This window comes from Streptomyces ruber (genome assembly GCF_014648075.1).
GTDB classification, from domain to species: Bacteria; Actinomycetota; Actinomycetes; order Streptomycetales; family Streptomycetaceae; genus Streptomyces; species Streptomyces ruber.
Genome location: NZ_BMQK01000005.1, coordinates 170,683 through 228,353 on the forward strand (window position 1 = coordinate 170,683; position 57,671 = coordinate 228,353).

The window sequence follows — 57,671 nt, forward strand, 5'->3', positions numbered from 1 at the left end:
TGCGCGCCCCGAGCCGTCGGTGCGTGACGGCGTGCCGCCGGTGTCCGGCTCGGCGGCCGGTCGCGACGAGCCGGCGCGGTCCGGATCGTCGGGTCACGGCGGCAGCCTGCCCGGGGCCGGCTCAACGGCCGACCTCGACGAGCCCGCGCGGCTCGAGTCGTCGGCGCATGGTGACGTACCGCCGGCCGGGCCCGACGAGCCGGCGCGGCCCGAGCCGGCGGTTCCGCACGGCGGCCCGCCGGGCTCCAGCCCCGCCGCCGTTCCCGACGACGAGCCTGCGCGCCCCGAGCCGTCGGTGCGTGACGACCTGCTGCGGAAGTCCGGCCCCGCCCCCGACGGACCGGCGCGTCCCGAGCCGGCGGCCCCCCGGGCGCCGGTGACCGGTACGGCCCCGGCGGCCCCGCAGGACGCCGCGCCCCGGCCGGACCGCGCGGCTTCGCCGGACAGCGGCCCCGGTACCGGCCCCCAGCCGATCCGCCGGAACCCCGCGGCCCCCGACGACGACCCCGCACGCACCCTCGCCTCCTCCGGCGCCACCAGGCCCCGGCAGGCACCGCACCGCCCCAAGGAGCCGGGCGGAGGCATCCTCATGGGGCGACCCTTCGGCGTACCCGTCTACGTCGCGCCCAGCTGGTTCCTCGTCGCCGCGCTGATCACCTGGGTGTTCGGCGGCCAGCTCGACCGCGTCCTGCCCGAGCTCGGCGGCGCCCGCTACCTCGTCTCGCTGTTCTTCGCCGTCGCCTTCTACGCCTCCGTCCTCGTCCACGAACTCGCCCACACCGTCGCCGCCCTGCGCTTCAAGCTGCCGGTGCGCCGGATCCAGCTCCAGTTCTTCGGCGGCGTCTCGGAGATCGAGAAGGAGTCCGAGACACCGGGCCGCGAGTTCGTCCTGGCCTTCGTCGGCCCGCTGCTGTCACTCGTCCTCGCGGCCGTGTTCTACCTCGCCCTCCAGGGCGTCGAACCCGGCACCGTCCCGGGCGTCCTGCTCGCCGGACTGATGATCTCCAACCTCATCGTGGCCGCGTTCAACCTGCTGCCCGGCCTCCCGCTCGACGGCGGCCGCATGCTCCGGGCCGTCGTCTGGAAGATCACCGGCAAGCCCATGAGCGGCACGGTCGCCGCCGCCTGGGTCGGCCGCGCACTCGCCGTATCGGTCCTCCTCGGGCTGCCCCTGCTCACCCACTCCGGCGCGCTCGGCGCGGACCCCGAGAACTTCGGCGGCATGGACACCGTCACCGACGCCCTGCTCGCCGCGATCCTCGCCGCGATCATCTGGACCGGCGCCGGCAACAGCCTGCGCATGGCCCGGCTCCGCGAGCACCTGCCCGAGCTGCGCGCCCGCACCCTCACCCGCCGCGCCGTCCCCGTCGAGACCGACACCCCGCTCTCCGAGGCCCTGCGCCGCGCCAACGACGCCGGCGCCCGCGCCCTCGTCGTCGTCGACGCGCAGGGCGAACCCCTCTCCCTGGTGCGCGAGGCCGCCATCGTCGGCGTCCCCGAACACCGCCGCCCCTGGGTCGCCGTCAGCGGCCTCGCACAGGACCTCACCGACGGCATGCGCGTCTCCGCCGAGCTCAACGGCGAGGACCTCCTCGACGCCCTCCGCGCCACCCCGGCCACCGAGTACCTGGTCGTGGAGGAGTCCGGCGAGATCTACGGCGTCCTCTCGGCCGCCGACGTGGAGCACGCCTTCGTGAAGGCGATGGCCCGGACCAGCTGACACACCCCGCACGCGCGCGGGGCGCCGCCGCCCGCCCCGGTGTGGTCGGCGGCCCCCGCCGGGACCGGTAGGCTGGTCCTATGTCCGAACCGACCGGTGCCGCCCGCCGTCGCGGGCCCTTCAAGGTCGGGGACCAGGTCCAGCTCACCGATCCCAAGGGACGCCACTACACGTTCACGCTCGAAGCCGGGAAGAACTTCCACACCCACAAGGGTTCCTTCCCGCACGACGAGCTGATCGGCGCACCCGAAGGCAGTGTCGTCCGCACCTCCGGAAACGTCGCCTACCTGGCGCTGCGCCCCCTGCTCCCCGACTACGTCCTGTCCATGCCCCGCGGGGCGGCCGTCGTCTACCCGAAGGACGCGGGGCAGATCCTCGCCTTCGCCGACATCTTCCCCGGCGCGCGCGTCGTGGAGGCCGGCGTCGGCTCCGGCTCGCTCAGCAGCTTCCTCCTGCGCGCCATCGGCGACCAGGGCATGCTGCACTCGTACGAGCGCCGCGCCGACTTCGCCGAGATCGCCCAGGCCAACGTGGAGCGCTACTTCGGCGGCCCCCACCCCGCCTGGCAGCTCACCGTGGGTGACCTCCAGGACAACCTCAGCGACACCGACGTCGACCGGGTCATCCTCGACATGCTCGCCCCCTGGGAGTGCCTGGAGGCCGTCTCCAAGGCCCTCGTCCCGGGCGGCATCCTGTGCTGCTACGTGGCGACCACCACCCAGCTCGCCCGGACCGTCGAGTCCATCCGCGAGATCGGCTGCTTCAACGAGCCGACCTCCTGGGAGACGATGATCCGCAACTGGCACATCGAGGGCCTGGCCGTCCGGCCCGACCACCGGATGATCGGTCACACCGGCTTCCTGCTCACCGCCCGGCGCCTCGCCGACGGCGTGGAGCCGCCCATGCGCCGCCGCCGCCCCGCCAAGGGCGCCTACGGCGAGGACTACGCCGGACCGAACGCCGACGGGGGCGCGGGCCGCTGACGGCGGCCCGGTGCCGCACACAACGTACGGGCGCCGTGGCGGAGTTCCCCCACACTTCCGGGAACTCCGCCACGGCGCTCCTGTATTACGGCACCCGTCGCCCCGGCACCCGCCGTCCCCCACACCCCACACGCCGCGGCGGCACCACACACGCGCGCGCCCCGGCGGCCCCGGTGCCGCCCCCGCCGTACCGTCGCCCTGTGACGTATGGCACTATGCGGTCCATCCCACCGGCACAGCCCTCACAGGAGACATCTCTCTCGTGCAGCACTCCGCCGTCCCGGAACTGGACCACGCCCGCACCCGTCCGATGCACTGGCTCGCCACCGCCACGGCCCTGGCGGCGGTCATCGCCCTCTCCTCCGTACTGGAGCCCGACCCGGCGACCGCGGTCCAGCCGGGCCCGGAGGCCTCGGCCGCCCCGGTCACCGCGCCGGCCCCCGATCCCGCCGCGGTCGACTTCCCGATCGAGTGCGGTCCCGTCGGGACCCTGGTCCAGCAGAAGGCCTCCGGCGACCTCGACGGCGACGGCCGGCCCGAGACGGTCGCCGTGGTCCGCTGCGACGCCGGTTCCGGCAATCCGCCCAACGGCGTGTACGTCCTCACCCAGGGCACCGCGGCCGGGCCCCGGGTGGTCGCCACCCTCGTCGACCCGAAGGAGCGGCGCGGCGTCACCGGCTTCGCCGTCGCGGACGGTGCCGTCACGGCCACACTGCTCGGCTACTCCTCACCCGACGTACCGAGTTGCTGCCCCGACATCACCGAGCGGGCCAAGTGGCAGTGGAAGGGCGGCGCGTTCGTCCGCTCGACGCCGCCCGAAGCGCGCGGCGTGTGAGAAAACAGACAAAAGTGACTTATGTCTTCAGTTGGTCACTTCGGTTGCTTCGGCCGCGCCGGTCACTCCGCGTCCGGGCCGTAGACCTCCACGCTGTCCGAAACCCGACGTACATGGATGCACTCGCCCGGGCACTCCCGGGCCGAGTCCACCACGTCCGTCAGCAACGGCAGCGGAACCGGTGTCGTCGCCCCCGGGGCCTGCAACAACTCGTCGTCGGCACCCTTCACATACGCCAGCCCGTCGATGTCCAGCTCGAAGACCTCGGGGGCGTACTGGGCGCAGATGCCGTCGCCGGTGCACAGATCCTGGTCGATCCAGACCTCGAGCGCCTCGCTGCCGGTCCCGGTCTCCTGCTGCACGGTCATCTCTCCTGCCATTTCCCCCGTCGGTCAAACCGACACACGATAAGTCGGCCCAGCTCTGACGGGTGTTGAACACTTCGACCCTACCTCTGCCAGCTTTCTAATCATGTTCAGTGGGTATTCCCCTGGCGTGAGGGAGAGCGCAAGGGTGAAGATCGGACACACCTTGACAGTCTTTGTGATCTAGGGGTTTCAATCGACACCCACCCAGGTAGGGTCTGGAAGCGTCCAGCTCCCCTTGGAGGAGGTGAGGACCGTGGCAGCCCACGACGACGACATGAACCGCGGCATCCGCCCGGGACGAGGGTCCGACGACCCGGCCGGGCAGATCGCCTACCTTGAGCAGGAGATCGCCGTCCTGCGACGCAAGCTCGCCGACTCGCCGCGACACACGAGGATTCTCGAAGAGCGGATCGTCGAACTGCAGACGAATCTGGCCGGCGTGTCCGCCCAGAACGAGCGGCTCGCCAACACACTCCGCGAGGCCCGCGACCAGATCGTGGCCCTCAAGGAGGAAGTGGACCGGCTCGCCCAGCCGCCGGCCGGCTTCGGTGTCTTCCTGCAGGCGAACGAGGACGGCACCGCCGACATCTTCACCGGAGGACGCAAACTCCGCGTGAACGTCAGCCCCAGCGTCGAACTCGACGAGATGCGGCGTGGCCAGGAGGTCATGCTCAACGAAGCGCTCAACGTGGTCGAGGCCATGGAATTCGAGCGCGTCGGCGACATCGTCACCCTCAAGGAGATCCTCGAGGACGGCGAACGCGCCCTGGTGCTCGGGCACACCGACGAGGAACGGGTGGTACGGCTCGCCGAGCCGCTCCTGGACGTCACCATCCGCCCCGGCGACGCCCTGCTGCTCGAACCCCGCTCCGGCTACGTCTACGAGGTCGTGCCCAAGAGCGAGGTCGAGGAACTCGTCCTCGAAGAGGTCCCCGACATCGGCTACGAGCAGATCGGCGGCCTGGGCAACCAGATCGAGGCGATCCGCGACGCGGTCGAGCTGCCGTACCTCTACCCCGACCTGTTCAAGGAGCACGAACTGCGGCCGCCCAAGGGCGTGCTGCTCTACGGGCCCCCCGGATGCGGCAAGACGCTCATCGCCAAGGCCGTCGCCAACTCGCTGGCCAAGAAGGTCGCCGAGGTGACCGGCCAGGCCGCCGGCAAGAGCTTCTTCCTCAACATCAAGGGCCCCGAGCTCCTCAACAAGTACGTCGGCGAGACCGAGCGGCAGATCCGCCTCGTCTTCCAGCGCGCCCGCGAGAAGGCCAGCGAGGGCACCCCCGTCATCGTCTTCTTCGACGAGATGGAATCCCTCTTCCGCACCCGCGGCTCCGGCGTCAGCTCGGACGTGGAGAACACCATCGTCCCCCAGCTCCTCGCCGAGATCGACGGCGTCGAGGGCCTGCAGAACGTGGTCGTGATCGGCGCCTCCAACCGCGAGGACATGATCGACCCCGCCATCCTGCGGCCCGGCCGGCTCGACGTGAAGATCAAGATCGAGCGTCCGGACGCCGAGGCGGCGAAGGACATCTTCGGAAAGTACCTCACCGAGCGCCTCCCGCTGCACGCCGACGACCTCGGTGAGCACGGCGGCGACAAGGCGATCACCGTCCAGGGCATGATCCAGACCGCCGTGGAACAGATGTACGCCGAATCCGAGGAGAACCGCTTCCTGGAGGTCACCTACGCCAACGGCGACAAGGAAGTTCTCTACTTCAAGGACTTCAATTCCGGCGCGATGATCGAGAACATCGTCGGCCGCGCCAAGAAAATGGCGATCAAGGACTTCCTCGAGAAGAGCCAGAAGGGCCTGCGCGTCTCCCACCTCCTCCAGGCCTGCGTGGACGAGTTCAAGGAGAACGAGGACCTGCCCAACACCACCAACCCCGACGACTGGGCCCGCATCTCCGGCAAGAAGGGTGAACGGATCGTCTACATCCGGACACTCATCACCGGAAAGCAGGGCGCCGACACCGGACGCTCCATCGACACGGTGGCGAACACCGGACAGTACCTGTAAAAGACGGGGTGGCTGCGGGTGCCCTTCCCGGGCACCCGCAGCCGACTGTTTTTCGGGTCACAGCCATACCAAGGCAATGACGCAAATGATCTCCCCACCAGCGCAAAGGCGTTCTAGGCTCTTTCGTACCGCCGAGTCGCGCAGTGCGGGGACGGGCACCGCACACGCACCGGAGCACCAGCGGTACTTGAGCGCCGCCCCCGAACGAGGGCGCCGCCGGGCAAGGAGGGCCGCATGACCGTACGGCGAGTAATGGGCATCGAGACGGAGTACGGCATCTCCGTCCCCGGCCACCCCAATGCCAATGCCATGCTCACCTCGTCCCAGATCGTCAACGCCTACGCGGCGGCGATGCACCGGGCCCGCCGGGCCCGATGGGACTTCGAGGAGGAGAACCCGCTGCGGGACGCGCGGGGCTTCGACCTCGCCCGCGAGGCCGCCGACGCCAGCCAGCTCACCGACGAGGACATCGGCCTGGCCAACGTCATCCTCACCAACGGGGCACGGCTCTACGTCGACCACGCGCACCCCGAGTACAGCGCCCCCGAGGTCACCAACCCCCGCGACGCCGTCCTCTGGGACAAGGCCGGCGAACGCATCATGGCGGAGGCCGCCGACCGCGCGGCCCAGCTCCCCGGCGCCCAGCCGATCCACCTCTACAAGAACAACACCGACAACAAGGGTGCCTCCTACGGCACGCACGAGAACTACCTGATGAAGCGGGAGACCGCCTTCTCGGACATCGTGCGGCACCTCACCCCGTTCTTCGTCTCCCGCCAGGTCTTCGCCGGCGCCGGCCGCGTCGGCATCGGCCAGGACGGCCACGAGCACGGCTTCCAGCTCAGCCAGCGCGCGGACTACTTCGAGGTCGAGGTGGGCCTCGAGACCACCCTCAAGCGTCCGATCATCAACACCCGCGACGAGCCGCACGCGGACGCCGAGAAGTACCGCCGCCTCCACGTGATCATCGGCGACGCGAACCTCTCCGAGATCTCGACCTACCTCAAGCTCGGCACCACGGCCCTGGTCCTCTCCATGATCGAGGACGGCTTCATCGCCGTCGACCTCGCCGTCGACCAGCCCGTACGCACCCTCCACCAGGTCAGCCACGACCCCGCGCTGAAGCGGCTGATCACCCTCCGCAGCGGCCGCACCCTCACCGCCGTACAGCTCCAGATGGAGTACTACGAACTGGCGCGCAAGTACATCGAGGAGCGCTACGGCGCCGACGCGGACGACCAGACCAAGGACGTCCTGAGCCGCTGGGAGGACACCCTCAACCGCCTCGAGAACGACCCCATGAGCCTGTCCGGTGAACTCGACTGGGTCGCCAAGCGCGAGCTCATGGAGGGTTACCGGCGCCGGGACCGCCTCGACTGGGACGCGGCGCGGCTCCACCTCATCGACCTCCAGTACGCCGACGTGCGCGCCGAGAAGGGCCTCTACAACCGGCTCGTCGCCCGCGGCAAGGTCAAGCGCCTGCTCGCCGAGACGGAGGTGGAACGGGCCCGGACGAGCCCGCCGGAGGACACCCGCGCCTACTTCCGCGGCCGCTGTCTGGAGCAGTACGCCGACGACGTCGCCGCGGCGTCCTGGGACTCGGTCATCTTCGACCTCCCCGGCCGGGACTCGCTGCAACGCGTTCCAACCCTCGAACCGCTTCGCGGAACGCGTAATCACGTGAAGGAGCTCCTGGACCGCTGCCGCACGGCGGAGGACCTGGTCAGGGTGCTGTCGGGTGGCTGAGGGGTACCCGGACGGGACCTTTCGCGCGAGGTGCGAAAGGGCGGCGTCCGGGAATCATCGAGGTGGCCCCCGGACGTTGTGACAACTACGGGGCCGATGTCGGACCCGGCGAGTAGGGTCTGATCATCACGATCGGCAGCAATGCCGACCATGTCGGGCGAACTGAGCGGGGTGAGGGTTATGGCGACCAAGGACACCGGCGGCGGACAGCAGAAGGCCACGCGCTCGAACGAAGAGGTCGAGGAGCAGGCGCCCGAGGCGCAGGCCAGCGAGGACGTCAAGGAGCGGCACGAGAAGCTGAGCGATGACGTCGACTCGGTGCTCGACGAAATCGATGATGTACTCGAGGAAAATGCAGAGGATTTCGTGCGTTCATTCGTGCAAAAGGGTGGAGAGTGAAGGGCGCTAGGTCGCTGTAGCCTTCGAAGCGAAGGTGGCGGGGGTTGAGGGTGACTGACGAGCCGAGCGCGAAGGTGTGCACTCGCTGCAAGTGGGAGCTCCCTGTCGCAGCGTTCGCGCGGGACAAGAACCGGCGTGACGGGATGCAGGTGCGGTGCCGGAAGTGCGTGGCGGAGTACGGCGCCGCGCACTACCGGCGCCGCCGGGAGTCCGAGGGGAAAGAGGTCCGCGAGAAAGCGGACGTTCCGGCCGGGCACAAGCTCTGCCGGACCTGCGGAGAGATCAAGCCCCACAGTGAGTGGCATCGGAACGCGACCGCGTCAGACGGCCTGTCGACGCGCTGCAAGACGTGCCGGGCGGCGCAGAGCCGTCGCGACCACCTGAAGCGCCAGTGCGGCATCACCGAGGCCGAGCGCGACGAGTTGATCGCCTCTCAGGGCGGCGTCTGCTGCATATGTTCGGCGGCCGTCCCCGAACATGTGGATCACTGCCACGGGACGGGTAAGGTCCGTGGCGTACTGTGCTTCAGCTGCAATGCCGCACTGGGGCAGCTCAAAGACCGGCCCGACGCCATAAGGCGGGCTGCTGCATACGTGGAAGGAAACGCGTGGAAGCCAACACTCGTAGCACCGGGCGTCTACCGGCTGCCTTCCTGACGCCCGGGTCGTCCTCCTTCATGGACTTCCTCTCCGATCACCAGCCGGAGCTGCTCCCGGGCAAGCGGCAGCTCCCGCCCACCCAAGGTGTGATCGAGGCGCCGCACGGCACCACGATCGTCGCCGTGACGTTCCCGGGCGGCGTCGTGCTGGCCGGTGACCGCCGCGCCACCATGGGCAACGTGATCGCCCAGCGGGACATCGAGAAGGTCTTCCCGGCCGACGAGTACTCGGCGGTGGGCATCGCCGGTACGGCCGGGCTGGCCGTGGAGATGGTCAAGCTCTTCCAGCTGGAGCTGGAGCACTTCGAGAAGGTCGAGGGCACCCAGCTCTCCCTGGAGGGCAAGGCGAACCGCCTGTCCACCATGATCCGTTCCAACCTCGGCATGGCCATGCAGGGCCTCGCCGTGGTCCCCCTCTTCGCCGGGTACGACGTGGACCGCGACAAGGGCCGCATCTTCTCGTACGACGTCACGGGCGGCCGCTCCGAGGAGCAGAACTACGCGGCCACGGGCTCCGGCTCGATCTTCGCGCGCGGCGCGCTGAAGAAGCTGTTCCGCGACGACCTGAGCGAGGAGCAGGCCACGACGCTCGTCGTGCAGGCCCTGTACGACGCGGCCGACGACGACTCGGCGACGGGTGGTCCCGACGTCGCCCGCCGGATCTACCCGATCGTCACCGTGATCACCGAGGACGGGTTCCGCCGTCTCACGGAGGAGGAGTCCTCCGGGATCGCCCGTTCGATCCTGGAGCGGCGCCTGGAGCAGCCGGACGGCCCGCGGGCCGCGCTGCTCTGACGCGGCCGTCTTATTGCAAGGTGATCCAGTGACCTCGACAGCAGAAAGGGACGGATAACCGGTGTCGACGCCGTTCTATGTCTCACCCCAGCAGGCGATGGCCGACCGGGCGGAGTACGCCCGCAAGGGCATCGCCCGTGGCCGCAGCCTGGTCGTGCTGCAGTACGCCGACGGCATCGTCTTCGTCGGCGAGAACCCGTCCCGCGCGCTGCACAAGTTCAGCGAGATCTACGACCGGATCGGCTTCGCGGCCGCCGGCAAGTACAACGAGTACGAGAACCTGCGGATCGGCGGTGTGCGCTACGCCGACCTGCGGGGTTACACCTATGACCGCGATGACGTGACCGCGCGCGGCCTCGCCAACGTCTACGCCCAGACCCTCGGCACGATCTTCTCCTCCGCGGCCGAGAAGCCGTACGAGGTGGAGCTGGTCGTCGCCGAGGTGGGCGAGACGCCGGAGGGCGACCAGATCTACCGGCTGCCGCACGACGGCTCGATCGTGGACGAGCACGGTTCGGTCGCGGTCGGCGGCAACGCCGAGCAGATCAGCGGCTACCTGGACCAGCGCCACCGGGACGGCATGACGCTGGCCGAGGCGCTGAAGCTGGCCGTGCAGGCCCTCTCCCGCGACACGAACGGCAGCGAGCGGGAGATCCCCGCCGAGCGCCTGGAGGTGGCGGTGCTGGACCGTACGCGTCCGCAGCAGCGCAAGTTCAAGCGGATCACCGGCCGGCAGCTCGTCCGGCTGCTGGACGCGGGCGGCGCGGAGACGGCCGCCGAGGCCGAGGAGGAGAGCGGCGACGAGGGGAAGTAGCCCCTGCGCCGACCTTGACCGATCGACGCCGCGCGCCCCGGCCTGCTCCAGGCCGGGGCGCGCGGCGTTCCCGGGCGGGCGCGCGGCGTCTTCAGGAGCGCGGTGCGGCCGTCGAGCCGCGTACCACCAGTTCCACCGGGATGTCGCCGCCGTCCGGCTCACGTCCCTCCAGCACGGCCAGCAACGCCAGCATCCCCCGCTCCCCGAACAGCTCCGCGTCCAGCCGGATTGTGGTCAGCTCCGGGTCGAGGGCCGTGGCGAGGGCGAGGTCGTCCAGGCCGGTGACGGAGAGGTCGTCGGGGATGCGCAGGCCGAGCCTGCGGGCCGCCTTGTACGCGCCGGCGGCCAGCTTGTCGTCGTCGCAGATCACGGCGGTGGGGCGGGGGCCGGGGGCGGCGAGGGCGGCTTCGGCGGCGGCGCGGGCGTCGTCGATGGTGATGGGCGCCCGCGCGGTGCGTACCCCGGTGCCGGCGACCGTGCCGATACGGGCGGCGAGCTCGCGGGCACGCACCTCGAAGGTCCAGGAGGCGATGTCGGCGGCCAGGTGCAGGAAGCGTCGGTGGCCGAGGGCGAGCAGGTGGTCGGCGAGCTGCCGGGCGCCGTCGGCGATGTCGAGGTTGACGGTGGCGGCGCCGAGGCTGCCGTCGGGGTCGCTGTCGAGCATGACCAGGGGGAGCTGGTCGCCGCGGATGGCGGTGAGGGCGTCGGCGGCCATGGAGGAGGCGATGACGCCGTCGAGGGCGGCCTGCGCGGAGGCGAAGGGGTCGCGGGCGGGGCCGATGCCCTCGGGGGAGGGGTAGAGAACCACGCCGAAGCCGTGAGCCGCGGCGACGCGGGCGGCGCCGGTGTAGACGCCGGCGAAGAACTCGGTGGTGAGGGCGGGGACCACGAGGAGGACGGTGCGGGTGTGGCCGAGGCGGAGGTTGCGGGCGGCGAGGTTGGGCCGGTAGCCGAGGTCGTGGGCGGCCTGCCGGACGCGCTCGGCGGTGGCCGCGGAGACGCGTCCGCGCCACTTGTCGCCCAGGACCAGGGAGACCGCCGCCTGGGAGACCCCGGCGGCCCGGGCGACGTCACGGCTGGTGGGGCGGGTGCTGCCTCGTGCCACCGGCGGCCTGCTCCTTCACGCTGTCTTCGCTCGTCCATGCAGTCTTTACTCGTCGACGACGCACATGGTACGTATGACGCCGGACGTTATACGTAACACTTCGCGGTCTCCGGGAACTTCGAGGTCTCCGGACCCGCCACCCGCCGGACACGAGAAGGCAGAGGAAAGGGCAGGACATGGCCTCCGGATATGCGGAGATCTTCAGAGCGAGACACGCCGCTCGGCTGCTCGTCGGCACGCTCGTGGGGCGGCTGCCGAACGGGACCGCCGCCATCGCCATCGTCCTCTTCGCCCGCGCGGAGGGCGGCAGCTACAGCCTCGCCGGGGCGCTGGCCGCCGTGTACGGGGTGGCCAACGCGGTGGGGCAGCCGCTGCTGGGCCGGCTGGTGGACCTGTACGGGCAGCCGCGTGTCCAGCTGCCGGCCGCGGTCGTCTCGGGACTCGGGATGACGCTGTTCGCCTTCGTGGGGCTGGAACCTCCCGTGGTGGCGTACGCGGCCATGGTGGTCGCCGGTCTGTTCACGCCGCCGCTGGAGGGCGGTCTGCGGGCGCTGTGGCCGTCCGTGCTCCGGGGGAAGGAGGAGCGGGTCCACACGGCGTACGCGATGGACGCGGTGGCGCAGGAGGTGATGTTCACCGTCGGGCCGCTGCTGGTGACGCTGTTCGTGTCCCTGTGGGATCCGCGGACGGCACTGGTCCTGCTCAACGTCATCGGTGTGCTGGGCGCGCTGTCCGTCGTCGTGTCGCCTCCCTCGCGCGCGTGGCGTTCGGCGCCCCGGGAGGCGCACTGGCTGGGCGCGCTGCGCTCGCCGGGGCTGCTGGCGCTGCTGGCGGCGTTCCTGTTCGTGGGGGTCGCACTCGGTTCGATCACGCTGTCGGCGCAGTCGTACGCGGACGACAACGGTGGGGACGCGGTGTACGGGTGGCTGATGGCCGCGCTGGGGCTGGGTGCCCTGGTCGGCGGTGGCGTGTACGGGGCGCGGGAGTGGACCGGTGCCCCGGAGCGCCGACTGCGGGTGCTGGTGGCCCTGCTGGCGGTGTGTTACCTGCCGCTGATGCTGCTGCCCGGCCCGGTGGCCATGACGGGGCTGACGGCCGTCGCGGGCGTCTTCCTCGCGCCGGCGATCGCGTGCGCGTTCGTGCTCGTGGACCGGCACGCGCCGCGGGGGACCGTCACGGAGGCGTTCTCGTGGCTGGTGACGACGTTCGTGGTGGGCCAGTCGCTGGGGACCGGGCTCACGGGGCCCGTCGTGGAGTGGGGCGGGACGCCGTGGGGCTTCGCGGTGCCGGGTGCGGCGGGGGCCGTGGCGCTGCTGGTTCTGCTGGTCACGGGGCGGGTGCTCGCGGATTCGCGCGGGGGAGGGGTTGTTGCGGCCTCATCCGAAAATGATCCGGATCGTGCCGTCGAACCCCGTTTCAGGTCCGGGGATCGGGCGTAATGTTCAGTCATGGACCGCCGCATTTTCGGGCTGGAGAACGAGTACGGCGTCACGTGTACGTTCAGGGGACAGCGCCGCCTGTCTCCCGACGAGGTGGCGCGGTACCTCTTCCGCCGTGTCGTGTCATGGGGCCGCAGCAGCAATGTGTTTCTGCGGAACGGTGCCCGCCTGTATCTCGATGTGGGCTCGCACCCCGAATACGCGACACCCGAATGTGACAACGTGATCGAACTGGTCACTCACGACAAGGCCGGCGAGCGCATTCTCGAAGGGCTGCTGGTCGACGCGGAACGCCGCCTGCACGAGGAGGGAATCGCGGGCGACGTCTACCTCTTCAAGAACAACACCGACTCGGCGGGCAACTCCTACGGGTGCCACGAGAACTATCTGGTGGCCCGGCACGGGGAGTTCTCCCGGCTCGCGGACATCCTCATCCCGTTCCTCGTCACGCGGCAGCTGCTGTGCGGCGCGGGGAAGGTGCTGCAGACGCCGCGCGGGGCCGTGTACTGCGTCAGCCAGCGGGCCGAGCACATCTGGGAGGGTGTCTCCTCGGCGACGACCCGGTCCCGGCCGATCATCAACACGCGCGACGAGCCGCACGCGGACGCGGAGCGCTACCGCCGGCTGCACGTGATCGTGGGCGACTCGAACATGTCCGAGACGACCATGCTGCTCAAGGTCGGTGCCACCGATCTGGTGCTGCGCATGATCGAGGCGGGCACGGTGATGCGGGACCTCACCCTGGAGAACCCGATCCGGGCGATCCGCGAGGTCAGCCACGACATCACGGGCCGCCGCAAGGTGCGCCTGGCGAGCGGCCGGGAGGCATCCGCCCTGGAGGTGCAGCGGGAGTACTACGAGAAGGCCGTGGACTTCTGCGAGCGCCGCGGGATCCGCACCGGCACCGTGGAGCGGGTGCTGGAGCTGTGGGGCCGGACGCTCGAGGCGATCGAGACGGAGGACCTCGACCGGATCGACACCGAGATCGACTGGGTCATGAAGTACAAGCTCATCGAGCGGTACCGCGCCAAGCACAACATGACCATGTCCAATCCGCGGGTCGCCCAGATAGATCTCGCCTACCACGACATTCACCGTCGGCGGGGGCTGTATTACCTGCTGGAGAAGAAGGGGCAGGCCACCCGCGTCTGCAACGACTTGAAGATCTTCGAAGGAAAGTCCGTCCCGCCGCAGACCACTCGGGCCCGGCTGCGCGGTGACTTCATCCGGCGGGCCCAGGAACAGCGCCGTGATTTCACGGTCGACTGGGTGCACCTGAAGCTGAACGACCAGGCACAGCGCACCGTGTTGTGCAAGGACCCGTTCCGGTCGGTGGACGACCGGGTGGAGAAACTGATCGCCGGAATGTGATCCGGCTCCCGAGGAACGTGACGAGGGGCGTCGTACGTTGGCCGTACGGCGCCCTTCTCACGTCGTAGAGTTGCGCGCACGCCAACGCAAGATCGAACCCGAACCGATACGAGGCCCCCACCGTGCGCCGACGCTCACTCCTCATCGCCGTACCCGCCGGATTCGCGACGCTCGCCGCCTGCGGTGACGACTCGTCCGACTCGGCGGACGACGCCAGCAGCAGCCCGTCCGCGTCCGAGGGCGCCTCGGCGAAGCCGCCGAACATCGTGGACGGCCCCCTGCCCGCCATCACGGCCGGTACCGGGTTCGGCGAGAAGCCGACCGTCGCCAAGGGCAGCGGCGAACCGTCGAAGGACCTCGCGGTGAAGACGGTCATCGCGGGCAGCGGCCGGACGGTGGCCGAGAACGACTACGTCCAGGCGCACTACCTGGGCCAGGTCTGGGACTCGGCCAAGGTCTTCGACAACTCCTACGACCGCGGGACCCCGCTGGTCATCCAGCTCGCCCAGGGCGGCATCATCGACGGCTGGCGCTACGGGCTGGCGGGCAAGAAGGCCGGCAGCCGGGTGCAGATCTCGGTGCCGCCGACGTGGGGCTACGGCACGCAGGGCAACGCGCAGGCGGGCATCGAGGGCACCGACACGCTCGTCTTCGTGATCGACATCGAGGACGCCTTCAACGCGAAGAGCTCCGCCCAGGGCGAGACGGTCGCCCAGGACGACACCGCCCTGCCCAAGGTGGGCACGAACACCGACGGCAAGGCGCCCTCCATCGAGGTGCCGAAGGCGGACCCGCCCAAGAAGCTCGTCGCGAACTACGTCATCGAGGGCGACGGCGCGGAGGTCGCGGCCTCCGACACCGTCCTCGTGCAGTACAAGGGCGTGGTCTGGGACACGGGCAAGGAGTTCGACTCGACGTACGGCCGTGAGGCGATCACGTCGTTCGGGCTGCAGCAGGTCGTGAAGGGCTGGTCGCAGGGCATGACCGGCAAGAAGGTCGGCAGCCGCATCGTCATCGTGATCCCGCCGGAGCTGGGCTACGGCGACACCCCGCCGAGCGGCAGCGGCATCGAGAAGGACTCCACGATGGTGTTCACCGTGGACATCCTGGCGAAGATGTGACCCCCACGGGGGCCGACCGTGTGCCCCCCACCGGGATGTAAGACTGTCCGTGTCGCCGTGTTCGTACGCGAGCACGCGCACACAAGCATTCGCACACCGGCAGGAGCCCAAGACGTGAGCATCGACAAGCCCGAGATCGACTTCCCGGGCGGCGAGCCCCCGAAGGACCTCGAGATCAAGGACATCTGGGAGGGTGACGGGCCGGTCGCCAAGGCGGGCGACACCGTCTCCGTCCACTACGTGGGTGTGTCCTTCTCCACCGGCGAGGAGTTCGACGCCTCCTGGAACCGCGGCACGCCGCTGCAGTTCCAGCTCGGTGCCGGCCAGGTCATCGCGGGCTGGGACCAGGGCGTGCAGGGCATGAAGGTCGGCGGCCGTCGTCAGCTGACCATCCCCGCGCACCTGGCGTACGGCGACCGCGGCGCCGGCGGCGGCCGTATCGCCCCGGGCGAGACGCTGATCTTCGTCTGCGACCTGGTCGCCGTCTGACCGGTCGCCGTAGCCGACCGGCCGGCCGTCGTCGCCGGGCCGCCCGCGCCGGCACCGGACCGCTCCGGTGCCGGCGCGGGATCGTTCCGGTGACGGGCACCGGGCCGGTCGGCGGGTGCGGGCACCGATCCGGTCCCGCCGGCCGGATGCCGGTCTCGCGACGGTGCGGGGCGTTCCGGCCGGCCGTCCGCCGCGGGTCCGTGGCCGCGCGGCGGGCGGCCGGGCAGCGGGCGGGCGGCGCCGTGACCGGCGCCCGGGGCCCATGCCCGTGCGGGCACCGACCCTCGGCTTTTGCCGTGGTACCCCGGGGCGGTACGGTCATCCGTCAGAAGCACCATAGGGAAGGGCGTCGATGGCCATTGCCAAGGCCGAGCGGCTGATGAACCTGGCGCTGTGTCTGCTCGGGACGCGGCGGCCGCTCAGCAAGCGCGAGCTGCGGGAGTCCATCGAGGCCTACCTGGAGGCGGGGTCCGACGACTCCTTCAACCGCATGTTCGAGCGGGACAAGGACGACCTGCGCGAGCTCGGCCTGGTGATCGAGACGGTCGAGAGCCTCGACGGCGAGATCGGTTACCTGGCCCGCCGTGACAGCAACCGGCTGCCGCCCATCACCCTCGACGCCGAGGAGGCCGCCGCGCTCGGCCTCGCCGCGAAGGTGTGGCAGCAGGCCCGCCTCGCCGGTGCCGCCAGCGGTGCCCTGCAGAAGCTGCGTGCGGCCGGCCTGCCGGAGGACGTCGACCCGTACGGGGCCCACAGCGCGCTGGAGCCCCGTATCCCCGTGCACGAGGCGGCCTTCGAGCCGCTGATGCTCGCCTGCCGGGACCGCCGCCCCGTCGTCTTCGACTACCGCAAGGCGACCGCCGCCCGTCCCGAGTCACGCAATGTCGAGCCGTGGGCGCTGGAGTGCTGGCGCGGCCACTGGTACCTGGCCGGATTCGACCGTGACCGGGGCGCCGAGCGGGTCTTCCGGCTGTCGCGGATCACCGGCAGGGTCAGGTCCCGCAGCGGCAGCTACACCGCCGAGGTGCCCGATGTCGTCACCGTGCGGGAGACCGTCGCGAGCTGGGCCGGCGAGATCGCCGACCGCTCCGCGCGGATCCGGCTGCGCACGGGCGCCGGTTACCCCTTGCGGGCGAAAGCCACCGCGGTACGGGAACTCGGTGACGGCTGGGACGAGTTGGATATCCCGTACGGGCACGGGCTGGACGCCTGGCTGGTGGAGTTCGGGCCCGACGTGGTGGTCCTGGAACCGGCCGAGCTGCGGGCCGACGTGGTGGACCGGCTGCGCGCCGTGGCCAAGGGCTGAGGGGACGAGGAGGACGTGGTGGGAAAACCGGCCAGGCCGGCGAACGCCATCGACCAGACCCGGCGGATGCTCTCCCTGGTGACCTATCTGAGGGAGCGCCCCGGCGCCCGTGTCGAGGACGTCGCCCGTGCCTTCGGGATCACCGAGGACGAGCTGATCTCCGACCTCGACGTGCTGCCCCTGTGCGGGACCAGCTTCCGCGGCGGTGACCTGCTCGACATCGACACCGACGGCGAGCGCATCTGGTGGCACAACCCGGCCGCGCTCGCGGCGGAGGCGGCCGAGCCGCTCAGGCTCGCCGCCGACGAGGCCACCGCGCTGCTGGTGGCCGCCCGTGCCGTGGCCACCCTGCCGGGGCTGCGCGAGGGTGACCGGCAGGCGCTGCTGCGGGCCACCGCCAAGGTCGAGACGGCCGCGGGGGAGACGGCGGGCGCCAGCTCCCGGCTCTCGGTGACCTTCGAGTCGGAGGGCGGGGTCTTCGCGGACGTCGACCGGGCGATCTCGGAGCGCCGCCGGCTGTGGATCAAGTACTACTCGCCCGCGCGCGACGAGCTCAGCGAGCGCGAGATCGACCCGATCCGTCTGGTCAGCGTCGGGCACACGTATGTCGAGGCGTGGTGCCGCCGCTCCGAGGCGCGCCGTACCTTCCGGCTCGACCGGGTCGCCGAGATCAAGGTCCTCGACGAGCCGTCCGCGCCGCCCGAGATCGAGCTGCGCGACCTGTCCGAGGCGCTGGTGCAGCCCGCGGCCGAGGACCCGGAGGTCGTCGTCGAGGTCGGCCCCGGCGGGCGCTGGGTCGCCGAGTACTACCCGCACGACAGCGCCGAGGAGCTGCCCGAGGGCGGGCTGCGCATCACCCTGCGCACCCCCGACCCCGCCTCGCTGCGGCGGCTGGCGCTGCGGCTCGGCCGCGACGGCAGGATCGTCGCGCCGCAGGATCTCGCGGACGCCGCGCGCCAGGCGGCACGGGACGCGCTCGCCGCCTACGACGAGCTGCCGGGCGGGTACGACGAGCCGGACGCGGGCGACGGCGGGCCGCGGTCCGTGCACGACGAGCCGTCGTCGTACGGGGGTCCACGGTCGGCGCACGGTGGGCCCCGCACAGCCACCGGCGGTCCCCTCGGAGTGCGGGAGCGGCGGTACGACAGGCAGGAGCAGGGACTGTGAGCGGATCGGCGACGTCCGGTGTGCAGGAGATGTCCGTGGAGGTCGCGTTCGCCGGCATGCGGCGGGTGGCCGGCGTGGTGTTCAAGGCGGGCTGCCCCGACTGCCGGGTCAGCTTCGAGCTCGGCGCGAGTGAGCTGCGGCTCGCCATCGGCGCCACCAGCAGGACGACGTTCTACTCCTTCGTCTGCCCCGAGTGCGGGGTGACCGTCCGCAAGCCCGCGGGCGAGCGCATCGTCGAGCTGCTGACCGGAGGCGGGGTGCGGACACTGCGGCTGCACTCGGCGGGCTAGGCTCGGTCCATGTTCTGGCCGATGTTCGCGATCGCTCTGGGGTTCCTGGGACTCACCGTGCTGGGGATCCTCGCTGTCCGGGTCTTCGTCGAGGCCGAGCGGCTGGGCAGGCAGGTCACGGACTCGGCGCGGCGCATCAACCGTGCCGCGGAGGACCTGGAGCAGGCGGCCGTGAGCACGGCCCGCGCCGCTGACGCGCTGTGATCACACCGTTGGTTTCCCATGTGTCATGGACGCCGTGCGCTCCGGACCGCTTCGCCCTGTCACCCCCGTACCGGGGGCAGGTACGCTCATGGTCGTGGCCCGATACAGGAGGCGCGGGCCGCAACTCGGAGTACGCAGAGGGATTGCCTTGCGTTCACCCCTGAGCGTTACGATCGCTGCCAGCGCGATCGTCGGACGTATGTCCGGCCGGTCGGACAGCACCCCGCCCGCCGCCTCTGTGAGAAGGTAAAAGCTTATGTTCGGAAGGATCGGCGCTCCCGAGATCATTCTGATCCTCGTCGTCATCATCCTGCTGTTCGGCGCGAAGAAGCTTCCGGACATGGCCCGCTCGCTCGGCAAGTCCGCGCGCATCCTCAAGAGCGAGGCCAAGGCGATGAAGTCGGAGAACAAGGACGACTCCGCCGCCCCCTCCGCCCCGCCGCAGGAGGGGACCGCGACCGCGCGTACCATCCAGGCAGCGCCCGGTGACGTGACCAGCTCCCGTCCGGTCACCGAGCCGACGGACACGACCAAGCGCTGACGCAGGGCCGGTGACCCCCGGCCCGCCGCACGAGATGGGAACGTGGGTTGCTGAAGCCTGCCCGCAAGAAGGAGAAGGATCCAGAGGGGCGGATGCCCCTGGTGGAGCACCTCCGTGAGCTCCGCAACCGGCTCGCGAAGGCCCTGCTGGCCATCGTCCTCGTCACGGTCGTCGCCGCCTTCTTCTACAACGACATCATCAACTTCCTCACCAGGCCGATCCTGGAGTCGGTCGGCTGTGCCAGGACCTTCGAGGAACTGGCGAGGACCAAGGACGAGACGTGCGCGCAGATCACGATCAACGGTCTGCTGACGCCCTTCACGCTGGCGCTGAAGGTCTCCTTGATGGCGGGTGTCGTCCTGGCCTCGCCGGTCTGGCTCTACCAGCTCTGGGCGTTCGTCGCGCCGGGTCTGCACAAGGCGGAGAAGAAGTACGCGATCGCCTTCGTCGCCACCGGCGCCCCGCTGTTCCTCGCCGGTGCCTACTTCGCCTACTCGGTGCTGCCCACCACCGCCCAGGTGCTGATCGAGTTCACGCCGGCCAACGTGGACAACCTGCTGCCGCTGGACGACCTGCTCGACCTCGTCACGCGCATGGTGGTCGTCTTCGGGCTGGCCTTCGAGCTGCCGCTGCTGCTGATCATGCTCAACTTCACCGGGATGATCACCGGTAGGCGCATGCTCGGCTGGTGGCGCGCCATGATCATGGGCATCACGGTCTTCGCGGCCATCGCCACCCCCAGCACGGACCCGCTGAGCATGATGGCGCTCGCCGGACCGATCTGGGTCCTCTACTTCTTCGCCGTCGCCGTCTCCCTCGTCAACGACCGCCGCGTGGCGCGCCGCGAGGCCGAGGGTCCCGATGACGACGAGGCGTCCGAGCTCGATCTGACGCCCGAGGACATCGGCGAGGTCGAAGCCGTCTCGGCGAGCCGCGCGCTGCCCGAGGGCACGAGCGGCAACGGCCAGGGCAGGGACCGGGTCAACGGGTACGACGACGTGACCTGATCCGTCCCGACGTGACGTGGAGCTCCCGCGGCCGGGGCGCCCCCTCGGCGCCGCCGGCCGCTTCCGCGTCACCGGACGGAACCGCACTGAGCTGCGATGATCCCGTGTGCCGCAGGGATGGATCCGGATAATGATCGTCCTGTTGTCGGTGCGGGCCGGTAACCTCGAAAGCACGATGACAGAGGACCTCTCACCGGCCGAGCGGTACGCGGCAGCCCGCAAGCGGGCTGCCGAGCAGGCCACCGCGCTCGGCTCCTTCCGCGAGATGTACGACTTCGGCCTCGACCCCTTCCAGATCGAGGCCTGCGAGGCGCTCGAGGCGGGGAAGGGCGTGCTGGTGGCCGCCCCCACCGGTTCCGGCAAGACGATCGTCGGCGAGTTCGCCGTGCACCTCGCCCTGGGGCAGGGCATGAAGTGCTTCTACACGACGCCGATCAAGGCGCTGTCGAACCAGAAGTACGCCGACCTGTGCCGGCGCTACGGCGCGGACAAGGTCGGCCTGCTGACCGGCGACAACAGCGTCAACTCCGACGCGCCGGTGGTCGTGATGACCACCGAGGTGCTGCGGAACATGCTCTACGCGGGTTCGCAGACGCTGCGCGGCCTCGGCTACGTGGTCATGGACGAGGTGCACTACCTCTCCGACCGGTTCCGCGGCGCCGTCTGGGAGGAGGTGATCATCCACCTTCCCGAGTCGGTGACGCTGGTGTCACTGTCGGCGACCGTGTCCAACGCAGAGGAGTTCGGTGACTGGCTCGACACCGTGCGCGGCGACACCGAGGTGATCGTCTCGGAGCACCGGCCCGTGCCGCTGTTCCAGCACGTGCTGGCCGGCCGCCGGATGTACGACCTGTTCGAGGAGGGGGAGGGCCACCGCAGGGCGGTCAACCCCGACCTGACCCGCATGGCCAGACTGGAGGCCAGCCGCCCCTCGTACCAGGACCGCAGGCGCGGGCGCGCCATGCGCGAGGCCGACCGCGAACGCGAGCGCAGGCAGCGCTCCCGGGTCTGGACGCCGGGCCGCCCCGAGGTCATCGAGCGGCTCGACGCCGAGGGACTGCTGCCCGCGATCACGTTCATCTTCAGCCGCGCCGCCTGCGAGGCCGCCGTCCAGCAGTGCCTGTACGCGGGCCTGCGGCTGAACGACGAGGACGCGCGGCACAAGGTCCGCGCCCTCGTCGAGGAGCGCACGGCGAGCATCCCGCGCGAGGACCTCCACGTCCTCGGCTACTACGAGTGGCTGGAGGGCCTGGAGCGCGGTATCGCGGCCCACCACGCGGGCATGCTGCCGACGTTCAAGGAGGTCGTCGAGGAGCTGTTCGTGCGCGGCCTGGTCAAGGCCGTCTTCGCCACCGAGACCCTCGCGCTGGGCATCAACATGCCCGCCCGCTCGGTGGTGCTGGAGAAGCTCGTCAAGTGGAACGGCGAGCAGCACGCCGACATCACCCCCGGTGAGTTCACCCAGCTCACCGGCCGTGCGGGCCGTCGCGGCATCGATGTCGAGGGCCACGCGGTCGTGCTGTGGCAGCGCGGTATGAACCCCGAGCACCTGGCCGGGCTCGCGGGCACCCGCACCTACCCGCTGCGCTCGTCCTTCAAGCCGTCGTACAACATGGCGGTCAACCTGGTCGAGCAGTTCGGCCGGCACCGCTCGCGCGAGCTGCTCGAGACGTCGTTCGCGCAGTTCCAGGCGGACAAGTCGGTCGTCGGCATCTCCCGCCAGGTGCAGCGCAACGAGGAGGGTCTGGACGGCTACCAGGCCTCCATGACCTGCCACCTCGGCGACTTCGAGGAGTACGCGCGGCTGCGCCGCGAACTGAAGGACCGTGAGACCGAGCTGGCCAGGCAGGGCGCGGCCCAGCGGCGCGCCGAGGCCGCCGTGGCGCTGGAGAAGCTGAAGCCGGGCGACGTCATCCACGTGCCGACGGGCAAGTACGCGGGTCTCGCGCTGGTACTGGACCCGGGGCTGCCCGCCGGCCGCACCAACGGCCACCGGGGTCTCGACCACCACGACGGCCCGCGCCCCCTCGTCCTCACCGCGGAACGCCAGGTGAAGCGGCTCGCGTCCATCGACTTCCCGGTGCCCGTGGAGGCACTGGAGCGGATGCGCATCCCGAAGTCGTTCAACCCGCGCTCGCCGCAGTCGCGCCGCGACCTGGCGTCCGCGCTGCGCACCAAGGCCGGGCACATCACCGCGGAGCGGCACCGCAAGAAGCGGTCCGCGGCGGCCGACGACCGGGAGATCGCCCGGCTGCGCACCGCGCTCCGCGCCCACCCCTGCCACGGGTGCAGCGACCGTGAGGACCACGCCCGCTGGGCCGAGCGCTACTACCGCCTCAAGCGGGACACGGCGCAGCTGGAGCGCCGTATCGAGGGCCGGACGAACACCATCGCCCGCACCTTCGACCGCATCGTCGCCCTCCTCACCGAGCTGGACTACCTGCGCGGCGACGAGGTCACCGAGCACGGCAAGCGGCTCGCCCGGCTCTACGGCGAGCTCGACCTGCTGGCCAGCGAGTGCCTGCGGGCCGGGGTGTGGGAGGGGCTCGGCCCGGCGGAGCTCGCCGCGTGCGTCTCCGCGCTGGTGTACGAGTCCCGGGCCGGCGACGACGCGTTCACACCGAAGCTGCCCTCGGGGAAGGCGAAGGCGTCCCTCAGCGAGATGGTGCGGATCTGGGGGCGCCTGGACGCCCTGGAGGAGGACTTCCGCATCAACCAGACCGAGGGCGTCGGCCAGCGCGAACCCGATCTGGGCTTCGCCTGGGCCGCCTACATGTGGGCCTCCGGCACGGGTCTGGACGAGGTGCTGCGCGAGGCGGAGATGCCGGCCGGCGACTTCGTGCGCTGGTGCAAGCAGGTCATCGACGTGCTCGGGCAGATCGCGGCGGCCGCGCCCGAGGGCTCGACGGTGACGAAGAACGCCCGCAGGGCGGTGGACGGGCTGCTGCGCGGGGTCGTGGCGTACTCGTCGGTGGGCTGAGCGCGACCGCCTCCGGCAGCCGTGCCGGAGGCGGTGTCCCCCTGTCCCCGCCCCCTGCCCCGCCTTGTCGATCCGGCGCCGTGGAGAGAGGTGCTCCGGCCTCTCGAAGCGGCGCCGTTCGTATGCCCGTTCACTGTTACGCACGGTGTGCGAATGCGTTCCCAGTGTGTAAATGGGCTTGAGGGTATCGCTGTGGCTGGGCGATTTCAGGTGCTTGCGCAATATGACACGACGGTGATCCGGTCGGATTAAGCTCGCCCGCAGCGCACCGAGTTGAGGTGTAATCGTGCGCTTGTTCCCAAAAATACCGAAGACCCTGTTTGGGAACTCACTACCCACAGCACGTCCCCCTACTCCCCGTCGACTCATCCCAGAGGGCATACATGGTGAGTGTTCAATCGCCTCCCGGTGGCCGTGAACTTCCCTACGCACGCGTGTTGCTGCCGCCGGCCATACTGATGGCCGCGGCGACCGGGGCCGCCGCGGCCCTGGTGACGGGGCCGGCCCGGACCGCCATCGGCTGGTGCGGGGCCGTCGCGACCGTCCTGGTCGTGGCGACCGCGTCCCAGGTGGTCCGCCGCGGCCGTCGGATCCGGGCCCTGCGCGCCGAGTTCGCCCACCGGACCGGCTACCTGGAGCATCGCGTCGCGGCCCACGACGAGGAGTTCCTGCGTCTCGGCCGGGAGATCCTGCCCGCGATGCTGGACCGTCTGCACAGCGGGGAGTCCCCCGCCGACGCGGTCCGCCTGGGCATCGATGAGAACCCCGAGTACAGCCACCTGCCCCCGTCGCAGCGCTCGCTGATCCGCATGATCATCGACCTGGTCGACCGCGAGGAGGTCCGGCGCGACTCCTCGCTGCGCGCCTTCGTCAACATCGCACGGCGGGTACAGGCGATCGTCCACCAGCAGAACCAGGAACTGCGCGAGATGGAGGAGGACCACGGGCGCAACCCCGAGGTCTTCGACGACCTGCTGCGCATCGACCACGGCACCGCGCTGATCGGCCGCCTCGCCGACTCCATCGCCGTGCTCGGCGGCGGCCGCCCCGGCCGCCGGTGGCCCGCGCCCGTACCGCTGTACAGCGTGCTGCGCGGCGCCATGTGCCGCATCCTGGAGTACCGCCGCATCGAGCTGCACTCCATCGCCAAGGTCAACGTGGCCGGCGTGTCCGTCGAGCCGCTCATCCACGCCGCGGCCGAACTCCTCGACAACGCCACCCGCTACTCGCCGCCCCAGACCAGGGTGCACGTCACCGCCGTCGAGGTGCAGACCGGCATCGCCGTCGAGATCGAGGACGCCGGCATCAGCCTCAGCGAGGAGGGCCGCGCCAGGGCCGAGGGCATGCTCGCCCGCGCCCAGGCCGGCATGGACTTCCAGGACCTCGGCGACACCCCGCGCCTCGGCCTCGCCGTCGTCGGCCGCCTCTCCACGATGTTCAACCTCCAGATCTCGCTGCGGCCGTCCGCGTACGGCGGGGTCCGCGCCGTGATGGTCGTACCGCGCGACATGCTCACCGACGAGGGCGTCCCCGGCCTGGCCCACGGCATCGGCATCACCTCCCTGTCGACCGTGGACACCGACGGCGTCGAGGGACCCGACCGCGTCGCCAAGAAGCGCCGCCCCACCGCCGGCCCGCCCGTCCGCTCCTCGGCCGAGAAGATGGCGATGGGCATGGGCTACGAGGACGACGTACCCGTCGTCACCGAGTGGACCCCGGGCGGGCTGCCGCAGCGCCGCAGCCGGGTGAGCACCCCGCTCAGCCAGCGCATGGCGGAGGCCGCCGCCGCGGAGGCCGCGGCCGAGGCCGCCCGGGCCGCCGCCCCCGTGTGGGGGGAGGACGAGCCGCAGAAGATCGACCCGCCCGGCGCCTGGGTGGAGGCATTCATGGCCGGCCTCAGGAGCGACCCGGACCCGACCGCCTTCACCAGGAACCCCGACGACCCGTCGTCTTCCCCGACGTTCAGCGCGACCGACCAGCCGGCCCCCGTGGAGGCCGACGACGAGAGGGACCTCAAGTGATGCAGCCGCGAGCCAACTTCGACTGGATGCTCAAGGAGCTCGCCGACGGCGTTCCCGGCATCGAACAGATCGTGGTGCTCTCCGCCGACGGACTGCGCATCGCGCGGCACGGGGGCGACCCGGACGCCGCCGACCGCGTCGCCGCGGCCTGCGCCGGCCTGCAGAGCCTCGCCGGGGCCGTCGCCACCGAGATCGACGCCGGCGACGGCCGGATGCGCATGGTCATCATCGAGATCCACGGCGGCTACTTCTACCTGATGGAGGCCGGCCCCAACGCCTATCTCGCGGTCCTCGCCAACGAGATCGCCGAACCCGGGCTGATGAGCGCCCGCATGCGCGACCTCGTCGTACGCATCGGCTCGCATCTGACGAGTCCGCCCCGGCGCAACGGGCAGACAGTATGACGCCTCCGCGACGCCGGCGACGCTACCCCGAGGAACAGCTCCCCCCGCCGCCGCCCCCGCCGCTCCCGGACAGTCCTCCCGACAGCCCGGAAGCGGCCGCTCCGGGGAACCGGAAGGAGGTCGAACGGCTGTACATCCTCACCGGCACGGGTGCCGGGGACGGTGAGCGGGCCCCCATCGACCTGGTGACGCTGATCGTGGCGCGCGCCGAGCCGCCGCCTTCCGCGGCACCGGAGCAGTCGGCGCTGCTCAGGATCTGCCAGGCCCCCCTGTCCGTGGCCGAGATCTCGGCCTATCTCGATCTGCCGTTCAGCGTGGTGACCGTCCTGCTCACCGACCTGCTGGCGGCCGAACTGGCCCAGGCGCGCGCTCCGCTGGTGAAGCAGGCGCGGGCGGACCGTTCCCTTCTCGAAGCGGTGATGCATGGACTTCAAAAGCTCTGACACCGTCACGGGTCCCCTGCCCGAGGACCATCTGCCGCACACGGCGGAGACCGCGGTCAAGATCGTCATCGTGGGCGGCTTCGGAGTCGGCAAGACGACCATGGTCGGCTCCGTCAGCGAGATCAAGCCGCTGACGACCGAGGAGACCATGACCCAGGCCGGCATAGGGGTCGACGACAACTACGGCTCCGACACCAAGACGGCCACCACCGTCGCCATGGACTTCGGCCGCATCAGCATCACGGAACAGCTGGTGCTCTATCTCTTCGGCACGCCCGGCCAGGAGCGCTTCTGGTTCCTGTGGAACGGCCTGTTCGAAGGCGCCCTCGGCGCGGTCGTCCTGCTCGACACCCGCCGGCTGGAGGTCAGCTTCGACGTCATAGGGCGCCTGGAGGAGAAGGGCGTGCCCTTCGTCGTCGCCGTCAACGACTTCCCGGACGCGCCGCGCCATCCCGTCGAGGACCTCCGCCAGGCGCTCGACCTGGCCCCGGAGATCCCGATCGTGACCTGCGACGCGCGGCGCCGCGCCGCCAGCCGGGACGTCCTGATGACACTGCTGCGCTTCCTGCACGCGCTGGCGACGGCGAAGGCGCGCGCATGACCGCCCGGCCCCGCTCTCCCCACGCCCCGCGCGGGAGGGCGTACGACCCGTCCCCGGTTCGCCCGGCCCCCGTCCCGGGACACCGGACCGCCCCCAAGCCTCCAGCTGCCGAAAGCGACCGACGTGACGTCTGAACACCCCTTCCCGCCCGGCCCGGACCACCTGGCCGGCCCGCCCCCCGGCTGCCCCGCGCACGGCATCGGCCCCGGCGGGCTGCGCAGGCTGTACGGCCCCGAGGCGGAGAACCTGGGAGCCGTGTACGAGAAGCTCCGCGAGGAACACGGACCCGTGGCACCGGCACTGCTGCACGAGGACGTGCCGATCTGGGTGGTGCTCGGACACAGCGAGAACCTGCACATGGTGAGCGCGCCCGCGCAGTTCTGCAAGAACAATCGCTTGTGGCGACCCATGCAGGACGGGACGGTCAAGCCCGACCACCCGCTCATGCCGCACTTCGCCTGGCAGCCCATCTGTGCCCACGCCGAAGGCGACGAGCACGTGCGGCTGCGCGGCGCGGTGACCGCCGCCATGTCGACCATCAACCACCGGGGCGTTCGCCGCCACATCAACCGCGCGACCCAGCACCTCGTGAACCAGTTCTGCGAGGAGGGCAGGGCCGACCTCGTCAGCCAGTTCGCCGAGCACCTGCCGATGGCTGTGATGTGCCAGATCCTCGGTATGGCCGACGAGTACAACGACCGGATCGTGCACGCCGCCCGCGACATGCTCAAGGGCACCGAGACCTCCATCGCCAGCAACGCGTACATCATGGACGTCCTGATGCGGCTCACCGCCCGCCGCCGGGCCGAACCCGAGGACGACTTCACCAGCCATCTGATCAACCACTCGGCGCGGCTCAACGACGAGGAGGTCGGCCAGCATCTGCGCGTCGTCCTGATGGCCGCGTACGAGGCCACGGCCAACCTCCTCGCCAATGTGCTGCGACTGGTGCTCACCGACCCGGGGTTCCGCGCCCAGCTCAACGGGGGCCAGATGACGGTGCCCCAGGCGGTGGAGCAGTCCCTGTGGGACGAACCGCCGTTCAGCACCGTCTTCGCCTACTTCGCCAAGACGGACACGGAGTTGGGCGGCCAGCGCATCCGTGAGGGCGACGGCCTCCTGCTGGGCATCGCACCGGGCAACGTCGACCCACGCGTCCGGCCCGACCTGTCGGCCAACATGATGGGCAACCGCTCGCACCTCGCCTTCAGCGGCGGCCCGCACGAGTGCCCGGGCCAGGACATCGGCCGTGCCATCGCGGACGTCGGCGTCGACGCGCTGCTGAACCGGCTTCCGGACGTACAACTCGACGGCGCGGCGAACCAGTTGCGCTGGCGGTCGTCCATTTCGAACCGGCATCTGGTGGCGCTGCCGGTCCGCTTCGAGCCGAAGCCGCAGCAGGACGTGAAGGCCAAGCCCGACCACGCCTTCGTCCCGGCGCAGCGCACCGACTGGCAGGTCGGCGCCCCGAAACCCGAGCAGACCGCCGCGGCTCCGGCGCCCCCGTCGGCCGTGCCGCCCCAGCAGCCCGTCCCGGCAGCCGGGGAACCGGCCCGCCCCGCGGGCGCCTGGCGGCGTTTCCTGCGGTGGTGGCGTGGCTACTGACCGGCTCCGTCGGTGCCGGAGGGCCGGGCATCGGGCTTTCGGGTGCCTGCGCACCGGTACTCCGCCTCCGCGACCGGGTCGGTGAGCTCCGGTGCCCGCGCCAGCAGCTGGCGCGGGCACCGGGAGCCGTCGGCCGCGGCACGGGTCCGGTCGCCATGGGCGGTGCGGATCGCCCGGGCCGAGCACGCGGGCCGCGTTCGCGTGGGCGCTTCACCGGTGGGTCCAGCCCGTACCGGAGACCGGCCGGTGCCGGCCGATGCGGCCGTCCTCCCCGTACTCGTCAGCCGGCGCGATGGTGTGACCACACGAATGGGCGAGCTTCGTCGGCTTCGCGGCTGTGGAACACCTCGTCGAGCCATTCGTCTGTCGGCACTTCGCCGAAGAGTCGCCTCAGTTCGCGGGCCATCGGCGGAGCCAGCGGGAATCGCCTTCCGTACCTGCGTTCCTGGTATCGGTCCTGGATCTGTACGAAGAGGAAACCGCTGCGGCCGAAGTGAACCAACGGCTCGGGGGCACCGGTGAAGACCAAGTCGTCGATGAGGTCGAGGTAGATCGACCGGTAACTGGCCTTTCTCTTCTCTGACCGGTGACCATGTGAAGTCGGCTGGTGGTTGTCGACCGAGTAGATGCCGAGCGCCGACTTGCACAGGTCCATGGACAGGCAGTCGCACACGGCGCCGTCCATGAGCCAGGGGAAGGACACCGGGCCCGTCCTGCTGTTCCGGGCGACCATGATGGCGGTGCCATACGCATTTCCGGTGTTTCCCCGGAATATGACTCCGTCCCACATGTCCGGCGAGTTCTTCAGCTCGTCATGGAGTCCGATGTGTTCGTCCCCGGAGCGGAAGTCCATCTTCTCCGCGTACTGGACGATGGACTGTCTGATCAGCGACAGCAGTGCATGGACCGCGTCGCGCCCCCAGCCGGCCGAGTCCATCGCCCGCACCAGATCACGTACGGAGCGGCCGTACATGCGGAAGCGGCCGCTGACCAGGTCGAGCGGGGGAATGCAGATGTCGTCGAGGATGGTGGCGAAGGCGATGTAGTGAAGACCCAGTGGATCTGCGCCGTATCGCTCGCCGCACCAGCAGGCCATCCACTGGATGGTGTCGCGACATGCGCATGACACCGTGACAGCGGCGCTGGCGTCACGCTTCTTCGTCCAGTCGGAATAGTGTTCCGGAGTGCCGCCGAGCCGTCCCCCGACCGTGTCCCACCGTTCCACGACCTTCTCCAGCAGCGGCCACACGTTTATCCGGTGGCACTGCGCGACCGGGCCTACGTAGCCCTCTGCGCCCATCACGGTGTACAGGTGAGCGGTCTGCTTGTTGTAGCGGGACCTCGTGGTCGACGGGTGAACCGCCGCCGCCGGGTCCCGCGGGTAATGCAGGAAGGTGCATGCCGTGCTGCGATCGCAATCCGTACCGCACCACAGCTCGTGTGAAAGGTGCAGTAATTCCTGAATGCCGCGCGCATCTGACAACCGCTCCAGAGCCTCCTGCGCGGGGCCCTGCCAAGCGAGCATGTCCGGGGTTACCACCGTGACTTCGACGCGACTTGCTGCCATGACCCGAGCCTCCGTAAGAACATCCCACTTCTGGCCGTAATCCCCAGCGTGCGCGCGACGTAGGTCCCCGTGAAGAGGCACAGGAGGAGCGTACGACGGCACACGAGGGGCGCACTTGGTTGAAATGTTGTCATGTGCCGAACCGATCCGAAGGAGTTGGTTCTGGTTCGGTCATGGCTATGAAAGTGAATTCGTGGGGTATGCGCGACGCCTGTCGCCTTCGGTGGAGGGAAGGTCGCGCATGTGGGCGGGGGCTGGGCTGGTGGCGTGGACTGGCTTCCCGATGCCAGGACAAGAGCGGCCAGATTCAGTCGGTCATGCGCCGGTCATGCGGTCGAAGACGAGAGCCGATAAGGGCTGACGTGCTCTTCGCCGATCAGGTCGCCCAGTCCTCGTACGCCCCCCACGCGCCGAGAACACGCCCGCTCCGGAACCGGTGTGCCACCCCCGTCACCGGGTCGGTGAACTCCAGCGACCGTGCGAGCAGTTGCAGGGGCCGTCGGAAGTCGCCGGGTGGTACGGGATCGGTCACCTCGGGGTAGAGGGGGTCGCCGAGGATGGGGACGCCGAGGGTGCTCATGTGGACGCGGAGCTGGTGGGTCTGGCCGGTGCTCGGGACGAGGCGGTAGAGTGCCGGGCCGCCGGGGCGGTGGTCCGTCAGCTCGATGTGGCTGACGGCGTTCGGCTCGCCCTCCACCTCGTACGCCGCGAGCACACCACGCTCCTTCACGATGCGGCTGCGCACGGTGCGCGGCGTGGCGAGCGCGGGGTCGTACGGCGCCACGGCCTCGTACTCCTTGGCCACCCGGCCGTCGCGGAACAGCGTCTGGTAGGCGCCGCGCTCCCCGGGACGGACCGTGAACAGCACCAGGCCGGCCGTCAGCCGGTCCAGGCGGTGCGCGGCGGACAGCGTCGGCAGGCCGAGTTCGCGCCGCAGCCGGGCCAGCGCGGTCTCGGCGACATGGCTGCCGCGCGGAGTGGTGGCGAGGAAGTGCGGCTTGTCCGCGACGACGATGTGCTCGTCGCGGTACACGACGTCGAGCGCGAACGGCACCCGCTCCTCGGCGGGCAGATCCCGGTGGAACCACACGTACATGCCCGGCACGTAGGCCGCGCCGGGCGGCACCGGCCGCCCCCCGGCGTCCACGATCCGGCCCGCGTCCAGCATCCCGTCGACCACCCCGGGCGGTGCCGCGAGCCGTTCCACGAGGTGGTCCCGCACGGTCGCCCAGGTGTTTTTCGGCGGCAGCCGTACCCGTACCGGGTCGATCCCCTCACGCTGCGGCAGGGGGGAGGGCGGGGGCGGGGTGCGGCGTCTCATCAGGGGCAAGCGTACGAGGGCGGGGGCGGGGCGGCTGCGTCGGCGGCGCGCCGGGGGCGGCCGCCCCCCGTCCAGCGCTCACGCGTGCGCGGGCGCGCCTTCCTGCTCCGCCTCGATGCGGGCGTTCCACTCCGGCTTGGAAGCCTGCCAGCCGTCCTCGTTGTGCCCGAGCCGCCAGTAGCCGGAGATCGACAGGTCCTCCCGCGGAATGCCGCGCTCCACGCGCAGCAGACGGCGCAGCTCCTTCACGAAGCCCGCCTCCCCGTGGACGAAGGCGTGCAGCCGGCCCTCGGGCCACTCGAGCGCGCGGACGGCCTCGAGCAGGGCCTCGCCCACCGGGCGCTCCCCGCGGTGCAGCCAGACGACGTCCACGTCGCAGGCGATCTTCTGCTCCTCGTCGGGTCCGGAGACCTCGACGAAGGCGTGGGCCCGCGCGCCGTCGGGCAGCGCCTCCAGCGACGCGGCGATGGCCGGGAGCGCGCTCTCGTCGCCGACGAGCAGGTGCCAGTCGGCCTCCGGGTCCGGCGCGTAGGCGCCGCCGGGACCGAGGAGGTGGATCTCGTCGCCCGGCCGGGCGCGCGCGGCCCACGGTCCGGCGAGGCCCTCGTCGCCGTGGATCACGAAGTCCACGGTCATCTCGCGCAGCGCGGGGTCCCAGGCGCGCACCGTGTACGTGCGCATCACGGGCCACTGCTCGCGCGGGAACTCCGCGCGGATCCGCTCAAGGTCGAAGGGGACCGGGTAGGTCACGCCCGCGGCGCCGAAGAGCAGTTTCACGTAGTGGTCGGAGTTGCCGCTGGTGGAGAACTCCGCCAGACCCTCGCCGCCGAGGACGACGCGGTGCATGTGCGGTGTGAGCCGCTCGGTGCGCACGACTCGCGCACGGTGGGCCTTCGGTGTCCTGCGTGCCGGACGCTCTGTCATGGCGGGCCTCCTGAATACCTTGCTAAGGCTTACCTAACTTAGCACCTTCCCTCGTGCAACACCCCACACGCGCGGCGCGAGTGACCACGGACGACGTGACCAGCCTCCGGGCCGCCGCTTCGCGGTTCCCGTGTGTCTACGACACCGTTCGCACCCGGTAGTGCGGGTCCGGGCCCGTAGGGGCGTGAGTACCACGGAGGCGCCGTTGTACCCCCTGCGTCCGTGGCGGTCCGTGCCCTGGTCCGCTCAGGCGCGGAGTGTCGCCAGCAGCCGCTGCAGCGACCCTCCGAGTCCCCAGCGCGCGGCGAGCCGCTCCAGTCCGGCCGGATCGCGCGGCTCGCCCGGCAGCGCCGTGTCCACGTCCGGCAACGGTACGTCCGCGGCGACCCGGACGACCCCGGGCGCGACCGCGACGTACGAGCGCGCCTCGTCGAGCCGCTTGCGCTGGGACGGGGTGAGCCCGGACGCCGGATCGTCGACGGCCGCCATGATCCCGGCCAGGTCGCCGTAGCGGTCCAGCAGCTTCGCGGCCGTCTTCTCGCCGATGCCCGGCACCCCGGGCAGCCCGTCGCTCGGGTCGCCGCGCAGCAGCGCCAGATCCGCGTAACCGCGGCCGTCCACCCCGTACTTCTCACGCAGCACCGCCTCGTCCGTGAGCTGCAGCGTGCCCACGCCCTTCAGCGGATACAGGACACGCACCCCCCGCGCGTCGTCCACCAACTGGTACAGGTCCCGGTCGCCGGTCACGATGTCGACCGGGCCCTTCGCCCGGGCCGTGAACGTGCCGATCACGTCGTCCGCCTCGTACTCCGCGACGCCCACGCGCGCGATGCCGAGCGCGTCGAGGACCTCCTCGATCACCGGCACCTGGGGCGACAGCGTGTCCGGGACCTCCTCGGCGTCCGGCGCCCCCTCACGGGTCTCGGCCACGCGGTGCGCCTTGTAGGAGGGGATCAGCTCCACCCGCCACCGCGGCCGCCAGTCCGCGTCCATGCACGCCACCAGGTCGTCGGGCCGGTGGTCCTTGACCAGGCGGTCGATGAAGTCGAGCAGCCCGCGCACCGCGTTCACGGGGGTGCCGTCCGGGGCCTTCACGGAATCGGGGACTCCGTAGTAGGCGCGGAAGTAGAGCGAGGCGGTGTCCAGCAGGAGCAGCTTCTTCGGCCTGGTCGTCATGGCACCAGCATGCCCGTAGGCCGGCTGAGAACGGGAAACGCCCTCATGGCGTCGGACGGAAGCGTGCGGGTGCGCCCAGCGGCCGGTGGGCGCGGCGTGTCGCGCGACGCGTCGGCCCGGCGGGCCGGCGGGTCGACGGGCCGACGGGCCGACGGGCCGACGGCCTGAGCAGAGCCGTGGTCAGGTCGCTGTCGCCCGGCGGCACCTCACCGTCCCGTCAGGCTTCACGAACCGACGGCGACCTTGCTCCGCCGCTCGATGACGCTCGCGCTGCGTGGTGCTTCCGGGGCGTCGGGTCGCGGAGAGGCTCCCGGCACGGGTGTGCCGACGCGGCCGGTGCGTGCGGCCACGAGCGCTTGCCGGAGCGCCGCCACGAAGCCCTGGTCCACTGGTCCGGGCACGTCCTGATGCGGCACCGCATCGCCCGCACCACGACGGACGCGCTCTCGTCCGTGGCCTTCGAGTGGCCGCCGAGATCCGGGCGTGTCCGACGACCCGCCGAGGCGCACGCGTCGCCGGTCGCGAGTGTGACCTAAGTCACTCTTTCGTTTGACCTGAATGATTCAGGGGAGGCGCCGCGCCGGAGCGACACCGGTTGCATTTTCAACGGATGGAATACGGCCGGGCGCTCCGTGTTTTTGTCCCCGACCCAAGAGGTACGCGTGTCAGCCAGGCTTGAGGCCGAACATCTCTTCAAAGTGTTCGGCAGAAAACCGGAGCGAGCGGTCGAGAGGCTGCGCCAGGGAGCCGACCGGGAGGAACTCCGCGCCGACGGCACCACCGCCGCCGTCATCGACGCGAGCTTCACCGTGGAGCCGGGCGAGATCTTCGTGGTCATGGGCCTGTCGGGTTCGGGTAAGTCCACCCTGCTCCGCATGCTCAACGGTCTCCTGGAACCGACCGCCGGTCATGTCCGCTTCGGCGGCCAGGACCTGACCGAGATCAGCGCCCGCGAACTGCGCGAGGTCCGCTCCAGGAAGATCAGCATGGTCTTCCAGCACTTCGCGCTCTTCCCGCACCGCAGTGTCCGGGACAACGCCGCCTACGGCCTGGAAGTGCAGGGCGTGCCCCGCGCCGAGCGCGAACGCCGCGCCGACGAGGCGCTCGCCCTGTGCGGCCTGGCCGGGTGGGAGAAGTCCTGGCCCGACGAGCTGTCCGGCGGCATGCAGCAGCGTGTCGGCCTCGCCCGCGCGCTCGCCACCGACGCCGACCTGCTGCTGATGGACGAGTCCTTCAGCGCGCTCGACCCGCTGATCCGCCGCGACATGCAGGACCAGCTGCTCGAACTGCAGAAGACCCTGAAGAAGACGATCGTCTTCATCACGCACGACCTCAACGAGGCCATGCGCCTGGGCGACCGCATCGCCGTGATGCGCGACGGCCGGATCGTGCAGCTCGGCACCGCGCAGGACATCCTCATGCGCCCGGCCAACGACTACGTGGCCTCCTTCACCCAGGACGTCGACCGCTCCCGCGTGCTGACCGCCGAGTCCGTCATGGACCGGGACGTGCGCGCCGTGCGCGGCGGCAGGAGCGGCGGCGACCGCGAGACCGTGAGCCTCGACACCCCGTTCACCGAGCTGTGCGCCATCACCGCGCGCGCCTCGGACCCGGTGGCGGTGCTCGACGGCAAGGGCGCGCTGGCCGGTGTCGTCACCCAGCAGCGCCTCCTCGACTTCATGGGCGAGGAGCAGGACGCCTCCGACGCCGCCTCCACCACCGGCGAATCCTCGCAGGGCGAGGACGGCGAGAAGGTGATGGCCCGTGCCTAGGATCCCCCTCGGCGACTGGGTCGACAGCGCGGTCGACTGGCTGCGCTCCAACGTGGCCTGGCTGTTCGACTTCTTCAAGTCCCTCTTCACCGGCGCCTACGACGGTATCGACGCCGTCCTCCAGGCCCCCCAGCCGCTGCTGCTCGCCGGTATCCTCGCCGTGCTGGCCTTCTGGCTGCGCGGCACCCTGGCCGGTGTCCTCACCTTCGCGGGCTTCGCCTTCATCGACTCCCTCGGGCTGTGGGAGGACGCGATGGTGACCCTGTCGCTCCTCCTCGTCGCCACGATCATCGCGCTGGTGATCTCGGTGCCGCTGGGCATCTGGGCGGCGCGCTCGGACCGGGTCAGCGCGGCCGTCCGGCCGGTCCTGGACCTGATGCAGACGCTGCCCGCGATGGTCTACCTCATCCCGGCGCTGCTGTTCTTCGGCACCGGCGCGCCCGCGGGCATCGTGGCCACCCTGGTCTTCGCGCTCGCCCCGGGCGTGCGCATGACCGAGCTGGGCATCCGCCAGGTCGACAAGGAGCTCGTCGAGGCCGCGGAGGCGTTCGGCACCACGCCGCGCAACACCCTGCTGCGCGTCCAGCTGCCGCTGGCGCTGCCCACCGTGATGGCGGGCGTCAACCAGGTGATCATGCTCGGTCTGTCGATGGCCGCGATCGCCGGCATGGTCGGCACCGGCGGCCTCGGCGGCGCCGTCAACCAGGCCATCGGCCAGCTCAACGTCGGCCTCGGCGCGGAGGCGGGCATCGCGATCGTCATCCTGGCGATCTACCTGGACCGCATGACCAGTGCCCTGGGCACCCAGGTCTCGCCGCTGGGCCGCCGCGCCGCGGCGAAGGCCCGCGCCGGTGCGCGCTACAAGATCTGGTCCTACCGGCTCCGTCCGCAGGTCGCCGCGGTGGGCGTGGTGATCCTCGCCCTCGTGGCGGGCGGCATGGGCGTCTTCGGCGGCGACGGCGACACCCGGCAGGCCGCCTCGGGCGAGAACGTCGGCCAGGGCAAGAAGCTCTCCATCGGCTACATCCCCTGGGACGAGGGCGTCGCCTCCACCTTCCTGTGGAAGGAGATCCTCGAACAGCGCGGTTACGAGGTCGAGGCCAAGCAGATGGACGCCGGCCCGCTGTACACGGCGCTCTCGCAGGGCGACGTCGACTTCCAGACCGACTCCTGGCTGCCGACGACCCACGCCTCGTACTGGGAGAAGTACGGCGACCAGCTCGAGGACCTCGGTGCCTGGTACGACCAGACCTCCCTGGAGCTGGCCGTTCCCGCCTACATGGACGGTATCGACTCCATGGAGGACCTCAAGGGCAAGGCCGGCACGTTCGACGGCAGGATCACCGGCATCGAGGCCAGCGCCGGTGAGATGCAGCTCCTGAAGAGCAAGGTCATGGGGGAGTACGGCCTGGACGGCGAGTACCAGGTCGTCGACAGCTCCACGCCGGCGATGCTGGCCGAGCTCGAGCGTGCCTACGCGAACGAGGACCCGATCGTCGTCACGCTCTGGTCGCCGCACTGGGCGTACAACGACTACGAGCTGAAGAAGCTCGAGGACCCGAAGGGCGCCTGGGGCGAGGGCGACGGTGTGCACTCGCTGTCCCGCAAGGGCTTCTCCGACGACGACCCCACGGTCGCCGGGTGGCTGAAGGACTTCACGATGAGCGAGAAGCAGCTCACCAGCCTCGAGGCCGAGATCAACAAGGCCGGCAAGGGCAGGCAGCAGGAGGCCGTCCGCACCTGGCTGAAGGACAACCCGGGCCTCGTCGACGAGCTGGCCCCGGTCGGCTCCGGCTCCGGCGGCACCCCGGCCGAGGCGTCGCGGCCCCTGAACGTGGCCTGGTTCCCGTGGGACGAGTGCGTCGCCGTGACCCACCTCTGGAAGAACGTCCTGGAGGAGCGCGGCTACCGGCTGAACCTCAAGCAGATGGACGTCGGCCCGGTCTACACGGGTCTGGCCTCCGGTGACCTCGACCTCAACTTCGACGCCTGGCTGCCGTACGCCCAGAAGAACTACTGGGACAAGAGCAAGGACAGCCTCGAGGACCTCGGCACCTGGTACGAGCCGACCTCGCTGGAGATCGCCGTGCCCTCCTACGTCGAGGACGTGAAGTCCCTGGAGGACCTCAAGGGCAAGGCCGACCTCTTCGACGGGAAGATCATCGGCATCGAGCCGGGCACCGGGCAGATGGACCTGCTGAAGAACGACGTCCTGCCGGGCTACGGCCTGGACAAGGAGTACGAGGTCGTCGAGGGCTCCACGCCGGCGATGCTGACCGAGCTCGAGCGGGCCTACGCGGGTGAGGAGCCCGTCGCGGTCGCCCTGTGGTCCCCGCACTGGGCGTACAGCGAGTACGAGCTGACCAAGCTGAAGGACGACAAGAAGCTGTTCGGCGAGGGCAACACCATCCGCACCATCGCCAACAAGGAGTTCTCCGGGAACTACCCGCAGCTCACCGAGTGGATCAAGAACTTCCGCATGAGCGAGGACGAGCTCGGCAGCCTGGAGGCCGAGATCAAGGACCGCGGCCAGGGCAATGAGCAGGAGGCCGTCTCCGCCTGGCTCGAGGAGCACCCGGACATGGTGGACCGGATGACCCCGGCCTGACCGGCTGTCCGAGGGGTGGGCCCCGGCGCACACGAGCAGGTGTGCGCCGGGGCCCACCCCTTTGCGGCCTGTACGGGAGCGGGGCGCCGTCCGGGGGCGGCCGAGGAGGAGGGCCGCCCGCACGAATCCGGCCAACCACCGAGGGGCTCGTCCGGCGGCCGCCCACCCGCTGCCACCGGCCGGGAACCGCCGCGCGGCGACACGGCGGACGGCCCCTCCGGTGGCGGGAACAGTGGGCCCGCGCCTCTCACCGACGTGGCAGCGATGTGACGGGCGCATGAAACGGTTTGCCGAACATGCGTAGGGTGCAGAGAAGTCATCAGGAGCAGTGCGCCTGCGGTCGACGGGAAGCGGTGGCGCACCCGACGGCGGACCGACGAGCGAAGGAGGGAGCCGGAGCTATGGGCGACCACAAAGAACAGCCCCTTCGGGTGGGCGCGGCCGTCCGGCGGCGGCGCCGGACACTGGAGCTCACCCTCGCCGTCGTGGCCGAGCGCAGCGGCCTGTCGGTGCCCTTCCTCAGCCAGGTGGAGAACGAGCGGGCGCGCCCCAGCCGCCCCTCCCTGGAGCGCATCGCCGACGCCCTCGGCACCACGGCGGTCGCACTGCTCGCCGCGGCCGACCCGGCGTGCAGCGTCGATATGGTGCGCGCCGGACCGGACGCCCACGCGCCCGGTGAGTCCGTCGCGCGCTCCCTGGTGCGCGGTCACCACCAGTTGCACGCCACCGAGTTCACCGGCGACCACGACGAGGGCCGCGAGGTCCAGCACCGCAACGACGAACTGATGTACGTGGCCGACGGCGCCGTGGAGGTGGAGGCGGAGGGCCGCGCCCACCGGCTCGGCCGCGGCGACACGCTCTACCTGACCGGCGGCGTACGGCACCGGTGGCGGGCCACGGTGCCCGACACCCGCGTGATCGTGGTGGCCGTCTCCGACCACATCGAGGCCCTGGAGGACCGGCACCGGCGAGGCGTGTGAGGCCCGTGCCCGTCCCCCGCGTCGTCTCCCTGGTCCCCTCGCTCACCGAGGCCGTGGCGCTCTCGGTGCCCGGCGCACTGGTGGCCGCCACCGACTGGTGCGAGCGCCCCGCCGGTCTCCGCGTGACACGGATCGGCGGCACCAAGAACCCGGACACGGACCGGATCATCGGGCTGGCCCCCGATCTGGTGATCGCCAACGAGGAGGAGAACCGCGCGCCCGACCTGAGCGCCCTGCGCCGGGCGGGCGTCGAGGTCCTCGTCACCGAGGTGCGTTCCGTCCCGCAGGCCTTCGACGAGCTGGAGCGGGTGCTGCGGGCCTGCGGCGCCGCTGTCGGCACGGCGGGGCGGCCGCGCTGGCTGGACGAGGCGGCACGGGCCTGGTCCGAGGTGGCCCGGCGGCCCCCCGAGCGCCGTACGACGGCCGTCGTGCCGGTCTGGCGGCGCCCGTGGACGGTGCTCGGCCGGGACACCTTCGCCGGGGACGTCCTGGCCCGGCTGGGCGTGGACAACCTGTACGCGGCGCACCCGGAGCGGTATCCGCGCGTGCCCGTCGACGAGCTGCGGGCCGCGGGCCCCGGAGTCGTCGTGCTGCCGGACGAGCCGTACCGCTTCTCGGCCGACGACGGGCCCGAGGCGTTCCCCGGGCTGCCGTGCGCGCTGGTCAGCGGGCGCCACCTCACCTGGTACGGCCCCTCGCTGGCCGAGGCGCCACAGGTGCTCCGCGCGGCTCTGCGCGCGGCCCATCAGGGGTTTCCGCCGAACGGGGCATAAGCTGCTGTTATGAGTGAGGCGGAGCGGCAGGGACGGACCGGAGCGGACGCGTCGGCACCGCGGGGCGGACTCGCGCACCGGGTGCCCGATCTCGGGGCGCTGGAACTCCTGCTGGCCGTGGCACGGCTGGGCTCCCTGGGGCGGGCGGCCCAGGAGGTGGGCGTCAGCCAGCCGGCGGCGAGCAGCCGCATCCGGTCCATGGAGCGGCAGCTGGGCGTGGCCCTCGTCGACCGGTCACCGCGCGGCTCACGGCTCACGGACGCCGGCGCGCTGGTCACGGACTGGGCGCGGCGGGTGGTGGAGGCGGCCGAGGTGTTCGACGCGGGCGCGCAGGCCCTGCGGGACCGCAGGGACTCCCGGCTGCGGGTCGCGGCCAGCATGACCATCGCGGAGTACCTGCTGCCGGGGTGGCTCGTCGCGCTGCGCGCGCAGCGCCCCGACACGGCGGTGTCGCTGCAGGCGGGCAACTCGGCGGTGGTCGCGGACCGGCTGCTCGCGGCCGAGGCGGACCTCGGGTTCGTGGAGGGACTGAGCGTGCCGCCGGGCCTGGACTCGGCGGTCATCGCCCACGACCACCTGATCGTGGTCGCGGCGCCCGGCCATCCCTGGGCGCGCCGCCGCAGGCCCGTGGACGCGGCGGAACTGGCGGCGACCCCGCTGGTCCTGCGCGAGGAGGGGTCGGGCACCCGGCAGGTCCTCACCGCGGCACTGGGCGGCCTCGCCCGCCCGCTGATCGAGCTGTCCTCCACCACCGCGGTGAAGGCCGCGGCGGTGAGCGGCGCGGGCCCCGCCGTCCTCAGCGAACTGGCCCTCGGCGAGGAGCTCTCCGCCCGCCGTCTGGTGAGCGTGCCCGTGGAGGGCGTGTCCCTGCGGCGGGCGCTGCGCGCGGTCTGGCCGACGGGCCACCGGCCGACGGGCCCGGCCCGGGACCTGCTGACACTGACCCGCAAGTAGCGCGGTACGGAGCGGCCGGAGCGGCACACCGCCCGGACCGGTTCAGGCGGACGCGGCCCGTACCAGCGCCTCCATCACGCGCGTGTCCTCGCCCATCTCCGGATGCCACTGGACGCCCAGCACCCAGCCGGGGCCGGGCAGTTCGACCGCCTCCACGGTGCCGTCCGCCGCGTACGCCGACGGCCGCAGTCCCTCGCCGAGCCGGTCGACCGCCTGGTGGTGGTACGTCGGCACCGAGGCGTCCCCGGGGGAGATGTCCGCGTACCGCGAGCCCGGCACGGGCCTGACCGTGTGCCGGCCGAAGACGCCCACCTCGGCGACATGGCCGTCGAGGTGCTGGACCAGCGTCCCGCCGAGGGCGACGTTGAGGAGCTGCATGCCGCGGCAGATGCCCAGCAGCGGGGTGCCGGCGTCCAGCGCGGCGCCGATCAGGGCCAGTTCCCACGCGTCGCGCTCCGGAGCGGGGGGACCGGTGCGCGGGGAGCGTTCGGCACCGTACCGGGCGGGGTCGACGTCCGGGCCGCCCGCGATCACCAGGCCGTCCAGGCGGGCGACGGTCTCCGCGGCGTACGCCGGACCGTCCGGCGGCAGCATCGCGGCCAGCCCGCCCGCCGCCCGGACGAGCCGCGGGTACCCGGCGGGCAGCAGGGCCGCCTCCAGTTCCCAGATCCCCCAGCGCGCGGCGGACTCCCAGTACGTGCTCACACCGATCAGCGGCCTGGTCACCTGTCGCTCCTCAAGTCGTCGCGGGCGTCGCGGGCGTCGGGCGGAGTCGTGCGGGGCCCTCAGTCCCGTGCCAACTCTGCCTCGGCGGCCGCCAGCGCCGCGAACTCCTCCTCCGGTGCCCTCGCCACCAGGTGCCTGCGGCTGTACAGCCCGAAGTACGCCACCGCCACGGCGTACACCGCGAGGGCGATGAACGCCGCCGTCACGTCCACCAGGAAGGTCGCCGCCAGCGCCGCGCAGGCGAGCACCAGGGCCACGGACGAGGTCAGCGCCCCGCCCGGCGTGCGGTACGGCCTCGGCAGGTCCGGCTCGCGGCGCCGCAGCACGATGTGGGACAGGGCCATCAGCGCGTAGCTGATGGTGGCGCCGAAGACGGCGATGTTCAGCATGCGCGCCCCGTCGCCCGTGCCCGCCGCCAGCGTGAAGCCGATCGTCCCCGGCACCAGCAACCCCAGGTAGGGGGCCTTGCGGCGGCTGGTGAGGGAGAGGAAACGGGGGAGGTAGCCGGCCCGGGAGAGCGCGAACAGCTGGCGCGAGCCCGCGTAGACGAGCGAGAAGAAGGACGCCACCAGGCCCGCGAGCCCGGCGTAGTTGACGACGCGGCTGAGCGCCGTCGCCTCGCCGCCCGGCTGGAGCGCCTCGACGAGCGGGTTGCCCGCGTCCTGGACGGCGGCCGAGCCGCGCGCGCCCGCGGCGGCGAGGAACGTCACCACGGCCAGCACCGCGAGGATGCCCATCGACCAGCGGATCGCCCGCGGCAGCGTACGGGCTGGGTCCCGCGTCTCCTCGGCGGCGAGCGGCACGCCCTCCACGCCCAGGAAGAACCACATGCCGAACGGGAACGCCGCCCAGATGCCCAGCAGTCCCATGGGCAGCCAGGAACTCGCGCCGAACGCGGCCGGGTCGACCGGGATGTCGTCCAGCGACGAGGCGTCGAACTCCGGCAGCGCGCCCACGGCGAAGACCACCAGGGCGGCCACCGCGACGCCCGTGACGACGAAGCTGAAGCGCAGCGCCTCGCCGACGCCCCACAGGTGGATGCCGATGAAGACGACGAAGCAGGCTAGGTACACCGGCCAGCCGGAAGTGAGGCCGAACAGGCCCAGCGACTCGACGTAGTCGCCGATGAAGACGGAGATGGCGGCGGGCGCGAGGACGTACTCGACGAGGATCGCGGTACCGGTCAGGAAGCCGCCCCAGGGGCCGAGCGCCCGGCGCGCGAAGCCGTAGCCGCCGCCCGCCGTGGGCAGGATCGCGGACAGCTCGGCGAGGGCGAACACCATGCAGGCGTACATGGTGCCCATGAGGACCAGCGCGATCGCCAGGCCGCCGAAGCCGCCCTCGGCCAGGCCGAAGTTCCAGCCCGAGTAGTCGCCGGACACGACGTAGGCGACGCCGAGCCCGGTCAGCAGCACCCAGCCGGCGCTTCCCCGGCGGAGGGTCCTGCGCTGCAGATAGGGGTCCGGGGGCCCGGATGTTTCCGAAGGCATGGCGCGACTCCCGCTCACTGCGCTCAATGGAATGGCTGCATACCTTTGCGGTGCCGATGGCCGGAACGCAAGACCCGTGCGTTAAACACGCGTAAACCCGCGGCGGCCGTACGGGACGCCGCGTGCGGCTCAGCCGAGGAACCCCCGCAGCAGCGCCGCCGTCCCCCCGCAGTGCTCCCGCATCATCTCCCGCGCGCCGTCCGCGTCCCCGTCCAGCACCGCCCCGACGAGCGCGGCGTGCTGCCGCTGCGAGTGCTCCAGGTTGCGCACCAGCAGGGGGATGCAGTCCAGCAGGTCGTTCACCTGGGCGCGGACGGCCGCGTACTGGGCGGTGAGGGACGGTGACCCCGACAGCTCGGCGAGCGTGAGGTGCAGCAGCGTGTCCGTGCGCCGGTACTCCGTCAGGGGCGCGTCCCGCGTGCTCCGCAGCGCGTCCCGCAGCCGGGCGGCGCGCTCGCCGTCCAGCCCGTGCGCCGCGCACAGCCCGGCCGCGCCCACCTCCAGCACCTCGCGGAAGCGCAGCACGTCCTCCAGGTCCACCCGCTCCACCCGGCGGCGCAGTTCGTCCTCGCCGGGCGCCTGCGCGCGCGGCAGCACGAACGTGCCCCCGTACCGCCCCCGCCGCGCCTCCACCAGGCCCTGGTCCTGCAGCACCCTGAGCACCTCGCGCAGCGTCACCCGGCTGATGCCGAGGCGGTGCGCCAGGTCCCGCTCGGCGGGCAGCCGTTCGCCCGCGGGGACCAGTCCGAGCCGTACGACCTGCAGTATCTGCTCCAGCGCCTCCTCGAAGCCGTTGCCGGCGCGCACCGGCCGCAGCACCGGCGCCAGCCGGTCGTCCACGTGGCCGTCCGGGCCGTCGAAGGCGTCCGCATCCGGCTCCGGCATCTCGCCGTGCCCCCTTCCCAAGCAATGGTTCCCGGCAATACCTTATGGCCCTCGGTCCCCGGCCCGCCGAAGGAGGCCCTCCCCGTGGCAGACCGCACGCCCCCGCTCACCGTCGAGGAACTGCACGCCCTCGTCGCGGGCGGTGAGATCGACACCGTGGTGCTGGCCTTCCCCGACATGCAGGGACGCCTCCAGGGCAAGCGGTTCGCCGCGCGGTTCTTCCTCGACGAGGTGCTGGAACACGGCACGGAGGGCTGCAACTACCTCCTCGCCGTCGACACCGAGATGAACACCGTCGACGGGTACGCGATGTCCTCCTGGGAACGCGGCTACGGCGACTTCGCCATGCGCCCCGACCTGAGCACCCTGCGCCGCGTGCCCTGGAACGAGGGCACGGCCCTGGTCATCGCCGACCTGGCCTGGAACGACGGGTCCCCGGTCGTGGCCGCGCCCCGCCAGATACTGCGCCGCCAGCTCGACCGGCTCGCCGCCCTCGGCTACACCGCCATGGCCGGCACCGAGCTGGAGTTCATCGTCTTCAAGGACACCTACGAGCGGGCCTGGGACGCGGCCTACCGGGGCCTGACCCCGGCCAACCAGTACAACGTGGACTACTCGGTGCTGGGCACCGGCCGCGTCGAGCCCCTGCTGCGCCGCATCCGCAACGAGATGGCGGGCGCCGGGCTGACGGTGGAGTCCGCGAAGGGCGAGTGCAACCCCGGGCAGCACGAGATCGCGTTCCGCTACGACGAGGCCCTGGTCACCTGCGACCAGCACGCCGTCTACAAGACCGGCGCCAAGGAGATCGCCGCCCAGGAGGGCGTCTCGCTCACCTTCATGGCCAAGTACAACGAGCGCGAGGGCAACTCCTGCCACATCCACCTCTCCCTGGCGGACGCGGACGGCAACAGCGTCATGGCCGACGGCGACGGACACGGCATGTCACCCCTCATGCGTCACTTCCTCGCCGGACAGCTCGCCGCCCTCCGCGACTTCTCGCTCCTCTACGCGCCGGGCATCAACTCGTACAAGCGGTTCCAGCCGGGCTCCTTCGCGCCGACCGCCGTCGCCTGGGGACACGACAACCGCACCTGCGCCCTCAGAGTGGTCGGCCACGGCCGCTCGCTGCGGTTCGAGAACCGGCTCCCCGGCGGGGACGTCAACCCGCACCTCGCCGTCGCCGGACTCGTCGCGGCCGGGCTGTACGGCGTCGAGCACGAGCTGGAACTGCCGGACGCCTGCCCCGGCAACGCGTACGCGGGGGATTACGAACACGTGCCGACCACCCTGCGCGAGGCCGCCGAGCTGTGGGAGAACAGCCCGATCGCGCGGGCCGCCTTCGGGGACGAGGTGGTCGCGCACTACCGCAACATGGCGCGCGTCGAGGTGAACGCCTTCGACGCCGCGGTGACCGACTGGGAGCTGCGCCGCTCCTTCGAACGCATGTGAGGTTGCGTACGTGTCGTACGAGCACGAGCTCCAGGTACTGGACCCGGCGACCGAGGAGGTCGTCGCCACCGTCCCGGCCGCGTCCCGCGAGGACGTCCGCGCGGCGGTGGCACGGGCCGCGAAGGCGCAGGCCGAATGGGCCGCGCTCGCACCCGGCGACCGCGCCCGGCTGCTGCGCCGCTTCGCCGCGGCCGTGGACGGCCACGTCGAGGAACTGGCGCGGCTGGAGGTCCGCGAGGCCGGGCACACCCTCGGCAACGCCCGCTGGGAGGCGGGCAACGTCCGCGACCTGCTCGACTACGCCGCCGGGGGAGTGGAGCGCCTCACCGGCCGCCAGATCCCCGTACCCGGCGGCATCGACGTCACCTTCCTCGAACCCCTCGGCGTGGTCGGCGTCATCGCGCCCTGGAACTTCCCCATGCCCATCGCCGCCTGGGGCACCGCCCCCGCGCTCGCGGCCGGCAACGCGGTCCTCCTGAAGCCCGCCGAGACCACCCCGCTCACCGCCCTGCGCCTCGCCGGACTCGCCCTGGAGGCGGGCCTGCCCGAGCACCTCTTCCAGGTGCTGCCGGGCGAGGGACCGGTCGCGGGCGACGCGCTCGTCGAACACCCGGGCGTCGCGAAGATCGTCTTCACCGGGTCGACGGCCGTGGGCCGCCAGGTGCTGGCCAAGGGCTCGGCGCACCTCAAACGCGTCACCCTCGAACTCGGCGGCAAGAGCCCCAACATCGTCTTCGCCGACGCCGACCTCGCGGCCGCCGCCACGAGCGCGCCGATGTCCTTCCTCGACAACGCGGGCCAGGACTGCTGCGCCCGCACCCGGATCCTCGTCCAGCGCTCCGTGTACGACGACTTCCTCGCCCTGCTCGCACCCGCGGTCGAGTCCGTCCGCGTCGGCGACCCGGCCGACGAGAGCACCGACATGGGCCCGCTGATCTCCGCGGCCCAGCGGGAGCGCGTACGGTCGTACGTCGACCCGGACGCCGAGGGCATCCGCGGCAAGGCACCCGAGGGCCCGGGCTTCTGGTTCCCGCCCACCGTCCTCACCGGAGTCGAGCCGCACGCGCGCGTGGCCGTCGAGGAGGTCTTCGGACCGGTCGCCGTCGTGCTGCCGTTCGAGGACGAGGCGGAGGCGGTCCGGCTCGCCGACGACACCCCGTACGGCCTCTCCGGTTCGATCTGGACCCGGGACGTCGGCCGCGCGCTGCGCGTCTCCAGGGCCGTCCGCGCGGGCAACCTGTCCGTCAACTCCCACTCCAGCGTCCGCTACTGGACCCCCTTCGGCGGCTTCAAGCAGTCGGGGATCGGCCGCGAACTCGGCCCGGACGCCCTCACCGCGTTCACCGAGACCAAGAACGTCTTCATCAGCACCGTCAGCACAGAGGGGCCCGCACAGTGACCGTGACCGAAGAGAGCGTCTGCCGCCGCCTCGTGGACCGCACCGCCGTGATCACCGGAGCCGGCAGCGGCATCGGCCTCGCCACCGCGCGCCGGCTCGCCTCCGAGGGCGCGCACGTCGTCTGCGGCGACATCGACGAAGAGGCGGGCAAGGCGGCCGCCGAGGCGGTCGGCGGCCTCTTCGTACAGGTGGACGTCACCGACGCCGACCAGGTCGAGGCCCTGTTCAAGGCGGCGTACGACACGTACGGCAGCGTCGACGTCGCCTTCAACAACGCGGGCATCTCGCCGCCGGACGACGACTCCATCCTGGACACCGGCCTGGAGGCCTGGAAGCGCGTCCAGGAGGTCAACCTGACCTCCGTCTACCTGTGCTGCAAGGCCGCGCTCCCCTACATGCGCCGCCAGGGCAGGGGATCGATCATCAACACGGCCTCCTTCGTCGCCCGCATGGGCGCGGCGACCTCGCAGATCTCGTACACGGCCTCCAAGGGCGGCGTCCTCGCGATGTCGCGCGAGCTGGGCGTGCAGTTCGCCCGGGAGGGCATCCGCGTCAACGCCCTGTGCCCCGGGCCGGTCGACACGCCCCTCCTCCGGGAGCTGTTCGCCAAGGACCCGGAGCGGGCCGCGCGCCGGCTGGTGCACATCCCGCTCGGCCGGTTCGCCCGCGCCGAGGAGATCGCCGCCGCGGTCGCGTTCCTCGCGAGCGACGACTCCTCCTTCGTGAACGCCACCGACTTCCTGGTGGACGGCGGGATCTCGGGCGCGTACGTCACGCCGCTGTAGCGCGCACGAAGGGCCCTACAGGAAGGTCTTCCCCTCACCGCGGTACGTCGGCACGGTCGCCGTGACCTCGTCGCCCGACACCAGGTGCAGCGCGTCGAACCGCTCGCACAGCTCACCGGCCTTGGCGTGCCGGAACCACACCTTGTCGCCGATGAGCAGGTCGTCCGCGGGCGACCCGAGCAGCGGCGTCTGCACCTCCCCGGCGCCCTCCTGCCCGTCGTACCGCAGCCCTTCCGGCAGGTACGGCACCGGCAGCCGGTCGCGGCCCGGGGCGCCCGAGGCCGGGTAGCCGCCGCCGAGCACGGTGACGACGCCGACGCCGGGCCTGCGCACGACGGGCTGGGCGAACAGCGCCGCCGGACGGCCGCGGAACGAGGTGTAGCCGTCGAACAGCCGCGGCACGTACAGCCCCGACCCGGCCGCGATCTCGGTCACCGCGTCCTCCGCGGCGGTGTGCTGGACGCTGCCCGTGCCGCCGCCGTTGACGAACTCCAGGTCCGGTGCGACGGCCCGGACGGCGCGCACCGCCTCGGCGCGCCGCCGGGCGAGTTCCTTCTTCGCGGCGGACTGCATCAGCCGGACGGCCCGCGAGCGCAGGGGCCGCCCGGCGACCGCGTCGCCGACCCCGGCGACGTGCGCCTCGTACGCCATGATCCCGGCCAGCCGGAAGCCGGGCCGCCGGACGACCGCCCGGGCCAGCTCGGCGAGGTCGGCGGGGGAATGCAGCGGGGAGCGCCGGGCGCCCACCCGCACCCGCCCGCCGAGCAGCCGCAGGGAGGTGTCCAGCTCCAGGCAGACGCGTATCTCCTCCCGGCCGCCCCGCCGTGCGCCGTCGATGAGCCGGAGCTGGGCCGGGTCGTCCACCATGACGGTGACGGCGGCGGCGAGCTTGGGGTCGGCGGCCAGTTCGGCGTAGCCCGCGCGGTCCGCCGACGGGTACGCGAGCAGCACGTCGTCGAAGCCGGAGCGGGCGAGCCAGAGGGACTCGGCGAGGGTGTACGACATGATCCCCGCGAACCCCTCGCGGGCCAGGACGCGTTCGAGGAGCGCCCGGCAGCGCACCGACTTGCTGGCCACGCGGACCGGCTTGCCGCCGGCCCGCCGGCGGAGGTCGTCGGCGTTCGCGTCGAAGGCGTCCAGGTCCACGATCGCGCAGGGGGCGTCGAGATGAGCGGTCGCCCGGTCGTAACGGGCTCGGTCAGCGGCACGGCCAGTCATGCACGAAGCCTGCCAGAGCCGATCAGCGCGAGGTAGGGGGATGTTCCGGGCAGATGGCACCGGGCGTGCGGACTGGTTCCCGCTCCGCACGCGTCAGCCCGTAGAGTGACGGACACGCGGGGGACGACTCCCGGCCGGGATGGCGACACGCCGCCACGGGTACGGATGCCCGGGGCGGGACCCGGGCGGGCCGCCTCCGGACGACGGTCGTGCGCGGAAACGGGGGAGCATGAGTACAGACGCGCGCCGCGCCTCCGTGCCCCCACGCCCGACGACTCCGCCCCGCCCCCCGGCGCCCCCGCGAGCGGCCGACCCGCGGACCACCGCCGCACCGCCCGCACCGGAGGACCTCCCGGCGGGCAACGCTCCGGCGGGTCACCCCACTCAGGGCGCGACCGCGCATCCGCCGTCTCCGCACGCCCCCCGCGTACCGCACCCGCCGTCGCACCCACCCGTGGGCAGCACACCCGTACCCCCGCCGCGCCCCGCCCGCGCCCCCGCCACCCCGCAGGTGACCGCACCCACCGGCACCCCGCCACGGCCGCGCCCCTCCGGTGCCCGCCGGACCACGGAGGACACCGCCCCCGTCACGCTGCCTCCGCCCGCGGCCTCCGCCCGCTTCCCGGACGCGCCGCCGTCCCCCGCAGACGGCGCACGCGCGGGCGCCGCGCCCCGTACCGACGCGCCCGCCACGGCCGACGCCGTCGGCGCGACGGTCCGGCCGCGGCCCGTCCCGGCCGGCCGGGCGCCCTGGCGTCCCGTCGTGACCTTCGCGCAGCCCGACACCGGCCACCCCGGGGCGTACCACGACGACATCCGGCCGCGGCCCGGCCGGGCGCGGATCGCGACGGCGGCCGCCTGTGCCGTTCTCGGGCTCGGGCTCGTGGGCGGGGCGGTGGCCGGCAGCCTGGTCAGCGGGGACGCGGGCGAGGAAGGGAACGACTCGGCGTTCGCGGCGGCCGGCCGGCTCTGGCACAGCGTCCCCGTGGACCGGCTGTTCCCGCCGACCGTCGAGGGCGACGGCGCGGGCCCCGGCGGCGCCGACCGGACCTGGACGCGGATCGCCGTAGCGCCCGACGGCGGCTGCGCCGACGCCTTCGACCCGCTGCTGGAGAAGGCGCTCGCCCCCGTCGGCTGCGCCCGCCTGCTGCGCGCCACCTACACCGACGCCACCCGCAGCAACGTCACCACCGTCGGCCTGCTGTTCACCGAGGCCGACCCCGCCGCCATGACATCCCTCAAGTCCCGGTTCCGGAAGGACCGCCTCGACCGGCGCACCGACCTCATGCCCCGTCCCTACGCCGCCGAGAACACCGCCGCGGCCGGCTTCGGCGACGACCAGCGCGCCTCCTGGACCCTGTCCGTCCTCACCGACGCCCCGGTCGTCGTGTACGCCGTCTCCGGGTTCGCCGACGGCCGCGCCGTCAGCGAGCCGCAGCCCGCCGGGGAGGCCGTCGAGCCGGGCGCCACCACCGCGCCCGCCCAGTCCGGCCTCGGCCACGAGGCGAAGGGCCTCGCCGACCGCATCGAGCGCGGCCTGCGCAAGGACGTCACCGCGGCGGAGGAGTCCTCGTGAGGGCGGGGCCGCGCCGCGCGGCCGGCCGGGTCGGCGTGCTGATCGCCGCCTGTCTCGTCCTGCTCCCCCCGACCACCGCCCGCGCCGACGGCATACGGGACCAGCAGTGGGCCCTCGCGGCCATGCACACGGAGGAGGCCTGGCGCACCACGAAGGGCGCGGGCGTCACCGTGGCCGTCCTCGACACGGGCGTGGACGACGAGCACCCCGACCTGGCGGGCAACGTGCTGCCCGGCAAGGACCTGGTCGGCTTCGGGGCGGGCCGGGGCGACAGCGCCTGGGCCCGGCACGGCACCGCCATGGCCGGCATCATCGCCGGTCACGGACACGGGCCGGACAACGGCGACGGCGTCCTCGGCATCGCCCCCGAGGCCCGCATCCTGCCCGTACGGGTCATCCTGGAGGACAAGGACCCCGCACGCGCCGAGGCCCGCAACACCCGTGGCAACGCCCTCGCCGAAGGCATCCGCTGGGCCGCCGACCAGGGCGCCGACGTCATCAACCTCTCCCTCGGCGACGACTCCCAGTCCGCCCACCCCGAGCCCGCCGAGGACGCCGCCGTCCGCTACGCCCTCGACAAGGGCGCGGTCGTCGTCGCCTCCTCCGGCAACGGCGGCGAGAAGGGCGACCACATCTCGTACCCGGCCGCCTACCCCGGCGTGATCGCCGCGACCGCCGTCGACGAGTACGGCACCCGCGCCTCCTTCTCCACCCGCCGCTGGTACGCCACGGTCAGCGCGCCCGGCGTGGACGTGGTCATAGCCGACCCCGACGGCAGGTACTACCAGGGCTGGGGGACGAGCGCCGCCGCGGCGTTCGTCTCCGGCGCGGTCGCCCTCGTCCGGGCGGCCCACCCCGGCCTCACCCCCGTACAGATCAAGCGGCTCCTGGAGGACACCGCCCGCGACGCCCCCGACGGCGGCCGCGACGACTCCCGCGGCTTCGGCTTCGTCGACCCGGCCGCCGCGATCGAGGCGGGTGCCGGCCTGGCGCCCGAGAAGCTGTCGGCGGCGACGTACGACCGGAAGTACTTCGGCGCGGGGCCCGACGGGGACGGCGACGGGAGCGCCCTCGACCGGGCGGCCCCGGTCGCGGGCGGCCTCGGCGTCCTGCTGCTCGGCACGTCGGTGCTGGTGTGGCGGGGCCGCCCCGGGCCTCGTGGCGCGTACGGCGCCGACGACTACTAGACCGCCACCGCCACCGCCGCCGGGCCGGGACCGCTACGGGGCCGAGACCGCCGACACGGCCGCCCGCGCCGCCGCCTCCACCATCGCGATGCCCTTCTCCTTCGTGGTGCTGCCCCGCGACAGCACCGCGACGAGGTGCTCCTCGCCGTCCGCGGTGACCCGCCCCACGCTGTTCACCACCCACAGCCCGGTCGCGGTGCGCGGCAGCCACCCGTTCTTCAGGGCGAAGTCCGACCCGGCGGCCGAGATCCCCCAGTCCTGGCCCTCGGCTATGCCGCCCATCAGTTCCTGGAGGTACCCGCGCGAGGCCGCGCTCAGCTCCGACTCCTCCTCGTCCCCGAAGATCTGCCGGAGCAGGACGAGCTGGTCGGCCGCCGTCGTCCGGGTCAGCCCCCACAGCCCGTCCTGACCGCCCTCGGTGGCGGTGAGCCCGAAGCGCTCGTTCGCGGCGTCGAGCCCGGCCGCCCCGCCGATCGTCCGCCACAGCGCGGTCGCGGACGCGTTGTCGCTCTCCTCGATCATCGCGGCGGCGTACTCCCGCTCCTGCGCGGTGAGCTCCCGCCCCGCGTCCTGGGTCTGCAGCAGCAGCGCCGCCAGGATGTCGGCCTTCACGATGCTCGCCGTCTCGCACTGCGCCGTCCCGTACACCGCGCTCCGCCCGGACGCCGTGTCCAGCACGGCCACGGACAGCTCGGCGCCGTCCTCCACCGCCACGTCCCGGAGCGCGGCCGCGAGCAGGCCGTCGCCGTTCACCTCGGGCGCCGTCACAGGTTCCACCGAAGTCTCCTCCCCGGCCTGGGCCGCTGACGATGTCGGCGACGACGATACGGCGCCCCCCTTCCCCAGCGCCTCTCGCTTCACATGGACGGTTCCGGCGGCCGTGCCGGACACGACGACGGCGGCGGCCAGCACGGAGGAGAGGAGGGGACGCCGCCGGGCCGGACGGGCGTGGCGGCGGGCACGGCGAGAAGACATGGGGCGATGCTCGACGCACGCCCTGTGCGCTCCGTGGGTGACGGCGAGACAGGGGTCAGGAGATGGTGAGAAACGTATGAGCCCCGTGAGCGGTGTGCGCCCCCGCCCCCCGCTCCGGAGAACGCCCTCGCCCACGTCGATGGACATCTCCGGGGGGAGGGGGTGCAGGACGATCCTGTCTGCTTCGGAGGGCGGCTTCGGAGGGCGGCCGGTATGGGCGGCCGGGACCGCCTCACCGCCGCGCTGTCCGGTGGGAGTCGTCGAGGAGGGAAGCATGACAGGGGAGCGAGCGAAGTCGTTCTGCCATCGGCGCCGCGTGGGCCCTCGCCCGGGGCGGCGAGCGCGGAAGAGCCCTGCGCGACACGGCGTCGGCGGCCTTCGGGGCAGCCAAGAGCACGCACACTGCGGCCGCGCGCGAGGCAGCGTGGGCAGCGATGTCCGCGGCAGGCGCCGCCTGACTGCATCCGCTGGCCAAGGCCGTCCAGGTCAAGCACATCCTGGAAGCCGGCGCCTATGCGGCCAGAGCGGCCGAACTCGTCGCCGGCGACGATCGGAGCGTCGGAGCCGGACACCTCGAAGGGACGGTGCGCCGTGCCACACCGGTCGTGGTCGACGCGCTCAGACGCCACCCGACGGCGCCGGACGGGCCGGCGAGGCGATCCGCATGCTCGACGCCGGACTCCGCTCACTCGACCTCACCGAGTGACTCCCCAGCGCCCGGGAGCCGGCGGGCGTACTCGGCGGGGGGCCGCGGCGAGCCGCTCACACCCTGGACTAGGGTCGGTGACCGTGGCGAACAAGAACATTCCCGACCCCGGCTTCCGCGACGACGACGGCTCCGCCGACCCGCGGCTGAGCGAGGCGCTGGCGGCCTGGGCCGAGGACCGCACCGCCGTCGGGCCGGTCCTCGAGGCGCTGAAGGGCGCCCGGCTGCTCGTCCCCGTCGTCGCCGTACTGGGCGAGGTCGAGGAGGACGAGAACGGTCTGCGCCGGGAGAAGACCAGCGACATGGCCGTGCCGACGCTGAAGGCCGGTGACCGCACCGCCCTGCCCGCCTTCACGTCCACCGACTCGCTGGCCCGCTGGGACCCCGCCGCCCGCCCCGTCGCCGTACCCCTGCACCAGGCGCTGCAGGCCGCGGCGCACGAGAGGGCCGACACGGTCGTGCTGGACATGGCCGGGCCCGTGGCCTTCGAACTGACGGGTCCGGCGCTGCTCGCGCTCGCCGAGGGCCGGACGACGACGGATCCACTCGCCGACCCCGCCGTGGTCGAGGCGGTGCGCGCCGCCGTCGTCGCCGAGCCCGCCGTGCTCCGCGCCCACCTCGGCCCCGGCCGGGCGGACGGCACGCTCGCCCTGGTCCTGGACCCGTCCGCCGGGCAGACGGGTGCCGTCCGCGCCGTGGCCGAACGGCTCGCGGCCGACGAGACACTGCGGGCCCGCCTGGTCCGCGGCCTCGACCTGGCACTCCTGCCGGCCGGGACGACGCCCCCGGGCGAGCCCCTGTACGTACGGCCGCGCTAGCCGAACACCGGTCCCGTGTACTTCTCACCGGGACCCTGGCCCGGCTCGTCCGGCACGAGCGACGCCTCGCGGAACGCCAGCTGCAGCGACTTCAGGCCGTCGCGCAGCGGCGCCGCGTGGAAGGAGCTGATCTCGGTCGCGCTCGCGTCGAGCAGACCGGCGAGGGCGTGCACCAGCTTGCGGGCCTCGTCCAGGTCCTTGTACGCGTCGCCCTCCTCGGTCAGGCCGAGCTTCACGGCCGCCGCGCTCATCAGGTTCACGGCGACCGTCACGAGCACCTCGACCGCCGGGACCTCCGCGATGTCGCGGGCCATGCTGTCGAAGTCGGCGGCCCCGGCGGGGTCCGTGGAGGTCTCGGGGGCGTCCGAGGGGGAGGTGTCACTCATGCCCCACACGATAGGCCCCGGAGGGCGCGCGCCCGTGCGCGGGAGGCGCCCGTACGCCGGTTCGCACCTGTTCCGGTGAGCTGCTAACCTTGGGTGATGACCGGTCGGACACACCTGGTGCCCGGCCCGCAAGTGGAGGCTCCGAACTCCCACCTGACCATCCTCCGGGACGGCAGGTCACCGGTCAGGCACCCCACCGTTCCGTACGGGCGGTGGAGTCGCCCGAACTGCGCCCCGCGGTGATCCGCGGCGGTGCTCCGGCAATGATGGAGCCCCGCCTGCGTCCCGTCCGGGGCATTTTTCATGCGCCGCGATGGTTGGTCCCTATGTCAGCCAGACATACGCGGCGGTCCGCCAGACCGTCGTGGGGTGCTACCGAGGAGGATCCATCAGCGCCGAGCCCCGCATCAACGACCGGATTCGCGTTCCCGAGGTGCGACTTGTCGGTCCCAGCGGCGAGCAGGTCGGCATCGTGCCGCTTGCCAAGGCCCTGGAGCTTGCGCAGGAGTACGACCTGGACCTGGTCGAGGTCGCGGCGAACGCCCGTCCGCCCGTCTGCAAGCTCATGGACTACGGGAAGTTCAAGTACGAGTCGGCCATGAAGGCCCGTGAGGCGCGCAAGAACCAGGCGCACACGGTCATCAAGGAGATGAAGCTCCGGCCGAAGATCGACCCGCACGACTACGACACCAAGAAGGGTCACGTCGTCCGGTTCCTCAAGCAGGGCGACAAGGTCAAGATCACGATCATGTTCCGTGGTCGCGAGCAGTCCCGGCCCGAGCTGGGCTACCGGCTGCTGCAGCGTCTCGCGGAGGACGTCCAGGACCTCGGTTTCGTCGAGTCGAACCCGAAGCAGGACGGCCGAAACATGATCATGGTTCTCGGTCCGCACAAGAAGAAGACCGAGGCGATGGCCGAGGCCCGTCAGGCGCAGGAAGCCCGCAAGGCGGAAGCGAAGGCCAACCCCGGCCGCTCGCAGAACGCCGCGGACGGGGCGGTCTCCGAGGCCCCTGCCGAGACCCCCGCCGAGGCATCCGCCGAAGCCTGACCCGGGACGCGAGCCCCGGGAATCCCCGGACACGGGTCCGGGGGTGCCAACCGATAGACAGGACGCTTCACCGTGCCCGGTCCCACGACCGGGCACCGGAGCGCCACGACGAGGAGAGAACGGCGCTATGCCGAAGAACAAGTCGCACAGCGGTACCAGCAAGCGCTTCAAGATCACCGGCTCCGGCAAGGTGCTCCGTGAGCGCTCCGGCAAGCGCCACCTGCTCGAGCACAAGTCGTCCCGTGTGACGCGTCGCCTCACCGGCAACGCCGAGATGGCCCCGGGCGACGCCAAGAAGATCAAGAAGCTTCTCGGCAAGTGACGTACGGCGCCTCGCGCGCCGTACGTCAGGACCGGGACCCAATCGATTCCGGGCCGCGTGACGACCACCGCGGCCCCGCTACAAGGAGTTAAAAAGTGGCACGCGTCAAGCGGGCAGTCAACGCCCACAAGAAGCGCCGGGCGATCCTCGAGCAGGCCTCCGGCTACCGCGGTCAGCGTTCGCGCCTGTACCGCAAGGCCAAGGAGCAGGTCACCCACTCGCTGGTCTACAACTACAACGACCGCAAGAAGCGCAAGGGCGACTTCCGTCAGCTGTGGATCCAGCGCATCAACGCCGCTGCCCGCGCCAACGGCATCACGTACAACCGCTTCATCCAGGGTCTGAAGGCCGCGAACGTCGAGGTCGACCGCAAGATCCTGGCCGAGCTGGCCGTCAACGACGCGAACGCGTTCGCCGCGCTCGTCGAGGTCGCGCAGAAGGCGCTGCCGAGCGACGTCAACGCGCCGAAGGCCGCCTGACGCTGCGCTCGCACTGAGCCGACGTAACGGACCCGCAGGCCGCCACGGCCTGCGGGTCCTGTCGTGTCCGCCGCGCCCGTGAACCGCCGAACCGCCGAACCCGCCGAAGCACAAGGTGAACCGCATGCCCCCCGCCACTCCCGAGCTGATCTCGCCCCGCTCGCCCCGCGTGTCCGCCGCGCGGCGGCTCGCCAAGCGGAACTTCCGGGGGAAGGAGCGGCTGTTCCTCGCGGAGGGACCGCAGGCCGTGCGGGAGGCGGCCGCGCACCGGACCGGGGACGGGGCCACGCTCGTCGAGCTGTTCGCCACCGTGGAGGCCGCCGAGCGCTACGCCGACATCGTCGGCGAGGCCCGCGCCGCCGGGGCCCGCGTGCACCTCGCGGCCGAGGAGGTCATCGCCGACATCTCCACCACCGTGACCCCGCAGGGACTGGTCGGGGTCTGCCGCTTCCTGGACACCCCCTTCGAGGAGATCCTGGGGCAGCGGCCCAAGCTGGTCGCCGTCCTGGCCAACGTCCGGGACCCCGGCAACGCCGGCACCGTGCTGCGCTGCGCCGACGCGGCCGGAGCCGAGGCCGTGATCCTCACCGACGCCTCCGTCGACCTCTACAACCCCAAGGCCGTACGCGCCTCCGTGGGCTCCCTCTTCCACCTGCCCGTCGCCGTCGGCGTCCCCGTCGAACAGGCCGTGGCCGGGCTGCGGGAGGCCGGGGTCCGGATCCTCGCCGCCGACGGGGCCGGGGCGCACGACCTCGACGAGGAGCTGGACGAGGGCACCATGGGCGGCCCCACCGCCTGGGTCTTCGGCAACGAGGCATGGGGGCTCCCGGAGGAGACGCGGGCGCTCACCGACGCCGTCGTGCGCGTCCCCCTGCACGGGAAGGCCGAGAGCCTGAACCTCGCGACCGCTGCCGCCGTATGTCTCTACGCGTCGGCCCGGGCCCAGCGCGGCCGTGGAGGGTGCCGTTCCGCCGTCGGCGGCTAGTAGGGTGACGGGCCCGGGGAAGCCACCGAACTCTCGGCTTCACCCCACGTCCGGCTAGGCCCGGGCGGGGGGCCCTCGTGAGCTCCAGGAGGCTGCCCCGACGCCGGACGAGAGGTGGGGACACGGCGATGAGCGTCGGCACGGGCAGAGCGCCGGGTGCACAGGACGTGCACGCCCAGGTCACGGCCCGGCACGGTGACCCGGCCGGGCTCGGCATCGACCCCGACGACCTCCCCGACGGACTCGTCGTCGCCGACGAGCACGGCCGGGTCGTCTGCTTCAACGCCGCCGCCGAGCGCGTCACCGCCGTCCGTGCGGCCGAGGCCCTCGGACAGCGGCTCGAGGCGGCCCTGCCCCTGGAGGACCTCGAGGGCCGCCGCTGGTGGCAGCTGACCGACCCCTACGGCGGCCTCGCCATCCGCGCCGGACAGCCCGAGCGGAACCTGCTGCTGCCCGGCGGGCGCGAGGTGCTGGTCTCCGCGCGCTACGTGCGCACCGCGCCGACCGGACCCGTGCGCCGCGTCGTCGTCTGCCTCCGCGACACCGAGGCCCGCCGCCGCACCGAACGCAGCCACGCCGAACTGATCGCCACCGTCGCCCACGAGCTGCGCTCGCCGCTCACCTCCGTCAAGGGCTTCACCGCCACCCTGCTGGCCAAGTGGGAGCGGTTCACGGACGACCAGAAGAAGCTGATGCTGGAGACCGTCGACGCCGATGCCAACCGCGTCAC

At 72.0% G+C, this 57,671-nt stretch carries 52 protein-coding genes and 1 pseudogene (1 of these 53 running past the window's edge); 41 read left to right on the top strand and 12 right to left on the bottom strand.

Annotated features, from left to right (window positions below; translation table 11 throughout):
* Positions 1–106 precede the first annotated feature (106 nt).
* The 3 genes from IEZ04_RS14695 (at position 107) to IEZ04_RS14705 (ending at position 3,538) form a co-directional block, all read left to right on the top strand.
* Complete coding sequence (locus IEZ04_RS14695; protein WP_373296317.1) at positions 107–1,720, top strand: site-2 protease family protein; 1,614 nt, start codon at positions 107–109, stop codon at positions 1,718–1,720.
* 80 nt (positions 1,721–1,800) lie between these two features.
* On the top strand, positions 1,801–2,703 hold the full coding sequence (locus tag IEZ04_RS14700) for a tRNA (adenine-N1)-methyltransferase (protein ID WP_189217291.1): 903 nt from the start codon (positions 1,801–1,803) through the stop codon (positions 2,701–2,703).
* Positions 2,704–2,965: 262 nt separating this feature from the next.
* Positions 2,966–3,538 carry a hypothetical protein gene (locus IEZ04_RS14705; RefSeq protein ID WP_189217292.1) on the top strand — a complete coding sequence of 191 codons (573 nt, stop codon included), beginning with the start codon at positions 2,966–2,968 and terminating at the stop codon, positions 3,536–3,538.
* A 62-nt stretch (positions 3,539–3,600) separates the two neighbouring features.
* Here IEZ04_RS14705 and IEZ04_RS14710 read toward each other — a convergent pair whose 3' ends face one another.
* Positions 3,601–3,906: a ferredoxin gene (locus IEZ04_RS14710; RefSeq protein ID WP_189217293.1), complete on the bottom strand. Its 306-nt coding sequence runs from the start codon at positions 3,904–3,906 to the stop codon at positions 3,601–3,603.
* Positions 3,907–4,159: 253 nt separating this feature from the next.
* On the opposite strand from IEZ04_RS14710, the gene arc reads away from it, so the two are divergent.
* The 6 genes from arc (at position 4,160) to prcA (ending at position 10,338) form a co-directional block, all read left to right on the top strand.
* Positions 4,160–5,926 carry a proteasome ATPase gene (arc, locus tag IEZ04_RS14715; RefSeq protein ID WP_189217294.1) on the top strand — a complete coding sequence of 589 codons (1,767 nt, stop codon included), beginning with the start codon at positions 4,160–4,162 and terminating at the stop codon, positions 5,924–5,926.
* A 234-nt stretch (positions 5,927–6,160) separates the two neighbouring features.
* Positions 6,161–7,672 carry a depupylase/deamidase Dop gene (gene dop, locus IEZ04_RS14720; RefSeq protein WP_346158632.1) on the top strand — a complete coding sequence of 504 codons (1,512 nt, stop codon included), beginning with the start codon at positions 6,161–6,163 and terminating at the stop codon, positions 7,670–7,672.
* 180 nt (positions 7,673–7,852) lie between these two features.
* A complete protein-coding gene (locus IEZ04_RS14725; RefSeq protein WP_189217295.1) occupies positions 7,853–8,071 on the top strand; it encodes a ubiquitin-like protein Pup in 219 nt (72 codons plus the stop codon).
* A 50-nt stretch (positions 8,072–8,121) separates the two neighbouring features.
* Positions 8,122–8,727 (top strand): endonuclease VII domain-containing protein, encoded by a 606-nt coding sequence (locus tag IEZ04_RS14730; protein ID WP_189217296.1) that lies wholly within the window; start codon positions 8,122–8,124, stop codon positions 8,725–8,727.
* A complete protein-coding gene (gene prcB, locus IEZ04_RS14735; RefSeq protein ID WP_189217297.1) occupies positions 8,679–9,524 on the top strand; it encodes a proteasome subunit beta in 846 nt (281 codons plus the stop codon). Before IEZ04_RS14730 ends, prcB begins: the two co-directional genes overlap by 49 nt.
* 61 nt (positions 9,525–9,585) lie before the next feature.
* Positions 9,586–10,338, top strand: a complete 753-nt coding sequence (gene prcA, locus IEZ04_RS14740) for a proteasome subunit alpha (RefSeq protein ID WP_189217298.1) — start codon at positions 9,586–9,588, stop codon at positions 10,336–10,338.
* 91 nt (positions 10,339–10,429) lie between these two features.
* Here the strand turns inward: prcA and IEZ04_RS14745 are convergent, their stop codons facing one another.
* The gene (locus IEZ04_RS14745) at positions 10,430–11,443 is read right to left on the bottom strand and encodes a LacI family DNA-binding transcriptional regulator (protein ID WP_189217299.1); all 1,014 of its coding nucleotides are present in this window, start codon (positions 11,441–11,443) and stop codon (positions 10,430–10,432) included.
* Positions 11,444–11,592: 149 nt separating this feature from the next.
* Here IEZ04_RS14745 and IEZ04_RS14750 point away from each other — a divergent pair.
* From IEZ04_RS14750 to IEZ04_RS14825, 16 genes and pseudogenes are all read left to right on the top strand, one after another.
* A pseudogene (locus IEZ04_RS14750) lies at positions 11,593–12,882 on the top strand (MFS transporter); the annotation flags it as partial.
* Between the two features lie 9 nt (positions 12,883–12,891).
* The gene (gene pafA, locus IEZ04_RS14755) at positions 12,892–14,253 is read left to right on the top strand and encodes a Pup--protein ligase (protein ID WP_189217301.1); all 1,362 of its coding nucleotides are present in this window, start codon (positions 12,892–12,894) and stop codon (positions 14,251–14,253) included.
* 122 nt (positions 14,254–14,375) lie between these two features.
* Positions 14,376–15,374: an FKBP-type peptidyl-prolyl cis-trans isomerase gene (locus IEZ04_RS14760; RefSeq protein ID WP_189217302.1), complete on the top strand. Its 999-nt coding sequence runs from the start codon at positions 14,376–14,378 to the stop codon at positions 15,372–15,374.
* 114 nt (positions 15,375–15,488) lie between these two features.
* Positions 15,489–15,863, top strand: coding sequence for an FKBP-type peptidyl-prolyl cis-trans isomerase (locus IEZ04_RS14765; protein ID WP_189217303.1), 375 nt, complete (start codon positions 15,489–15,491; stop codon positions 15,861–15,863).
* Positions 15,864–16,215: 352 nt separating this feature from the next.
* On the top strand, positions 16,216–17,169 hold the full coding sequence (locus IEZ04_RS14770; RefSeq protein WP_189217304.1) for a helix-turn-helix transcriptional regulator: 954 nt from the start codon (positions 16,216–16,218) through the stop codon (positions 17,167–17,169).
* A gap of 15 nt (positions 17,170–17,184) precedes the next feature.
* On the top strand, positions 17,185–18,336 hold the full coding sequence (locus IEZ04_RS14775; RefSeq protein ID WP_189217305.1) for a helix-turn-helix transcriptional regulator: 1,152 nt from the start codon (positions 17,185–17,187) through the stop codon (positions 18,334–18,336).
* The gene (locus IEZ04_RS14780) at positions 18,333–18,626 is read left to right on the top strand and encodes a hypothetical protein (RefSeq protein ID WP_189217306.1); all 294 of its coding nucleotides are present in this window, start codon (positions 18,333–18,335) and stop codon (positions 18,624–18,626) included. The genes IEZ04_RS14775 and IEZ04_RS14780 overlap by 4 nt, the downstream gene beginning before the upstream one ends.
* Positions 18,627–18,635: 9 nt before the next feature.
* Entirely contained in the window at positions 18,636–18,830 is a 195-nt protein-coding gene (locus IEZ04_RS14785) for a hypothetical protein (protein WP_189217307.1), read from the top strand.
* Positions 18,831–19,086: 256 nt separating this feature from the next.
* On the top strand, positions 19,087–19,371 hold the full coding sequence (tatA, locus tag IEZ04_RS14790) for a Sec-independent protein translocase subunit TatA (RefSeq protein WP_189217308.1): 285 nt from the start codon (positions 19,087–19,089) through the stop codon (positions 19,369–19,371).
* Positions 19,372–19,418: 47 nt separating this feature from the next.
* Entirely contained in the window at positions 19,419–20,378 is a 960-nt protein-coding gene (gene tatC / locus IEZ04_RS14795; RefSeq protein WP_189217309.1) for a twin-arginine translocase subunit TatC, read from the top strand.
* A 130-nt stretch (positions 20,379–20,508) separates the two neighbouring features.
* Positions 20,509–23,358 (top strand): DEAD/DEAH box helicase, encoded by a 2,850-nt coding sequence (locus IEZ04_RS14800; RefSeq protein WP_189217310.1) that lies wholly within the window; start codon positions 20,509–20,511, stop codon positions 23,356–23,358.
* Positions 23,359–23,741: 383 nt separating this feature from the next.
* Positions 23,742–25,379 (top strand): ATP-binding protein, encoded by a 1,638-nt coding sequence (locus IEZ04_RS14805; RefSeq protein ID WP_189217311.1) that lies wholly within the window; start codon positions 23,742–23,744, stop codon positions 25,377–25,379.
* On the top strand, positions 25,376–25,783 hold the full coding sequence (locus IEZ04_RS14810) for a roadblock/LC7 domain-containing protein (protein ID WP_189217312.1): 408 nt from the start codon (positions 25,376–25,378) through the stop codon (positions 25,781–25,783). Before IEZ04_RS14805 ends, IEZ04_RS14810 begins: the two co-directional genes overlap by 4 nt.
* Positions 25,780–26,226 (top strand): DUF742 domain-containing protein, encoded by a 447-nt coding sequence (locus tag IEZ04_RS14815; RefSeq protein WP_189217313.1) that lies wholly within the window; start codon positions 25,780–25,782, stop codon positions 26,224–26,226. Before IEZ04_RS14810 ends, IEZ04_RS14815 begins: the two co-directional genes overlap by 4 nt.
* Positions 26,207–26,827, top strand: a complete 621-nt coding sequence (locus IEZ04_RS14820) for a GTP-binding protein (protein ID WP_189217314.1) — start codon at positions 26,207–26,209, stop codon at positions 26,825–26,827. Before IEZ04_RS14815 ends, IEZ04_RS14820 begins: the two co-directional genes overlap by 20 nt.
* Positions 26,828–26,950: 123 nt before the next feature.
* Positions 26,951–28,432: a cytochrome P450 gene (locus tag IEZ04_RS14825; protein WP_229821043.1), complete on the top strand. Its 1,482-nt coding sequence runs from the start codon at positions 26,951–26,953 to the stop codon at positions 28,430–28,432.
* Positions 28,433–28,712: 280 nt separating this feature from the next.
* Here the strand turns inward: IEZ04_RS14825 and IEZ04_RS14830 are convergent, their stop codons facing one another.
* The 4 genes from IEZ04_RS14830 to IEZ04_RS14845 all read right to left on the bottom strand — a co-directional run bounded on the left by IEZ04_RS14830 (position 28,713) and on the right by IEZ04_RS14845 (position 33,420).
* A complete protein-coding gene (locus tag IEZ04_RS14830; protein WP_189217315.1) occupies positions 28,713–29,999 on the bottom strand; it encodes a hypothetical protein in 1,287 nt (428 codons plus the stop codon).
* Positions 30,000–30,375: 376 nt separating this feature from the next.
* Positions 30,376–31,320: an RluA family pseudouridine synthase gene (locus IEZ04_RS14835; RefSeq protein WP_189217316.1), complete on the bottom strand. Its 945-nt coding sequence runs from the start codon at positions 31,318–31,320 to the stop codon at positions 30,376–30,378.
* A 78-nt stretch (positions 31,321–31,398) separates the two neighbouring features.
* Complete coding sequence (locus IEZ04_RS14840; protein ID WP_189217317.1) at positions 31,399–32,244, bottom strand: siderophore-interacting protein; 846 nt, start codon at positions 32,242–32,244, stop codon at positions 31,399–31,401.
* A gap of 246 nt (positions 32,245–32,490) precedes the next feature.
* Positions 32,491–33,420 (bottom strand): 5'-3' exonuclease, encoded by a 930-nt coding sequence (locus IEZ04_RS14845; protein ID WP_189217318.1) that lies wholly within the window; start codon positions 33,418–33,420, stop codon positions 32,491–32,493.
* Positions 33,421–34,082: 662 nt separating this feature from the next.
* Between IEZ04_RS14845 and IEZ04_RS14850 the strand changes: the two genes are divergently transcribed.
* The 5 genes from IEZ04_RS14850 (at position 34,083) to IEZ04_RS14870 (ending at position 40,507) form a co-directional block, all read left to right on the top strand.
* Positions 34,083–35,192, top strand: a complete 1,110-nt coding sequence (locus IEZ04_RS14850) for a quaternary amine ABC transporter ATP-binding protein (RefSeq protein WP_189217319.1) — start codon at positions 34,083–34,085, stop codon at positions 35,190–35,192.
* A complete protein-coding gene (locus IEZ04_RS14855; protein WP_189217320.1) occupies positions 35,185–37,800 on the top strand; it encodes an ABC transporter permease/substrate binding protein in 2,616 nt (871 codons plus the stop codon). The genes IEZ04_RS14850 and IEZ04_RS14855 overlap by 8 nt, the downstream gene beginning before the upstream one ends.
* A 401-nt stretch (positions 37,801–38,201) precedes the next feature.
* Entirely contained in the window at positions 38,202–38,780 is a 579-nt protein-coding gene (locus tag IEZ04_RS14860) for a helix-turn-helix domain-containing protein (RefSeq protein WP_189217321.1), read from the top strand.
* A gap of 5 nt (positions 38,781–38,785) precedes the next feature.
* The gene (locus IEZ04_RS14865) at positions 38,786–39,553 is read left to right on the top strand and encodes a helical backbone metal receptor (RefSeq protein WP_189217322.1); all 768 of its coding nucleotides are present in this window, start codon (positions 38,786–38,788) and stop codon (positions 39,551–39,553) included.
* 9 nt (positions 39,554–39,562) lie between these two features.
* On the top strand, positions 39,563–40,507 hold the full coding sequence (locus IEZ04_RS14870) for a LysR family transcriptional regulator (protein WP_189217323.1): 945 nt from the start codon (positions 39,563–39,565) through the stop codon (positions 40,505–40,507).
* 42 nt (positions 40,508–40,549) lie between these two features.
* On the opposite strand, the gene IEZ04_RS14875 is transcribed toward IEZ04_RS14870, so the two are convergent.
* The 3 genes from IEZ04_RS14875 to IEZ04_RS14885 all read right to left on the bottom strand — a co-directional run bounded on the left by IEZ04_RS14875 (position 40,550) and on the right by IEZ04_RS14885 (position 43,608).
* Entirely contained in the window at positions 40,550–41,233 is a 684-nt protein-coding gene (locus IEZ04_RS14875) for a gamma-glutamyl-gamma-aminobutyrate hydrolase family protein (protein WP_189217324.1), read from the bottom strand.
* Positions 41,234–41,292: 59 nt separating this feature from the next.
* Positions 41,293–42,723, bottom strand: a complete 1,431-nt coding sequence (gene eat, locus IEZ04_RS14880) for an ethanolamine permease (RefSeq protein ID WP_189217325.1) — start codon at positions 42,721–42,723, stop codon at positions 41,293–41,295.
* Positions 42,724–42,852: 129 nt separating this feature from the next.
* Positions 42,853–43,608, bottom strand: a complete 756-nt coding sequence (locus IEZ04_RS14885; RefSeq protein WP_189217326.1) for a FadR/GntR family transcriptional regulator — start codon at positions 43,606–43,608, stop codon at positions 42,853–42,855.
* Positions 43,609–43,692: 84 nt separating this feature from the next.
* Here IEZ04_RS14885 and IEZ04_RS14890 point away from each other — a divergent pair, with 84 nt between their 5' ends.
* From IEZ04_RS14890 to IEZ04_RS14900, 3 genes are read left to right on the top strand one after another with little or no spacing between them, the layout of a single operon-like run.
* Complete coding sequence (locus IEZ04_RS14890) at positions 43,693–45,057, top strand: glutamine synthetase family protein (protein WP_189217327.1); 1,365 nt, start codon at positions 43,693–43,695, stop codon at positions 45,055–45,057.
* 10 nt (positions 45,058–45,067) lie between these two features.
* Positions 45,068–46,456: an aldehyde dehydrogenase family protein gene (locus tag IEZ04_RS14895; protein WP_189217328.1), complete on the top strand. Its 1,389-nt coding sequence runs from the start codon at positions 45,068–45,070 to the stop codon at positions 46,454–46,456.
* A 2-nt stretch (positions 46,457–46,458) separates the two neighbouring features.
* Entirely contained in the window at positions 46,459–47,241 is a 783-nt protein-coding gene (locus IEZ04_RS14900; protein WP_189217440.1) for a 3-oxoacyl-ACP reductase, read from the top strand.
* A 15-nt stretch (positions 47,242–47,256) separates the two neighbouring features.
* Here the strand turns inward: IEZ04_RS14900 and IEZ04_RS14905 are convergent, their stop codons facing one another.
* Positions 47,257–48,459 carry an amino acid deaminase/aldolase gene (locus IEZ04_RS14905; protein ID WP_189217329.1) on the bottom strand — a complete coding sequence of 401 codons (1,203 nt, stop codon included), beginning with the start codon at positions 48,457–48,459 and terminating at the stop codon, positions 47,257–47,259.
* Positions 48,460–48,913: 454 nt separating this feature from the next.
* Between IEZ04_RS14905 and IEZ04_RS34805 the strand changes: the two genes are divergently transcribed.
* Together IEZ04_RS34805 and mycP are read left to right on the top strand one after the other, a co-directional pair.
* A complete protein-coding gene (locus tag IEZ04_RS34805; protein ID WP_229821044.1) occupies positions 48,914–50,035 on the top strand; it encodes a hypothetical protein in 1,122 nt (373 codons plus the stop codon).
* The gene (gene mycP, locus IEZ04_RS34810; protein ID WP_229821045.1) at positions 50,032–51,222 is read left to right on the top strand and encodes a type VII secretion-associated serine protease mycosin; all 1,191 of its coding nucleotides are present in this window, start codon (positions 50,032–50,034) and stop codon (positions 51,220–51,222) included. The genes IEZ04_RS34805 and mycP overlap by 4 nt, the downstream gene beginning before the upstream one ends.
* 33 nt (positions 51,223–51,255) lie before the next feature.
* Here mycP and IEZ04_RS14915 read toward each other — a convergent pair whose 3' ends face one another.
* Positions 51,256–52,197, bottom strand: a complete 942-nt coding sequence (locus IEZ04_RS14915; protein WP_189217330.1) for a serine hydrolase — start codon at positions 52,195–52,197, stop codon at positions 51,256–51,258.
* Positions 52,198–52,986: 789 nt separating this feature from the next.
* Here IEZ04_RS14915 and IEZ04_RS14920 point away from each other — a divergent pair.
* Positions 52,987–53,721, top strand: coding sequence for an SseB family protein (locus IEZ04_RS14920; RefSeq protein WP_189217442.1), 735 nt, complete (start codon positions 52,987–52,989; stop codon positions 53,719–53,721).
* On the opposite strand, the gene IEZ04_RS14925 is transcribed toward IEZ04_RS14920, so the two are convergent.
* Complete coding sequence (locus tag IEZ04_RS14925) at positions 53,718–54,107, bottom strand: DUF1844 domain-containing protein (protein ID WP_189217331.1); 390 nt, start codon at positions 54,105–54,107, stop codon at positions 53,718–53,720. The two genes, IEZ04_RS14920 and IEZ04_RS14925, sit on opposite strands and share 4 nt — an antisense overlap.
* A 364-nt stretch (positions 54,108–54,471) precedes the next feature.
* Here IEZ04_RS14925 and infC point away from each other — a divergent pair, with 364 nt between their 5' ends.
* The 5 genes from infC to IEZ04_RS14950 all read left to right on the top strand — a co-directional run.
* Positions 54,472–55,155, top strand: a complete 684-nt coding sequence (gene infC / locus IEZ04_RS14930; RefSeq protein WP_189217443.1) for a translation initiation factor IF-3 — start codon at positions 54,472–54,474, stop codon at positions 55,153–55,155.
* Positions 55,156–55,282: 127 nt separating this feature from the next.
* Positions 55,283–55,477, top strand: coding sequence for a 50S ribosomal protein L35 (gene rpmI / locus IEZ04_RS14935; RefSeq protein WP_189217332.1), 195 nt, complete (start codon positions 55,283–55,285; stop codon positions 55,475–55,477).
* 95 nt (positions 55,478–55,572) lie between these two features.
* On the top strand, positions 55,573–55,956 hold the full coding sequence (gene rplT, locus IEZ04_RS14940) for a 50S ribosomal protein L20 (RefSeq protein WP_006141703.1): 384 nt from the start codon (positions 55,573–55,575) through the stop codon (positions 55,954–55,956).
* A 124-nt stretch (positions 55,957–56,080) separates the two neighbouring features.
* On the top strand, positions 56,081–56,941 hold the full coding sequence (locus IEZ04_RS14945) for a TrmH family RNA methyltransferase (protein WP_189217333.1): 861 nt from the start codon (positions 56,081–56,083) through the stop codon (positions 56,939–56,941).
* A 128-nt stretch (positions 56,942–57,069) separates the two neighbouring features.
* A protein-coding gene (locus tag IEZ04_RS14950; RefSeq protein ID WP_189217334.1) for a sensor histidine kinase crosses the window boundary here: on the top strand, positions 57,070–57,671 show its 5' portion. It continues 541 nt past the right edge of the window; the window shows 602 of its 1,143 coding nt (coding positions 1–602); it begins with the start codon at positions 57,070–57,072; its stop codon lies off the right edge, out of view.

Coding starts and splice junctions, on each gene's coding strand:
- IEZ04_RS14700 (WP_189217291.1), top strand. CDS start 1,801: ATGTCCGAACCGACCGGTGCCGCCCGCCGTCGCGGGCCCTTCAAGGTC.
- IEZ04_RS14710 (WP_189217293.1), bottom strand. CDS start 3,906: ATGACCGTGCAGCAGGAGACCGGGACCGGCAGCGAGGCGCTCGAGGTC.
- dop (WP_346158632.1), top strand. CDS start 6,161: ATGACCGTACGGCGAGTAATGGGCATCGAGACGGAGTACGGCATCTCC.
- IEZ04_RS14725 (WP_189217295.1), top strand. CDS start 7,853: ATGGCGACCAAGGACACCGGCGGCGGACAGCAGAAGGCCACGCGCTCG.
- pafA (WP_189217301.1), top strand. CDS start 12,892: ATGGACCGCCGCATTTTCGGGCTGGAGAACGAGTACGGCGTCACGTGT.
- IEZ04_RS14770 (WP_189217304.1), top strand. CDS start 16,216: ATGGCCATTGCCAAGGCCGAGCGGCTGATGAACCTGGCGCTGTGTCTG.
- IEZ04_RS14785 (WP_189217307.1), top strand. CDS start 18,636: ATGTTCTGGCCGATGTTCGCGATCGCTCTGGGGTTCCTGGGACTCACC.
- tatA (WP_189217308.1), top strand. CDS start 19,087: ATGTTCGGAAGGATCGGCGCTCCCGAGATCATTCTGATCCTCGTCGTC.
- IEZ04_RS14800 (WP_189217310.1), top strand. CDS start 20,509: ATGATCGTCCTGTTGTCGGTGCGGGCCGGTAACCTCGAAAGCACGATG.
- IEZ04_RS14805 (WP_189217311.1), top strand. CDS start 23,742: ATGGTGAGTGTTCAATCGCCTCCCGGTGGCCGTGAACTTCCCTACGCA.
- IEZ04_RS14815 (WP_189217313.1), top strand. CDS start 25,780: ATGACGCCTCCGCGACGCCGGCGACGCTACCCCGAGGAACAGCTCCCC.
- IEZ04_RS14820 (WP_189217314.1), top strand. CDS start 26,207: ATGGACTTCAAAAGCTCTGACACCGTCACGGGTCCCCTGCCCGAGGAC.
- IEZ04_RS14830 (WP_189217315.1), bottom strand. CDS start 29,999: ATGGCAGCAAGTCGCGTCGAAGTCACGGTGGTAACCCCGGACATGCTC.
- IEZ04_RS14835 (WP_189217316.1), bottom strand. CDS start 31,320: ATGAGACGCCGCACCCCGCCCCCGCCCTCCCCCCTGCCGCAGCGTGAG.
- IEZ04_RS14840 (WP_189217317.1), bottom strand. CDS start 32,244: ATGACAGAGCGTCCGGCACGCAGGACACCGAAGGCCCACCGTGCGCGA.
- IEZ04_RS14845 (WP_189217318.1), bottom strand. CDS start 33,420: ATGACGACCAGGCCGAAGAAGCTGCTCCTGCTGGACACCGCCTCGCTC.
- IEZ04_RS14860 (WP_189217321.1), top strand. CDS start 38,202: ATGGGCGACCACAAAGAACAGCCCCTTCGGGTGGGCGCGGCCGTCCGG.
- IEZ04_RS14870 (WP_189217323.1), top strand. CDS start 39,563: ATGAGTGAGGCGGAGCGGCAGGGACGGACCGGAGCGGACGCGTCGGCA.
- eat (WP_189217325.1), bottom strand. CDS start 42,723: ATGCCTTCGGAAACATCCGGGCCCCCGGACCCCTATCTGCAGCGCAGG.
- IEZ04_RS14885 (WP_189217326.1), bottom strand. CDS start 43,608: ATGCCGGAGCCGGATGCGGACGCCTTCGACGGCCCGGACGGCCACGTG.
- IEZ04_RS14905 (WP_189217329.1), bottom strand. CDS start 48,459: ATGACTGGCCGTGCCGCTGACCGAGCCCGTTACGACCGGGCGACCGCT.
- IEZ04_RS14915 (WP_189217330.1), bottom strand. CDS start 52,197: ATGTCTTCTCGCCGTGCCCGCCGCCACGCCCGTCCGGCCCGGCGGCGT.
- IEZ04_RS14925 (WP_189217331.1), bottom strand. CDS start 54,107: ATGAGTGACACCTCCCCCTCGGACGCCCCCGAGACCTCCACGGACCCC.
- rpmI (WP_189217332.1), top strand. CDS start 55,283: ATGCCGAAGAACAAGTCGCACAGCGGTACCAGCAAGCGCTTCAAGATC.
- IEZ04_RS14945 (WP_189217333.1), top strand. CDS start 56,081: ATGCCCCCCGCCACTCCCGAGCTGATCTCGCCCCGCTCGCCCCGCGTG.